Raw genomic sequence first — 47,405 nt, 5'->3', positions numbered from 1 at the left:
GATGCGAGTTTGGGTCCCGGCCGCTCTTTTCGCCGGATCCCGAGGGGGTGTCGCCCCATCCGGCGCGCCTTCTTTGCCTACTTTCTTGGCAAGACAAGAAAGTAGGTCGCCTCCCCGCAGGGGAGGTGAAACTGCCTTTGACTTTAGGCATTTGAAGTTGAAGTTAAGCAATTAAAGCCACACCCGCTGCAAACAAAACCCCATGGACCGCCTGACCGCCGCCGAAGTCTTCATCACCATCGCCGAACGCGGCAGCATGACCGCCGCCGCCGAATCCCTCGACATGTCCCGCGCCATGGTCACCCGCTACCTGGCCCAAATGGAAACCTGGGCCGAACAGCGCCTGCTGCACCGGACCACGCGCAAGCTAAGCCTGACACCCGCAGGCGAGCAAACCCTGGCCCGCTGCCGCCAGATGCTGGAAATCGCCGCCCAGATGACACGCCCCGCGGCCGAACGCGCAGGCACGCCGCGCGGCATGCTGCGCATCAGTTGCGCGCAATCGCTGGCCGAGGATGTCCTGGCCGCGGCGGTCACCGCCTATCTGAAGCGCTACCCGGAAACGGCAGTCGACCTCCATATCGGCAGCCAGGCCGTCAACCTGGTGGAAGCGCGCATCGACCTGGCCATCCGCATCACCAACGACCTCGACCCCAACCTGATCGCGCGTCAGCTGGCCAGTTGCGCCTCGGTAATCTGCGCCGCGCCGGCCTATCTTGCCGCCCACGGCATGCCGCGCAGCGCGCAGGACCTCGCCATGCACAACTGCCTGACCTACTCCTACTTCGGCAAGAGCCTGTGGCAACTGGAACGCGCTGGCGAAACCCTGGCGGTACCGGTACAGGGCAATCTCAGCGCCAACGAATCCACGGTGCTGCTGGCCGCCGCGGTGGCTGGCGCCGGCATCGCCATGCAACCGCTCTACTCCGCCGCGCCGCTGCTGCGCAGCGGCCAGTTGGTGGCGTTGCTGCCGGCCTGGCAACCGCAGGCATTGGGCATCCATGGCGTGTACGCATCGCGCCGGCAAATGCCGGCGATCCTGCGCACCATGCTGGACTTCCTGGCGGAGTACTTCGCCACGGATCCCGGATGGCAAGGCGGCAGGCCCGCGTCGCTCCGGCCAGGCTAGGTCCCAGTCGTCCAATCTTCGTATTTCGAACAATTCGCCTTTCCAGGCATTAGAATTCCGCCCGTCCCCCGAAGGATCACCTCATGCGGAAAACCGCCCTCTTCGCATTGTTTTTTTGCACATCGCTCCATGCAGTGGCGGCAACGGCCGTGGACGTGTCCAGGATTCACGGCAAGATCCAGTTCGTCAATGCCTTTGGCGACTACAAGGTCCAGGTGGTAAACGCCTTTGCCGACCTGAAAGTGAAAAAGATCGATGCCTTCCCCGACAAGCCTGGCGAATGGCAAATCGTCAGCGGCAATGCCGACTACAAGATCCAGATCGTCGACGCCTTTGGGGATTTCACCATCGAATACGTGAACGCCTTTCCGGGCGTGCGCAAATAGCCGGACACCATCGCACTGAGCGGGCGCCACTGAACGTGTTCGCAAGATGGCGGAGCCGCCGATGGCTTCGTCCCTGCCGAAATCGGGAAGCGAATGGCGCGCGCATTACCCGACGATCAGTCGGCCCGGCACCACTGGCCAGAATCCGGGCACACGCTGGCCCTTGCACCGTTCAGCCAGACTTGCTCTTCATTCAGTTGCAGCGAGGTCGAAGGGGCGATGTCGAAGGCAACCTCAAGTGCGCGCCCAACGTGGGCATCTTCGATGGGAAGCTCCCAGGTCAGGAATAATTGGGTGCAGTCCTGGTCGGGCGGGAAGTCGGCTACATCAAAACCGCTGCTGCGGCGTTGAATTACGCCATGAGGCTGGCAAGTATCGAATATCACCGCCGTGCCCCGGGTCAGCGGGATGCGATGACCCAAAGAGGGAAAATGCAAGTCCTGCCCCCTGTCCTCGCTCAGGAAGAGATTGCAAAAGGCCGCACCGCCATATTGCGCACCGTCATGGTGATACCTTGCGCCGCGGCAGGCCATGAGGGCTACGTCACTGGAGGCAAGCACCCCAGGCAGTCCAAGCGCGCACGCCCAATCGGACACAGCCTGCACGCAGCGCGTGTAGTCCGGCCAGCGCGCTCGCGCTCGTGCCAGAGGCATTGCCTCGACATCCCCGGGCTCCAGGACCAGGCGGGACGATATCTCCCTTGCCCAATCTGCAAGCAAACGTGCAGGGGGGACAGGCACGTCGACCGTGCCTGAGAGCACGATGTCACTCACGCGCCGGCTGCGGATGGCGTCGCCACTCCAGAAATAGGAAGTGAGGAGGTCTTGTACCCGATGCTGTTGAGGGCTGTGGCTCATTTGGAGCAATGTAATGCGGCTGCCTCGGTAATGTAGCGGATCATAGCCCGTCGGCCGCTTAGGTCGCCGATGAACCGGCGCGGTCTTCCCCGGAAATCGGCCAGGAAGCAAAAAAATCGGCGCGCCTCAATGGGCGCGCCGATGTCGCACAGCGCGTCGGCGCTGCGATAGTACAAGTGGTGATGCGGGCCGGGAAGGCTATCAGGCAGGGAGCGTCTGCGCCAACACGGTTGCCATGGAGCCACTGGCGGCGCAAACCAGTGCCCAGCCTGCCAACATCCGGAAACTCTGCCAACGGCTCATGATGTGCTCCTGATATCCGTGCGCCGCCATGACGGCGGCACGACGATGATGCATGGATCGCGGTACGCCGCGGTCATGCTGACCTCACGGCATACCGGTAGTTTGCTCAGGCATTCGCGCCGTCGGTGAACACGTCGCGCTTGCCGCTGCGCGCACCGTCGGTGTACGGGTCGCGCTTGTCGGTACGAGCACCATCGGTGTACGGGTCGAAGCTGCGGCCCGGTTCAGACGACACGCTGCCGCGGTCCAGGCCGGCCACCGTACGGAAACCATCCGTATAGGGGTCGGTCTTGCCGACGCGCGCGCCGTCGGTGTACGGGTCGATGCTGCGGGCGGGCTCGGACGACACGCCGGCGCGGTCCAGGCCGGCAGTCAGGCCGCCTTCGCTGAATACGTCGAACTTGCCGCTGCGGGCACCATCGGTGAACGGATCGGCCTTGCCGGTACGGGCGCCATCGCTGTACACGTCGCGGGTGCGGTATTCATAGCTGTACTTGTCGGCGGAAACGGTGGCAGCCTGGGCATGGCCAGCGGCAAAAGCTGCGGCGAGGGTGGCGGCGGTGAGCAGGGACTTGGCAAAAAGAGTGGTGTTCATGATGTTCTCCAATCGAAGCATGGGTCCGGGGGTCTGCTTTGGCCGCGGGGACCGGGATTTAGCTGGATCGTCACTTCCCTTTCGTTTTACCTACCACTAGGTAGACAAGCTGGGCAAAAAAAAAGTGACTTTCGTCGTCGTTACATATCTGCTGCATTGGAAGCCGGCTGGCGGGCCTTTTCTGCCTGCCCTTGCTGCGGCGTCCATGGAACACATCTTATCTACCTGTAGGTAGATAGTCAAGGGTTTTTACCAGGTTGCGTTTAAGAATATTCGAAAAAACCTAAGCGGCACAAGCAGCACTATTGGCAGCCACCCAGAAAAAGTGAGCCATTGGGCGCCATTCTTCTGACAGCCGCCTGCACCTGCCATCGGTGTGTACTAGGCTTTTCGAGGCGCGGGTCGCGATCGAGGGCACTCGTGCGTCGCTTTGTGCAATCGGCCTCACACGCACCGCCGAAGGTTGCCATCAGGGATTGCCGCGTTGCGGCATCGCGAGCAAACTCTCCATGGCCGTGCGCGGGCGTTCCCGCGCACGCTCCYGCCGCACTCGAATCCATTGCACCGCCTCCCGCGCGGTGCCACCGGGAGGCCGTACTCATGAGCGCAGACAATGCCATCGGGAGTTCCGAACACGGCGATCCGCAAGCCATAGCGCCGGCGGACCTGTCAGTCGAGCCAGAGGCCACCGCAGCAGCGTTCTCCCCGATGGAGTCGCGCCGGCACCAGATGTTTCCCCTGCTGACTGCCGGCGAGATCGCCCGGCTCCAGCATTTCGGCACGGTGAAGCAATGGCTCCCCAACGAATTCCTGTTCCGCACGGGTGACCCCGCCCACGGCATGGTGGTGCTGCTGCGGGGCCATGTACGGGTGTCCCAGCGCGACGCCCTGGATCGTTCGACGGTGGTGGGCGAACACGGCCCGGGGCACTTCCTCGCCGAGGTCGGACAGCTATCCGGCAAGCCCTCCCTGGTCGACGGCATGGCGCTGGAGAACGTCGAGGCCATTGCGATCCCGCCCGACCGGCTGCGCGCGCTGCTGGTCGCGGAGGCCGAACTGGGCGAGCGGATCATGCGCGCGCTGATCCTGCGGCGTGTCGGCCTGATCGAACGCGGCAAAGGCCCGACCCTGCTGGGCCGCGGCAGCGAGCCACGCCTGCTGCTGCTGCAGGCCTTCCTGCGGCGCAACGGTTATCCCCACACCGTGGTCGATGCGGACACCGATCCCGACGCCGGCGCGCTGCTCGAGTTCAGCGCGGCCGCCCCAGGCGATTTTCCGCTGGTCATCTGCCCCGGCGGCGCGGTGCTGCGCGCGCCCGACCCAGGCCAGCTTGCCACTTGCCTGGGCCTGTTGCCCGAGTTCGATCCGAACCATGTCTATGATGTGATCGTGGTGGGTGCCGGCCCTGCCGGGCTGGCAACGGCCGTCTATGCCGCGTCCGAAGGGCTCTCCGTCGCGGTGTTCGACGAGTGCTCGCCCGGTGGCCAGGCAGGCGCCAGTTCGCGCATCGAAAACTATCTCGGCTTTCCCACCGGCATCTCAGGACAAGCACTGGCCGGCCGCGCCTTTGTCCAAGCACAGAAATTCGGTGCTCACGTCGCGATCCCGCTGGAGGTGGCTGCACTGCATTGCGGCGAACACCCGCAACGCATCGAGTTGTGCGACGGCCGCAAGATCCCGACCCGCACCGTGGTCATAGCCAGCGGCGCGGCCTATCGCCATCCCGCCATCGCAGCGCTGGATCGTTATGAGGGGCGCGGCGTCTACTATTGGGCGTCTCCGGTGGAAGCCCGGCTATGCGGCGGCGACGAGGTCATGCTGGTCGGGGGCGGCAACTCAGCCGGACAGGCGGCGGTCTTCCTGGCGGCGCACGCAAAGCACGTGCACATGCTTATCCGTGGGGCGAGCCTGGAGGCCAGCATGTCGCGCTACCTGATCGAGCGCATCGCGGCCCAGCCCAATATCGAACTGCATACCGGCGCGGAAGTCGTGACACTGGCCGGAGAAGAGCGCCTGGCTACCGTCGGCTACCGCACGCGCGATAGCGACCGCATTACAGAAATACCGATCCGGCATCTGTTCCTGTTTATCGGCGCCGATCCCAATACGGCATGGCTGCGTACGTGCAATGTCCGCGTCGACGCAAAGGGATTCGTGCTGACGGGCTCGGACACACCACATGAAGGCGAGGCGCCCGCCTCCGCGCTGGAGACCAGCGTACCCGGTGTTTATGCGATTGGCGACGTGCGCTCGGGCTCCACCAAGCGTGTTGCGGCGGCCGTTGGCGAAGGCGCCGCTGTGGTCGCCCAAATCCACGGCTACCTGGCGAAACTAAAGCTGCCGGAGCCGGGAATGCTCGCCATGTAGGGCACGCCGGGCAATGAATTTACTCCTGCCTCCGTGCGCCGGCAATCGACCGTGTGGACGGCGCGCGACAGAGCGTGAAACGCGCTTTTATTTACTATATTGGTTGCAATGGCAGGTGCTTCAATTCGAAGCCGCTGATCGGGGAGGTTGCCATGCGTTCGCTTGCAGACAGATTTAGTCCGCCCACACCGGAGAAAATAGCAGCAAGGGAATTGCAGCAAATGCGGCTTACCCTATTCCAGGCCGAACGCCGCCTGCTGGAAGCACAGATGCAGGTCGACTACTATCGCGACCTCGTCGCCTTCCTGGAAGACGTGAGCGCCTCCGGCGTCGAAAGCGTGGTGGACAAGCGGCGCACATCTGCCGCCGCCGAGCACGCACAGGCCCATCGCTCCGCGCCCGGACTCATCACGGTGCCTGCCGTACCTTCAGCAGCCTGACGTTTCACCATTGCCGGCGCAGCCCGCGCCGGCAATGGTGATGACGCGTCCCTCGCCTGCGCGGGACGCGGCTGCCGCGACGCTGTCACACGCAACCGCTGCACGTGGCGCTTGTCATGGCCCGTCGCGCATCGCCGTGGGCTGCGCGAGCGCTGTGCGATACTGGCCGTCTTGCGCGGTTCTCCCGCGTCATCCACACACAGACCCAACGCCGCGCGCGGTGCCTCGCGACGTCCGTGCCCGGCCCGGGACCCAACAGGAAACTGATATGAGCGAACTGCTGCCAGCCATTGAGATCGAAACCGCGCCATCACCGACATGGTCGGTCATATGGATGCACGGCCTCGGCGCCGACGGCAGCGACTTCGTCCCCGTGGTGCCCGAACTGGACCTGGCGCCCGTACCCGGCGTGCGTTTCGTGTTTCCCAACGCGCCGGCCATCCCGGTCACCTGCAACGGGGGCTACGTCATGCCGGCGTGGTATGACATCGAGTCCCTGGACGACGCGCGCCGCCAAGTGGACGAGGCTGGGATACGCGTCACCCGCCAGGCCATTCGCGCGCTGATCGCGCGCGAGAACCAGCGCGGCGTGCCCAGCCATCGCATCGTGCTGGCCGGCTTCTCGCAGGGCGGCGCCGTGGCCTATACCACCGGCCTCACGCATCCCGAGCGCCTGGGCGGCATCATCGCCCTTTCCACCTATATCCCCTCGCCCGCGCTGCTTGCCGCCGAGTTGAGCGAGGCCAACCGCGCCACGCCGATCTTCGCCGGGCATGGCGCCGAGGACGACGTGGTACCCGTCAAGCTAGGCATGCTGGCGCGCGATACGCTGCAACAGCAGGGATGCACGGTGGAATGGCACACCTACCGCATGTCGCACTCGGTCTGCATGGAAGAAATCCAGGCAATTGGCGCGTGGCTGACCGCGCGGTTCGCCGCGGACAAACCGTCCTGACCACGGGAAGGCGGAATGGCCCTGCACGGCCATTCCGGCGTGGGACGCGCCCGGCCGTGGTAGGCTCGCGCCCTCCGCATTATTCGCAAGCCCTATGAAAACCTCACATCCCGACGCTTCCGCGGCCGCCCCTGCCGCGCCGCTCAAGCTGGATTTCGATACGCGCAAGGCGCTGCTGTTCGCCCTTGCCGCCGAGCGTTTGTCGGCGTACTACGAACACCGCCAGTGGATGACCGATGCCCAGGGCTCCACCCTGGCAGGCCTCTGGCTGTCGCGCTCCAGGCTGCAACTGGCGCTGGCGGAGCGGCGCCTGCTGTCGCAACTGAGCGATCAGTTCGCACGGCAACTGGCCGGCACGCTGTCGCGCGAGGCCGGCCTGTACACCGCCCATGAAATGATGGAAGCGCTCGACCCCAACTACCAGTCCGCTTTTGCGCACGACCTGCTCGACGAGTGCGAGCGGCTGCTGCGCGAGAACGGCGTGACGGAGTGACAGGCCACGCGCCGTGCCTTCGCAGGCGCGGCGTGGCCGGCATGATTCAGCGGCTGGCCACGCTTGGCGCGCGGCCCTTGTCGAACTGTTCCCCGTCGAGCCGGCGGAACACCAGCGCCGACAGCAGCGTAATGATGCCCACGGTAAGGAACGCCAGCCGGTAAGCCGTGCCCGCCACGCCAAGCTGCGCGGTGAACAAGCTCACTAGCCCGCCGCCGATGGTGACCCCGAGGCCGATCGCCAGCATCTGCACCATCGAGAACAGGCTGTTGCCGCTGCCCGCGTCTTCCACGCTCAGGCCCTTCAGCGTCACGCTGTTCATGGCAGCAAACTGCATGGAGTTGGTGGCGCCGAACAACGCGAGCTGCGCGATGGCCAGACCAGTCGGCCAGCCCGGCGAAATCGCCGCGAACGATGCGATCGAGCCACYCACGAGCAAGGTGTTGACCAGCAGGAAGGTGTCATAGCCAAAGCGTTTGACCAACGGCACGATCCAGCGCTTGGCGACCACGCCGGCCAGCGCGGCCGGCAGCAGCATCAGCCCGGAATGCAGCGGCGAGTAATCCATCTGCAACTGCAGCAGCAATGGCATCAGGAATGGCACCGCGCCGGAACCGATGCGGCAAACCAGGTTGCCGGCCAGCCCGATGCTGAAGTTGGGTTCGCGAAACAACGCCAGCCGGAACAGCGGATCGCGCCGCCGCCGGGCATGTGGAATGTATAGCAGCGCGGACAGCAGGCTCAGCGCGAACAGGCCGCCGCTCCATGCCGCATGACTGGCTTCGCGTGGCGTGTCGAGCGCCAGCGAAAATGCCACCATGCAAAGCGACAGCAAGCCGCATCCGATGAAGTCGAACGGGGGCGCGCGTCCGTTGGTGTTATCCGGCAAGTAGCGCAAGACGGCCAGCATCCCGATCGCGCCGACCGGCACATTGATCAGGAAGATCCAGTGCCATGCCACCGACTGCACGATCCAGCCGCCCAGCACCGGCCCGAAGATGGGCCCGACCTGCCCTGCCACCGACACGAAGGCAAGGGCCGCGATGTATTGCTCGCCGGAGACGCTGCGCAGCACCGCCAGCCGGCCGATCGGCAGCAGCATCGAGCCGCCGATGCCCTGGACCACGCGGGCGATCACAAGCTGGTCCAGGCTCTGCGCGCCGGCGCAAAACAGCGAGCCGAGCACAAAGGTCAGGATCGCCGCGAAGTAGACCCGGCGGGTGCCGAAGCGGTCCGCCAGCCAGCCCGAGGCCGGCGTCAGCATGGCCATGGTCAGGGTGTAGGCCACGACCACCGGCTTCATGTCCAGGGGGGTCTCGTTTAGGCTGCGCGCCATCGCGGGCAACGCGGTGTTGACGATGGTGGTGTCGAGCGTTTGCATGAAAAAGCCCGCTGCGACAATCCACAGCATGGCCTTTTGGGAGGATTGGCTGTTCATCTGGTACATCTCGGCAAGGACCGGTGGAGAACCGGCGCGGCCATCGGGTGGAATCGCGGGGAGCAGATCCGGAAGAACCCAGGGCCACGAATGCTATCGATGTTAATGATTGCGCTATCAATCGGGAACCCCTCTGGATATATTGACTGTAATCGGATATTCCGATGACAATGCCGCATGCTCAATCCCGTCTGGATCCGGACCTTCGCCACCGTTGCCGCCGCACACAGTTTCACCGATGCGGGGCGTCAGCTCGGCCTGTCCCAGTCCAGCGTCAGCGACCATATCCGGCGCCTGGAACAGCACGTGGGACGGCGGCTGTTCGTGCGCGATACCCACACCCTGACCATGACCGCCGACGGCGAGGCGCTGCTGGCGCATGCGCGGCTGATCCTGGAAGCCATCACGCGCGCGGAATCCCAGTTCAACGCGCCCCGCCTGCAGGGACGCGTGCGGCTGGGCACCTCGGACGACCTGGCGCTGGGGCCGCTGCCCAATGTGCTGGCCGCGTTTCGCAACTCGCATCCGGACGTGGAACTGGAAATCACCATCGGCATGACCGGCAAGCTCTACGAGCTGATGGATGCCGGCGCGCTGGACCTGATGATCGGCAAGCGCCGCGAAGGCGACAGGCGCGGCACCCCGCTGTTCCGCGGCAAGCTGGAGTGGCTCGCGCGGCCCGGCACCGTGGCGGACCTCAGGCAGCCTTTGCCGCTGATCCTGGTACCCGAACCCAGCGTCACGCGCGCCATCGTGCTCGATACGCTGGCCAAGGCCGGGATGCGCTGGCAGATCGTCTGCACCAGCAGCAGTCACTCGGGCTGCATCGCCGCCGCGCGTGGCGGTCTGGGCATTACCGTGAGGGCGCAATACCTTTCCGGGCGCGGCTTGTCGCCGCTGGTCAATAGTGAAAGCCTGCCGGCGCTGCCGGAGGTGGAGTTCATCTCGCTGCGCGCGGGCCGCCTGAGCCGGCCCGCCGAAACGCTACTGCAACTGCTGCAAAAGAGCGATCTGCGCGGGTCCTGGCTGGACGAATAGCCAGCACCCGCGTGCGATTCCCGCCGGGCTCACGCATGGGCGCCGTCCTGGTACGGGTCGAAGCTACGGGCCGGGGATGCCGATACGCCGCGCGTGTCCATGCCGGCCAGCTTCTGCGCGCCATCGGAGAACGGGTCGATGTTGCGAGCCGGATCGGACGAAACGCCACTGCGGTCCAGGCCGGCGATGCGGGCGCTATCGGTGAAGGGATCCACCATGCGGGTGCGGGCGCCATCGGTGTACGGGTCGATGCTGCGGGCAGGATCGGACGAGACGCCAACGCGGTCCAGGCCGGCAATGCGKGCGCCGTCGGTGAACGGATCCACCATGCGGGTGCGGGCGCCGTCGGTGTACGGGTCGATGCTGCGGGCAGGATCTGCGGAAGGACCCGTGCGGTCCAGGCCGGCAATGCGCGCGCCGTCGGTAAAGGGATCGGMCGTGCGGGCGTGGGCACCATCGGTGAAGCTATCGAACCTGCCGCCACGGGCGCCATCGGTGAATGCGCTCACGGGTGCCGTGCGTGCGCCGTCGCTGAATACGTCGCGCGCGCCGCTGTGCATCGACTGGGCATAGGGCGCGTTGCCAACGCGATCGGCAGCCGCGCTGGCGGCATGGGCGCTGCCCAGGGCAAACACGGCACCGGCAATGGCGGCGGCGGCAAACAGCGACTTGGCGAGGTTCGGGTACATGGCAATCTCCAACTGGGTGAATGAGCCCATTCGTCGCCGGCAACCGATGGAACTTACAGGTTTTTTTCAGATTGTTTGCCGGAGCCCGTTCGCCTCGATCCGCGTGCGGTGCCCTGCACGTGGACACGCCGCGCAGCCCGACCCGGCGCCCTGCCCCGCCCGCACCTGACTGGCCTAAGCCTTATTCCAGTCATCTTCCAGTCAAAAGGATGAGCCCAGCCAAATGCTTATCCCCCCCAATACCGTGACGATCTCCAACCTCCGGCCAGTGTCGGCAAGCGTACGCATGACGCTAAATACAGTAACGGGTCAGGCGCTGCTGCGTGGCAAACCGAACAGAACAAGACAGAACGGCTGACGCCGTGGCCGGGATTTTTTCGACTAGGGGAGAATGGGATGACCGACACAGAACTGGACCTGTCCGGCAATCATTTGCTGGGCGCACTGCCGCAGCGCGAGCGCCGCCTGCTCATTTCGCGGCTGGATAGCGTCAACCTGCGCACAGGGCAACTGTTGAGCGACTCCGGGCAACGCATCCGGCATCTCTACTTCCCGAGCACCGCGGTGGTCTCGATGATGTCGCTGCAGGAAAGCGGCGCCACCGTCGAACTGGCCTCGGTGGGCCGCGAGGGGATGGTTGGTCTGCCCGCGCTGACCGGCGGCGAGACCATGCCCAACCGCATCGAGGTACGCAGTAGCGGATGCGGCTTCCGCGTGGCCGCCGGCGACCTGCGCGCCATCTACCCCGAGCTGCCCACGCTGCAGCGCATGGCCCTGCTCTATATGCAGGCGCTGCTCACGCAGGTTTCGCAAACGGCGGTCTGCATCCGCCATCATTCGCTGACCACCCAGTTGTGCCGCTGGCTGCTGCTGGCGCTGGACCGTTCGCCCTGCAACGAGCTGGATGTCACCCAGCAGACCATCGCCGACATGCTCGGCGTGCGCCGCGAGGGCGTCACCGAAGCTGTGGGCAAGCTGGCGGAACTGCGCATGATCAGCCACAGCCGTGGCCATATCACCGTCATCGACCGCGCCGGGCTGGAAGGCTTCTCCGGCGAGTCCTACCGCATCGTGCGCAACGAATTCGACCGCCTGCTCAGCCCTGCCGCGAGCTAGCCGGCAGTGGCATGTGCCAGCGCCTGGTAAGCGGTGGCAAGGTGGTAAGGCGTGGTCGAAGGCATCTCGGCCCGCTCCACCTTGYCCTGCGCCGACAGGCATTCGTACCAGCCGCCCGCGTGGAGAAAACGCGCCGGGAACGATTGCAGCCATGCGTGCAGGTGTGCGAGCGCAATGCGATCGCCACGCACCACCAGCGCCCGCGCGAATTCGGTCTGCGCCCAGATCCGCTGGAGCGGGTCGCGCACCGAGCCGTCCAGGTTCAGCGCCGCCGCCACGCCCATGGTGCCGGTATCGACACCGTGCGCCAGGGCGAAGTCGAAGGCCCGCGTCAGCGCCTGGCTGAGCGGCGAGCCGTCGAACAGGGACGGCGCCGAAGCGAGCAGCGAAAACCACTCGAACTGGTGTCCGGGCTCGATCCGGTTGCCGGCGTTGTCCGTCGTCAACGGCAACTCGGTGATGCAACCGCTGGCCGGATCGACAAAGCTGGCCAGCATGGCTGCGGCAATGCCCGCCAGCCGGTCCGCGTAAAAAATGTCCCCCGTGACCTCGTGAGCCGCCAGGTAAGCCTCGGTCAGGTGCATGATCGGGTTTTGCAGCGGCGTGGCGCCAACGGGGCTGAAGTCTTGCGCGAGCCCGGCATGGTAGAGGCCGTCCGCCATGCGGAAACGCTGTTCGATCAGCCGCGCCGTGCCGTCCAGCAAGGTGCGCGCCTCGGGGCTGCCCGTCCGCTTGAAATACGCCGCGCAAGCGAAAACCACGAAGGCGTGGGTGTACAAGTCCTTGGTGCTATCGAGCGGCTGGCCGTGCGCATCGATGCTGTAGACGAAGCCGCCGTACCCGCCATCGGCGAAGCGGCCGCGCAGCGACGCGAACAGCCGCGCGGCGTGGGCGGCCGCGTCGGCGCCCTCGCACCGGGAAAACACGTAAATCTGGCGCGCGCATGCCATGGCGCGATAGCGCACCACCGGCAGCGGCTGGCGATCGGTGGCCGACAGCGCCTCATAGGGCAGTTGCATGGCGGCATGCCAGCCCGGACCGTTCCATAGGGGCAGGATGGCGGCATCGTAGTGCGCGAGCAGCGTGGCAACGGACGCGGAAATGGAAGCAGCACCGGTTGCGGCAAGGGTTGGCGTAACGTTCATGCGGGAAGGAATTCGGTAAGGGGCGCGTCATCGCGCGGTCCCGGCTAAATATTCATGACCAAGACCCGGGACGCGGGGAACGGCAACCGAGGCGTCCCGGAGACTGGCATCCGTGCAATATACCTCAGCACGGCAACCGGCCTTCCCGACTAACCGGCGCCGGCGATAGCGCCTAAATACGCCGGACCATGCACAAAGGCAGGCGTGCGCCTTCCGATCCGCATTCCGGCGACCTGCCGCAATCCGGAGTGGCGGCCTCGCCCCACCCGCCGTTTCGTGCCATTGGCAAGCTTGAACCCGCCGGCAGATCGCCTAACCTTACCGCGTGGACCCTTGCTTCGAGAACCGCGACGAGCGGCTATCGCGCCGCATTCCGCGCCCGCCGCGGCGCCAGGACCACATTCCTGGTTTGTGCAGATATCACGGCCGGAGGGATTCCCGCCTTCCGTCCTCCCCGCACTTTCTGGCCATCCGGCGCCCGCCGGAGGTTACGCCCATGCTCCATGGGAGAGCACGATGGAAAAGCCAGTCGTAAGCCCCTTGCGTTTTGTCGAGATGCTGAACGCCAGGCTGCCCGCCCATCCCCTGTATCAGGAGGGGATGCGCGTGTACGCCATTCCCAATCATTCAGAGCATCCTCACAGCCTGGTCTGCGTCGGCCCGCGCGGCGTCAAAGGCGTATGCGCAACGGTGGAACTGATCGTGCGCGGCGAGTGCGAGATCTTCCCCGACATACCGGGCGACTGGCACGCCGCCCCCCGCGCCACCGCTCGCGCCTCCAGCCGCTAGGGCGCTGCCATCCGGCCACGCGCGAACCCCTTCCAGCCTCCGATATGGCCGGGGGCAGCGTCACGCGGCTGCGCGCCCCTCCTCTGCAGAAGCTGGAATCCGGACGACGCCGGCGCTGTCGGAACTCATTACGCCTGCCGGATACCGTGCGGCAAACACCAGGCGGCCCGCTGACCACGTATGCGTCACCAGCGGCTGGCCCGCCACCATTGCCACCGCCACCAGGTCGGCACGCAGCCCGGCCGCGATGCGGCCGCGGTCGGACAGCCCGCAGGCCGCCGCCGGGTTGGCGCCGACCAGCGCGGCAGCCCGCGGCAGGCTCAGGTCCGCCTGCCGCTCGGCGGCGAAGGCCGCCGCGATCAGCGTGGATGGCTGGTAGTCCGAACACAGGCAATCCGCCACGCCGGCGCGGATGGCGTCGATGGCGCGCATCGAACCGCTCTGGCTCTGGCCGCGCAGCACATTGGGCGCGCCGAGGATGGTCGGCAGCCCTTGCGCCTTGGCCGCCTGCGCGGTCTCCAGGTTGATCGGGAACTCGCTCATGCGCACGCCCAGCGCCTGCATGGTGGCAATGCGCTCGACCGAATCGTCGTCGTGGCTGGCGGCGGGAATGCCCATCCGCGCAGCCAGCGCCAGCAGGCGTTCCACGCGCTCCAGCGCGCCATGCTTCTCCACCAGTTTCTTGTCGGCGGCGGCGCGCGCTTCTTCGCGGCTCATGGCGTGGTTGCCCATCATGTAGGCCAGGTACGCTTCGAGCGTCTTGAACTGGCCCTGGCCGGGCGAGTGGTCCATCACGGAGACCAGGTCCACCACGCCGGCCTCCATCAGTTGCTCAAGCACGGGCAGCGCGCTGGCATCGGTGACTTCGTAGCGGCAATGGACACGGTTGTCCACCAGGCTGTGATCACGGAAAGCCGTGACGGCGCGCACCAGGGCGCCTGCGGTCTCGTAGTTGCGCACGCCGAACGTATTGCTGGCGAACGACACCGCATGATAAGGCGTGGTGATGCCGGCAGCGGCGTTGCGGCGGTCGACCTGCGCCACGGCAAAATCGAGCGGGAACATCACGCGCGAGCGCGGTTCGGCTTCTTTCTCGATCGCATCGCAATGCAGGTCGATCAGGCCGGGCATCAGGGTCTGGCCGCGCAGGTCGATCACCTGGGTGGCGCGCGGTACGGCGGCGGCATCCGGCTCGATGGCCGCGATCAGGCCATTCTCGATCAGCAGCGCGCTGTCAGGAAGCACGCCGTCGGGCAGGACGATCCGCGCATGGGTCAGGTAGGCAGGAAGCATGGTCGTTTCCGGGAACGATTGGGAACGGATAAAAGCAACAACGAATCGGCTCAGCCAGCCACGGCGGCAAGCTTGCCGGCGGGCGCGGCCTCGGTGACGGCGGGCGGGTGCAAGGGCAGCAACCGGGTGGCCACGGCATCGCGCACCGCTTCGTCGTGGAAGATGCCGACCAGGCAACGGCCCTCGGCCAGCGCCTCGCGAATCAGCGCCACGACCACGGCGCGGTTGTCGGCATCGAGCGAGGCGGTCGGCTCGTCGAGCAGCAGCACCGGATGACCGCCGATCAACCCGCGCGCGATGTTCACGCGCTGCTGCTCGCCGCCCGAGAAAGTCGCCGGCGGGAGGCTCCAAAGACGGCCCGGCACCTGCAGCCGCGCCAGCAGCGTCGCCGCGCGCTCGCGCGCTTCATCGGCGCCGGCGCCGCGCTGCTGCAGCGGCTCGGCCACCACGTCGAGCGTGCTCACGCGCGGGATCACGTGGAGGAACTGGCTGACATAGCCGATCACCTCGCGGCGCAGTTGCAGGATGCGCTGCTCAGGCGCGCGGGTCAGTTCCACCCAGTCGTTGCCGTCGCGGATGCGGATGCTGCCTTCGGTGGCCAGGTAGTTGCCGTACAGGCAGCGCAGCAGCGTGCTCTTGCCCGCGCCGGAACTGCCGGCCAGCACCAGGCATTCGCCTGCGGCGGCGTCGAAGTCGATGGCCTGCAGCACCGGCAGGCGCGTGCCGCCCTGGTTATGCAGGACGAAGGTCTTGCCGAGGCCGCGCACCTGGATGCGGCTGGCACCGGTGGCATCGACGGTATTCGTGTTGGCATTGCCTTGATGGTTGTTGGAGTCTTGCGTCATGGTCAGCTCTGCAGGRTGGAAGACACCAGCAATTGGGTGTACGGATGGTGCGGGTCGTCGAGGATCTGGTCGGTCAGGCCGCTTTCCACCACGCGCCCGCCTTGCATCACCAGCGTGCGGTGCGCCAGCAGGCGTGCCACGGCGAGGTCGTGGGTCACGATGATGGCGGCGAGGCCAAGGTCCGCCACCAGCCGGCGCAGCAGATCGAGCAGGCGGGCCTGCACGGAGACATCGAGCGAGGCAGTGGGCTCGTCCATGAACACCAGGCGCGGATGCGTCACCAGGTTGCGGGCGATCTGCAGGCGCTGCTGCATGCCGCCCGAGAAGCTCGTCGGCGCATCGTCCAGGCGCCCCAGGTCCAGCTCCATCTTTTCCATCCAGGTGCCGGCGACCTCGCGCAGTTCACCGTAGTGGCGTCCGCCCACCGCCATCAGGCGCTCGGCGATATTGGCGCCGGCGCTCACGCGCATGCGCAGGCCATCGCGCGCGTTCTGGCGCACGAAGCCCCAGTCGGTGCGCGCCAGCAGGCGCAGACGGGCATCGGACAGCGTGGCGAGGTCAACCAGCCCTTGCTCGCGGGTGTCGTAACGCACGCTGCCGGACTCCGGCGCGGCCTGCCAGGAAACCGCTTGCAGCAAGGTGCTCTTGCCGGAGCCGGATTCGCCCACCACGCACAGCACTTCGCCGGGAAAGAGATCGAAGCTGACATCGTGGCAGCCGTGCACGCCGTCCCAGGTGCGGGTCAGGCCGCGCACGGACAACAGCGGCTGGTGCGGATCGGTGCGGCTCATGCGGCCTCCTTGCTGGCGTTGGCGCCGGTTTCACCTTGTTCCTGGCGCGTGGCGCAGTACTCGGTATCGGAGCAGACGAACATGCGGCCGCCCGCGTCGTCGGTGATGATTTCATCGAGATAGCTGTCGGTGGCGCCGCACAGTTCGCAGCAGCCCGACCACGTTTCGACGGCGAAGGGATGGTCGTCGAAATCCAGGCTCTTGACGCTGGTGTAGGGCGGCACCGCATAGACCCGCTTCTCGCGCCCCGCGCCGAACAGCATCAGCGCCGGGCTGCGGTCCAGCTTAGGGTTGTCGAACTTGGGGATGGGCGACGGCCGCATCATGTAGCGCTGGTTGACCATCACGGGGTAGTCGTAGGTGGTGGCGATGCGTCCATGGCGCGCGATGTCCTCGTACAGCTTGACATGCATGGCGCCGTATTCCGCCAGCGCATGCATGGTGCGGGTCTCGGTCTCGCTCGGCTCCAGCCACCGCAGCGGCTCCGGGATCGGTACCTGAAACACCATGATCTGGCCCTGGGCCAGCGGCGTCTCAGGAATCCGGTGGCGGGTCTGCACGATGGAGGCTTGCGCGGTGCGTTCGGTGGTCTGCACGCCGGTGACGCGGCCGAAGAAGCGGCGGATATTGATGGCGTTGGTGGTGTCGTCCGAGCCCTGGTCGATCACCTTGAGCACGTCGTCGCTGCCGATGATGGAGGCCGTGACCTGGATGCCGCCGGTGCCCCACCCGTATGGCAGCGGCATCTCGCGGCTGCCGAACGGCACCTGGTAGCCGGGGATCGCCACCGCCTTGAGCAGCGCGCGGCGCAGCATGCGCTTGGTGGACTCGTCGAGATAGCCGAAGTTGTAGTGTTCGTCGCGCACGACGGCGCTGGCATTGGTGTCGTTCATGATGCGATGGCCTCCTGCGACGGGGCTTGAGCGATGGCGGTGGTGTCGCTTTCCGGCGGCACCGGCGCCGGCGCCGGGACGCCCTGCCCTCGCTCGGCGCGCAACCGGCGCAGCAGTTCGAGATTGGTCTGGAAATCCACGTAGTGCGGCAGCTTCAGATGCTGCACGAAGCCGGAGGCTTCCACGTTGTCGCTGTGGTAGAGCATGAACTCCACGTCATTGGCGGGCGCGTCGGCCGCTTCGCCCAGTTCGGCGGCGCGCATCGCGCGGTCGGCCAGCGCCATCGACATCGCCTTGCGCTCACCGTAGCCGAACACCAGGCCATAGCCGCGCGTAAAGCTCGGCCCCTCCTGCGCGTTGCCGGCAAACTGGCTCACCATCTGGCATTCGGTGACCTCGATCTCGCCGATGGTCACGGCAAATCCCAGCTCTTCCACGAACAGTTCCACCTCCACCGCGCCATAGCGGATCTCCGCCGCGAACGGATGCGAGTTGCCGTAGCCGCGCTGGGTCGAGTAGCCCATCGACAACAAGAAACCTTCATCGGCGCGTGCCAGGTTCTGCAAGCGCGCCGGACGGGCAGCGGGCAGCTCCAGCGGTTCGCGCGTCAGGTCGGGCGGCGCGGGATCGTGCGGGGGCACCGTCTCCGGCTCGATCAGCGATTCCTGGCGCAACAGGTCGGTCACGCGGGGCATGCGCGCGTCCAGCGTGGACGCCGCCGGCGGCAGCGGTGCATTCTCGCGCTCGGCCTCCAGCGTGAAATCCAGCAAGCGCTGGGTGTAATCGTAGGTCGGGCCCAGCACCTGCCCGCCCGGCACATCCTTGAAGGTGGACGAGATCCGGCGCTGCAAGCGCATGGCGCCGGTATCGAGCGCCACCGAATAGCCGAAGCGCGGCAGGGTGGTGCGATAGGCACGCAGCAGGAACACCGCTTCGATCAGGTCGCCCGCGGCCTGCTTGATGGCCAGCGCGGCCAGGTGCGGATCGTACAGCGAGCCCTCGGCCATCACGCGCGACACGGCCAGCGGCATCTGCTCGCGCACCTGCGCCAGCGTCAGCTCCGGCACCRCGCGGTCGCCGCGGCGGTAGTCGTCCAGCATGCGATAGGAGTTGAGGATGGCGCGTTCGCCCCCTTTGACGGCAACGTACATATCAAGCCTCCGCTTGGGTGGTGCGCGGCAGCGCGCACAAGCGGCTGGCACTGGTCAGGAGCACATCCACGCCGAGCGGGAAGCGCGCATGGTTGGCTTGCCACTGGGTCCAGAAACCGGCCGGCAAGCCTTGCACGGCCAGCGCCGCCTGGTGCTCGATGCCCGGGCCGCGCAGCGTGACGGCAGGGCCATCGCACAGCGACTCCACTTCGAGCAACAGCGTGGCGGAGCGGTCGGGATAAGCCGGATCGCCCTGGGCGCACGCCGCGAGATCCGGCACGGCATGGCCGGCCGGCACCGCCACGAAGGTGGCCTGCCCCACTTCGGCCACCAGCGGGCAGCCGCAATGGAAACGCAGGAAGGCGCGCACGCCCTCGGGCGTTTGCGGCGGCAGCCACACGGGCGTATCGCAATCGGCCAGCGCCAGCAGCAGCGCGCTCAGCGCAGGCGACAGGCCCGGCGGCACGCCGCACGGCTCGGCCAGCTCGCCGATGGTGCCGGGGTGTGACATGGCGTCCAGCGCGGCGCGGAAGGTCCGCTGCGCCGACTTCACCGCATCGTCGAAGCCGGGCAACAGCATCGGCGCCTGGCGGCTCGCAGGCGCGTTGTCGTATCCAGCCGCCTGGGCGGCAATCGGTTGGCCTGGCATCTCAATCCTCTCCACGCACCATGGTAAAAAATTCAACTTTTGTCTGTGCTGCCACCGCGGCCTCGTGTTCGCCACGCGCCGCGCGTTCCCTGGCCAGCGCCGAGACCACTTCGGCCTGCACGCGCGCATGCCAGCCTGGCAGTTGCAACAGCGCATCCAGCACGGCGATCTGCTCCGCCTGGCGGTGTGTACGGCCCTGCACGTAGCCCACGCCCACCACGCCAGGCTCCAGCGTTACCGCGCAGCGCGTTACGCTGACTTCGCCCAGGTTGAACTGCGCACCGGTGCCGCCGGCGCGCCCTCGCACCATCGCCATGCCGCTTTCCGGCTTGCGCAGCAGGCGATAGGCCGGCAGCGCGCCGAGGCGGCCAACGGCCTGCTCCAGGGCTTCCGGGTCCGCCAGCGCCAGCACGCGCAGCCATGCGGCGCGGGCCGCCTGGCCGGCCTGTTCCCGGGCCGCCGCCGCTGGCTGCGTGCCGGATCCGGTATCGGTTCGATCCATTTCACATCCCCTATACGTCTATACGTTTAGATGTAGAATACCATCCATGGCCGAACTACAACATAGCCAGATGAAGCTTTGATGACGCCTGGCGACGTTGTTTGGTTCTACGCACCGCACTGCGCGGTTGAGGCAAAATCGCATTCCATTGAAGCACGCCAATGATTAACGCAGGATGACGAAAAGGCAGGACAGGATGGTGGAACAGGAAGTCGAACGCGGTTCGGGAGTTGCGGTATGGCGCCAGATCGGCGAAGCCCTGGCGCTCGACATCCGCAACAAGCTCTACATGCCGGGCGAGCGGCTGCCGCCCGAGCCGGAGCTGGCCAGCCGGTTCGCCGTCAATCGCCACACCATCCGCCGCGCCATGGGCGAACTGGAGCAGAACGGCCTGGTACGCATCGAGCAAGGCAGGGGCACGTTCGTGCAGGAGCACGCGATCGACTACGCCATCGGGCGCCGTACCCGTTTCTCGCAGAACCTGGCCAGCCAGGGCATGCGCGGGCACATCGAAGTGCTCGAATCGCAAACGCTGCGCGCGCACGAGATCGCCAAGCACCTGGGGCTGGGACGCAGCGCCCCCATCCTGCGCGTGCAAATGCTGGGCAAGGCCGAAGCCCGCACCATCGACGTCGCCGATCATTACTTCGATGCCGCCCGCTTTCCCGACATGGATGAACAGTTGCGCGCGCGCCAGTCCATCTCCAAGGCGCTCGCCCATTACGGCATCACCGACTACACGCGCAAATGGTCGCGCATCACCGCCGCCATGCCGACCGCGCCGGTGGCCCGCCAGCTCAACCAGCCCAAGACCCGGCCGATCCTGCAGGTGGAAGCGCTCAATGTCGACCCGGAAGGCGCGCCGCTGCAATACAGCGTGGTGCGTTTCGCCGGCGACTGGGTGCAACTGACCGTGGCCGACCAGGACTAGGCGGCACCGGCCATGATCTTCGCGCCACAGGGATGGACCGAACATGGGCCGGACATCGGCCGGCCCGCAATTTGCTTACTTCCGGTATGGCGTGCAGCGCGGGTTGCAATCGCATACCGGGACACGATAGCTTCGCCGCGGGTTGCGCAGGCGGCGATGCACCGAGACAATCCGCCAATGCACGAATCGCACCGCAATTGGTCTAGACATCCGCTTGTCATCTGCCCGCGCTAAGGTCGCCAGCATGGATACCAATCACGCATATCACCCCACCCTCGCCGGCCTGCGCGGCCGGCGCGTCCTGACCGCCAACGGCATCGCCCCGGCCGCCTTCGCCTTCCGCGATGGTTGCCTGGCGGCGCCCGCCAGTACGCCGGGAGGCGCCCTCGATGCGGGCGACCTGCTGGTGCTGCCCGGCATCGTGGATATCCACGGCGACGCCTTCGAGCGCGCGGTGATGCCGCGGCCCGGCGTCAGCTTCCCGTACACCAGCGCGCTGTTCGACGTGGATCGCCAGTTGCTCGCGCATGGCATCACCACCGAACTGCATGGCGTGACGCTGTCGTGGGAAGGCGGCTTGCGCGGCGAGGCGTACGCGCAACGCATGTTCGACGGCCTGGAACGCATGCGCGGCACGCTGGGCGCGCAGCACCACGTGCACCTGCGCTTCGAGGCGCACCACCTGGCCGGGCTGGAGACGGCCCTGGACTGGATCGATTCAGGCAAGGTGCGCTTCGTCGCCATCAACGACCACCTGCCGCTGATGGCGACCCGCATGCACGACGCCCGCAAGCTGGCGCAGTACGCGGACCGCGCGGAATGCGACCCAGCCACCTTCCGCCAACGGCTGGAACAGGCCGCCGCGCAAGCGGGCGCCGTGCCCGCCGGCGTGGCCCGGCTGATTGCCGCCGCCCGCGCCGCCGGCCTGCAGGTGGCATCGCACGACGACGGCGATGCCGCCACGCGCCAGGGATATCACCAGCAAGGCTGCACGGTGGCGGAATTCCCGCTCACCGTCGACGTGGCCCGCGCCGCCCGTGCCCTGCGCAACCACACCGTATTCGGCGCGCCCAACGTGATCCGCGGCGGTAGCCACACCGGCGCCCCGGACGCCACCGAGATGATCGCCGCCGGGCTGTGCGACGTACTGGCCTCCGACTACTACTACCCGGCGCCGCTGCAAGCGGCGTTCCGGCTGACGCAGCTCGGCGTGCTGCCGCTGCCGGCCGCCTGGGACCTGGTCTCGCGCAACCCCGCGCGCGCCGCCGGCATGAACGACCGCGGCACGCTGGGCCCCGGCCTGCGCGCCGACGCCATCATCGTAGACGACCACGATCCCGCCCTGCCGCAAGTCTGCGCCGCCATCGTCGGCGGCGTATTGCGGCACGCCACCCGCGCCTTCCCGCTGGTGTTGTCCGGCGACGAACGGCGCGCCGCCTGACCGTTTCCCATGATGCCAAGCACCGCACCAAACCCAATGTCCCGGGCCTATCGCTACGCCATCTACCTCCATCCCGCCGCGCCGTTCCGGCAGGTGGGCGCGCAGTGGCTGGGCCGCTGCGCCGACACGGGCGCAGCCATCGCACGCCCCGCGCGGGAAGATGCCCGCATTGCCTGCTGGACCGAAGCACCCGCCTACTATGGCCTGCATGCCACGCTCAAGGCACCGTTCCGCCTTGCGGACAGCCAGACGCCAGCCGGGCTCGACGCCGCCATGCGCGCCTTCGCCCTGGACCGCCAGCCCTTCGCCGTTCCGCTCGCCCTGCAGAACCTGCGCGGCTTCCTGGCCTGGTGCCTGGGCGGCGACGCAAGCGCCAATGCGCGCATGCACGCCCTGGCGGACGCCGCTGTACGGGAACTGGACGACTTCCGCGCGCCGCCCACCAGCGCTGAACTTGCCCGCCGCAATCCCGCGCAACTCAGCGCGGCGTCCCGGCGCATGCTCGACGCCTGGGGCTACCCCTACGCATTCGAAACCTTCATATTCCACATCACGCTGACCGGCATGCTGGACGAAGCCGAACAAGCCGAAGCCATCGCCATGCTGCAAGCCGCCAGCGGCACGCTCCTGCAAGCGCCGATGCCCGTACGCGATGTCAGCCTGTTCGTGCAACCGGCACCGGATGCGCCCTTCATGGCGGCCCGCCACTACGGCTTCGACGGCAGCATCACCGACGCCGCCGGCGCGGCCCTGCTGGAAACCGCGGCATGAACATCCACGCAACAGGCACCGCCGCCCGGGCCGACATGCCCGGGGCACCGGCTCAAGCCGCCGGCGGAAGCCGGCTGATCTACCTGATGGGCCCTTCCGGCAGCGGCAAAGACTCCTTGCTGCGCGTCTTGCGCGACAAGCTGCAGGACGATGGGCGCGTACGGATAGCACAGCGCTACATCACCCGCGCCAGCAGCGCCGACGAAGCCTGCATCGCGATCACCCAGGCCGAGTTCGAGCGGTGCGCCGCGCAACGCGGCTTCGCGCTGCACTGGCGCAGCCACGGCCTGTGCTATGGCATTGGTATCGAACTCGACGCCTGGCTGGCGCAAGGCCTGTGCGTGGTCGTCAACGGATCACGCGAACACCTCGCCGCCGCTCACGCCCGCTACCCCGCCCTGCACGCGGTACAGATCAGCGTGCGCCTGCAGGTACTGGGAGAGCGCCTGCGCCTGCGCGGCCGCGAGGACGAGCAAGCCATCGTCCGGCGCCTGCAGCGTGCCGGCGAACCCTTCGCCGTGCCGGCTGGCTGCCGGCTGACGGTGATCGACAACAGCGGCGCGCTGGAGACGGCGGCGCAGGCCTTGCTGCGGCTGACACGCGAGGGTGGACACGGGGGGAAGGCCGGGCTGACCGTGGCCGGGCGATCCTGATCCCGGACGTCGCCGCCGCGCGGCAAGCCGCCCGGCTATGCCGACGCCGGCAGCCCGATGCTAAAACTGATGCCGTGCTCGGTGAATCCAAGCTGCCGATAGAACTGATGGGCCTGCAGGCGCCTGGCGCTGGACGAAAGCGCCAGCTTGGCGGCGCCCGCCTCCTCCGCCAGCCGCATGGCCGCTCGCATCATGGCCGAACCGACGCCGGTGCCGCGCGCGGCGCGGGCCACCACCACGCTTTCCACGATAGCCTCGCTGCGCCCGTCATGCGCCAGCACCGGGAAGATCAGCAGGCAGAACGTGCCAAGCGGTTCGCCGGAAGCCGCCAGCATCAGGTAGCAGCGATAGTCAGGCATTGCCTTCAGTTGCGCAAACAACGCGCGCATGCGGGGCAGTGGCAGCGGTGCCTCGCCATCCATCTCGGACAGCAAGGCGGCCACCTGCACGAGTTCGGTATCGGTGCCGGTGACTTCGCGCAGGGCCAGGCCGCCGGCTTCCCGGCTTTCTTCTTGGGCGTTCATGGGCCGGCAGTTCAGGAAATGCGCCGGATGCAGCGCGACACCATCGGCAGGTAGTACTCCAGCGGCGGCGTCGCAAGGCCCACGACCTTGGCAAGATCGTCGTAGCGGCGCAGGCGCACCGCGTCCGGGCCATGCGGATGCGCGATGAAGGCTTCGGCTTGCGCCGCATCGTAGGGTCCGCCCTGCAAGGCGAGGCTATGCAGCGAGGCTGGCGACAACGTTGCCTGGTAGCCCGGATCGATGGCGCACAGGTAGCGCTTGGCCGCCACGTGCAGGCGCACCGGCTCGGTCACGGCGGGCCCGAAGCCGACCCCCAGCAGATCGGCACCCACCTCCTGGTGCCGCATGTCGGTGGTGCCGTCCTCGGACATCACGAGATGGCCGAGATCGTGCAGCAGGCTGGCCACGATCAGCGATTCGGGATCGCCGGCCTGCTCGGCAAGTTGCGCGCATTGCAGCGCGTGCTCGGTCTGCGTGATGGCCTCACCGCCGTAGAAGGCGGTGCCGTGGCCCGAGAAGAGTATTTCGATGCGGCGCAGGATCGTCATGAAGATTCAGGGATGGTGGCGTGCTTGAGTGGCTGGCATACGAGGCAGGCTGATGCCCGCGTCACACAAGCGCCTTGCGGATGCGCGCCGACAGCAAATCGATGACCGTGACAAAGCCGACGATGATGATGATCACCGCGCAGGTCTCGGCATACTGGAAACTGCGGATGATCTCCCACAGCACGGTACCGATGCCGCCCGCGCCGACGATGCCCAGCACCGTGGCCGAACGCACGTTGGATTCAAAGCGGTACAGCGCGTATGAGATCCACAGCGGCAACACCTGGGGAATCACGCCATAAACAATCTCCTCGATCGCGCTGGCGCCGGTGGCGCGCACGCCTTCGACCGGGCGCGGATCGATCGCCTCCACCGCTTCCGAAAAGAGCTTGGCGAGCACGCCGGTGGTGTGCACCCAGAGAGCCAGCACGCCAGCGAACGGCCCCAGCCCCACCGCCACGATAAACAGCATGGCGAACACCATCTCGTTGATGGCGCGGCAGGCATCCATCACGCGCCGCATCGGCTGGTAGACCCAGGCGGGCACGATGTTCGAAGAACACGCCAGGCCCAGCGGCACGGCAAACACAATGGACAGGAAGGTGCCCCAGATCGCGATCTGGACGGTCACCAGCATCTCGTCCAGGTAAATGCGCCAGTCGCGGAAGCTGGGCGGAAAGAAGTCGGCGGCGAATTTCGCCATATTGCCGGAATCCTTCCACAGGTCGAACGGGCGCATGTCGGCGCCCTGCCACGACATGGCCAGCAAGGCGAGCACCACCGCCCAGACGAACAGGACTGGCAGGCTGGCCCGCGGCGGGCGGCCGGCGCGAGACGGAGTGGCTGGAGGCATGGTGGTGTTGACGGAAGGCAGCATGGGGGAAACAAAGACAACGGTGGGTACAGCGGCAAATACGATGAAGCGGCAGTAGCAAGCAGCAAGGGCAGCACGCAGCAGCAGCGGATACGTGGCGGCCCACCCCAAGCATCGGGACGGGCCGCGCGATCGCGCCCGGCGGACTGCTTTGCGCTTACTGCGCGCTGGCGGCGATCTTGTCGAGTTCAGCCAGCTTGCTGCTCAGGTCGGCAAGGCGTTTTTCCTTGTCGGCGGCGGCCAGCGTGGTATCGGTCTCGATCTTGGTCTTTTCGCGGGCGAGCTCGATCTGGCGGATCGGCACCAGTTGCGCGTCGTTGGAAGCGCGGAAGCCCTGATACGTCAGCTTGGCCAGGTTTTCCTTCTCGCGCGCGGCGTCCGTGCCCTTGCCGTAGTTGACGAAGAAGGTCTTGACCTTGGCCTTGACGTCGGCCGGCAGGTCCTTGCGGTAGACCAGCGGGTCCGCCGGGATCAGCGGCGACTTCCACAGCACGCGCACCTGGTCATAGGCGTTCTTGCCCGTATTGATGCGGTAGCGCTCCATGTTCTCGGTGTTGTTCACCGCCACGTCGACCTGCTTGTTCAGCACCGACAGCAGGTTGGTCTCGTGATTGCTCACGCGCACCGTCTTGAAGAACGTCTTCGGCTCGATCTTGTGGGCAGCCCACAGGTAGTGGCCGGGCACGGCGGTGCCGGAGGTGGAGTTCGGATCGCCCGCGCCATAGCTCAGCGACTTGCCTTGCTTGAGCACATCGTCAAGCGTCTTCAGGTCGCTATCCTTGTTGACGATCAGCAGCGACCAGTAGCCGGGGTTGCCATCCTTGTCGATCACCGAAGCGAAGACCTCGCCGTTGGCGCGGTCCACCGCCTCGATGGCGGACTTGTTGCCGAACCAGGCGATCTGCACTTTGTTGAAACGCATGGCTTCGATGATGCCGGCGTAGTCGGAAGCGAAGAACGGCTTCACCTGTACGCCCAGTTGCTTGCTCAGGTCATCGACCACGGGCTGCCAGGCGGATTTCAGGTTGGACGAAGTCTCCGTCGAGATAAAACCCATGTTGAGGACTTTGCCCTCCTGGGCGAAAGCGGGAAACGAGAGCGCGCCCGCGGCGCTCGTGACGATCAGGGCAAAAAGGGTTCTGCGCAGCATAAGGGAACTCCGGGGTAAAGCCTTGTTGAGGGCCTTGTTGGGGGTGCTTGCGGAAAAAAACTTGACAGAGAATCCGGGAAAATCAGGCTGCCGCGAGGCCGCCGGGCATCATGGCGGGAGGCGCCGCATCCAGCCCTGCGCCCTCGGGCAGCAGTTCGGCGGCTTCGGTGCCGTAGAGGTCTCGCAGCATGCCCGGCGTCAGCGCCGCCGAGGGGCCGTCGTAGACCACCTTGCCATGCCGCAGCGCCACCACGCGCGGGCAATAGCGCATTGCCACGTCCACCTGGTGCAGCGACACCACCACCGCCACCTTGCGCGTGCGGTTGATCTGCGCCAGCAACGCCATGACGCGCCGCGCCGATTCGGGATCCAGCGAAGCGATCGGCTCGTCGGCCAGGATCACCCGCGCGTTCTGCACCAGCGTGCGGGCGATCGCSGCGCGCTGCTGCTGGCCGCCGGACARSGTSGAGGCMCGCTGAAACGCATAGTCGTCTATACCAACCTGGGCAAGCGCATCGAGCCCGGCGTCGATCTCTTCGTTACGGAAAAAGCGAATCAGGCTGCGCCACAGCGGAACGCGCGGCAGCATGCCGGTCAGCACGTTCGTGATCACCGGCAGGCGTCCCACCAGGTTGAACTGCTGGAACACAAACCCGATCTCGGCGCGCGCGCCGCGCACATCGGGGGCCAGCCGGCCGCCTTGCTGGATGGTGCGGCCGTTGACCAGCACCTCGCCAGCGCCAGCCGCATCGGCTGCGACAAAGCCCGCTACATGGCGCAGCAAAGTGGACTTGCCCGAGCCCGAGGCGCCCAGCAGGGCAACCATCTCACCGGGCGCAACGGCAAGGCCAACGTTATCCAGCGCCTTGCGTCCCGCCTGGAACGACTTGGACAGGCCGCGCACTTCAATCGCATGCGTCATCCCACTCTCCTTGCATCAACAGTGAGCGCATTCTGGGTGGTGCCGATGACAAAACGATGAAGGTTGTGAGGCAATTGCGAATCGGACCGGATAAGCATCGCGCCTTGCCGGCGCACGGCCTGCCACGCGGGCGGGCTCAGGCCCGGTTTGACTCCGCCGAAATGTTACACAAACCAGACATTATCCCTGCCAATACCCCACGAAACGGGTATCGCCGCGAAGACGAAGTTAATCGTAAGGCATTTATAATCTGGCCCGCTTTTCCAAAAATGCACCAAACGGAAGAGACCAGAAACAAAACCAATAACAAGGAAAGGGAAGAAGAATGAAAGGGATGCAAAAACTGATCGCAGGCATGGCGATTTCCGCCTTGCTGGCGGCTTGCGGCGGCGGTGGGGACGGCGGCACCGCCAGTCCCCTCTCCGTAGGCGCGACATCGGACGGCGCCAAGTCGACCTTGGTTGCCGCGGGGCAGTCGGCCAGCCTTACCGTGGAGTCCGGCAAGGAGGTGAAGCTGGACGCCAACCAGGCAGTCACCTGGACCGCCACGCCGAGCAAGACCACGATCTCGTCACCGGCAATCACCGAGCAGTCGTGGAAAGCCGCGCTGACGAGCCCCGAAGGCGGTACCGTCACGCTCAAGGCCGTTTCCGTAAGCAACCCGGCCAATTCCGCCACCATCACGATCACGGTCCCGCCGCATCGCTATGCCGCCATTGCACCCAGGGTCGGTGAAGCCATCACGTTCAACGAATCCAACCTGCTGTTGAACGGCACCACGGTGACGAAACCCCTTACCTATACCACCACCGTCATCGCCAACGGCATCGCAACGCTCGTGGCCACCGATGCAACAAACACTGTCGTCGAGACCTACACGCAGGATGGCGACCGCAACCGCCTGACCCGGTCGCGCCCCCCCGGCACCAACCAGTGCACCTACGCGCCGAAGCGTGACCTGTACAACTTCCCGTTGTACGTGGGCAAGACCTGGAGCCCTGCCTGGACGCTGAACTGCGCGCTTGGCTACCACGAAACGGCCGCCGTGAATGCCGTGGTGGAAGGGTTCGAACAACTCAGCACGCCGGCGGGCACCCTCGACACCCTGCGTATCCGCTATGTCGTCGCCTATACGAACTCGAATGATGTCAATTTCGCCACCTATAGCGAGAACGACGTCTGCTGGTGGTCGACCAAGTTCGGACGTGCGGTGAAGTGCCAGTTCGACTACACCTACCCGGCCGGCATGGCGGACCTCACCTACAAGAAGACCTACACCCAAGTCGCCGCAAGCGTATCGCCTTGATCCTCGCCCCCGGCCGGCGTCAGCGGATACGCTGGCCGGTCGCTACGGGCGCCCCCCGGCGCCCCTTGCCTCCCGGTGTCCCCTCCTTGCAGGATGTAGGACGGCTCCCGCCTTCCTGCCGGCACGCACACCCTGGACTCGATGCATCGTTGTTCCAGGCGAAGTGCAGCCGACCGCCAGCAGTATCACCCCCGCGCCCCCTGCCGCCCCCGCACCGCCCGCCACGCACTCGCCACCACCAGTGAACCCAGGCCGAGCGCGAGACCTAGCAGCACGATGGCGCTCATATGGTCGCGCACCAGCGGCACATTGCCAAAGAGATAGCCGCCGGCCAGCAGCGAGATCACCCACACCGCCGCACCGGCGCCAGCCGCCAGCACAAAGTGCGCTACCGGCATGTCGGACACGCCCGCGACAAAGGGCGCGAAGGTACGCACCACAGCGACGAAGGGCGACAGCAGCAGGGCCAGGCCGCCATGCCGCCGACAGAAGGCCTGCGTCTTGCGCAGCGCGTCCTGGTTGATCCAGCGGTAGCCGCCGGCAAACACGCGCGTCCCGATGGTTTTGCCGATGGCATAGTTCAGCAGGCTGCCAGTGACCGCGGCGATCAGCAGCAACGGCAGGAGCACCCACAGACTCAACGCCCCCGAAGCGCAGAACGCGCCGCAGATGAACAGCAGCGGATCGCCCGGCAGGAAGAACAGCGGCAACAGGCCTATCTCGCAGAACACGATGGCGAACAGGATGCCGTAGACCAGGAGGCCGTACTGCGCGATGGCGGGACCGAGATACTGATCGAAATGCAGCAGCAACGGCAATATTTGCGTTGAATTCATGCTCGCCCCGACTCTCAAAGCTGTGCTTACAGTGTAGGCGTGGGCTAGCCGGCGGGTAGCCGGTCCGGGCGGCGCTACATCTGCAAGCGAATTCGCCTGCGCAGGCCCGGTCCTTTCCCTCGCGCCCGCATCTGCGTAATATCCGCTCAAGCAACCCTTGGAAATGCCATGTCAAGCTCCCAAGCCACCGCCAGGATCGGCCCGGCCGACGCCAACTACCTCGTTCACCTCCAGGCTGGCAGCCACGCACTCGTCGGCGACGAATCCGCCGGGCTGGGCGGCACCGACCAGGGTCCGCCGCCCTTCGCCTTCGTGCTGTCCGGGCTGGTATCGTGCACGGCCATCACGCTGAAGATGTATATGCAGCGCAAACAATGGCCCGTGGCGGACGTGGAAGTCACCGCCGTCTTCCAGGGCAAGGACGAGGCGCGCTTCATCCGGCGTGAAGTCCGGGTGATCGGCGCCGAACTGGGCGAGGCCGAACGCAAGCGGCTCGCCGAGATCTGCGAGCGTACGCCGGTGACGCTGTTCCTGAAGGCGGCATCGCGAATCGAGACCACCCTCCTCTGAGGGCCGAAAGGAGCGGCCGCACGGGCCGCCCCCGCGCTGCCTAACCGGCCGCCGTCTCCGCCTCGTGCGTCCGCACCATCACCTCCGAATGCAGCGTCCGGTGCACCGGGCATTTATCCGCAATTTCCAGCAATGCGGCGCGCTGGGCCTCGTCCAGCGGACCGCGCATGGTGATCTCCCGTTCGATCCAGTCGATCTTGCCTTCGGTGGTCGAGCACTCCGCGCAATCGGCCGCGTGGATCTTCTCGTGGCGCAGGGACACGGCCACATGTTCGAGCGGGAAGCCCTTGCGCTCCGCATACATGCGCATCGTCATGGCCGTGCACGCACCAAGCGCGGCCAGCAGCAGGTCGTAAGGCGCCGGCCCGCCATTGAGCCCGCCGAAAGAAACCGGCTCGTCGGCAAGCAGGTGATGCGGCCCGGCGGTGATACGCTGCTGGTACTTGCCGGCGTGGTTTTCCTCCACGCGCACCAGCCCCTCTTCCGCCACGGCGGCCGGCACCTCTTCCACATTGATATCGAGGTAGCGCTGGCTCCATGCGGCAATCGTGTTGGCCACGTAGACGGCATCTTCCTTGCGCGTCAGCAGGTGATCGGCGCGATCCAGGGAGACAAAGCTCTTGGGATGCTTCGCGGCGATGAAGATCTGTGTGGCGTTGTCGATGCCAACCGTATCGTCCTGCGGCGCGTGCATGACCAGCAAGGCCTTGCGCAGCCTGGCCACGCCGTCGAGCAGTCTCTGCTCCGCCACATCCTCGATGAACTGCCGCTTGATCCTGAACGGGCGCCCGGCAAGACTGACCTCGGCCTCGCCGTCGGCTTCGATGCGCGCAGCCTGGTCCTTGAACAGGCCGACGACATGGCTGGGATCGCTTGGCGCGGCAATGGTGACAACCGCCTTGGCCTCGGGGATGCCGAGCGCGGCGCTGAGAATGGCCGCGCCGCCCAGGCTATGGCCGATCAGCAGGGCTGGCGCGCGGTGATGTTGCCGGAGATAGTCCGCCGCCGCCAGCAAGTCGGCCACATTGGACGAGAAATTGGTATTGGCGAAGTCGCCGCCGCTGCCGCCAAGACCGGTGAAATCGAAGCGTAGGACAGCGATGCCGTGTGCGGTCAGCGCCTGCGCGATGCGCGTTGCCGCCAGCACGTCCTTGCCGCATGTGAAGCAATGGGCGAACAAGGCAAAGGTCCGGACCGGGCCAACGGGCAAGTCCAGCCGCGCGGAGAGTTGCTGGCCGTCACTTCCCGGGAACTGCAGGCGCTGTGCTTCCATTGATGTCCTCATGCATGATGCAAGCTGTACGAGGTTCCCACTCTAGCCAAGTTTGCCGCCGGGTGCCACTGGCGCCGCATGACCGTCGGCGCACAACGCACAACAGCCTTGTGGAGGCTTGCCAGCGTCCGGCTTTCCGATGTACAAAATGCAATGCGCCCCGCGCGGGTGGGCAGATCAATCGGATCTCTTGCCCGTCTCCCTCAGGCACGCGCCTTGTCCCTGCCCTTCAACGCACTGCGCAGGTAGTCGGCCAGCGCCACCACATTACCTGGCGTGGCGGGCTCGCGTTTCCATACCAGGCCAACATCCATCGACGGTACCTTGTCGGCAATCGCGCGCCGCACGATCCGCTGCCCTTCGAGCGACCAAGGCCGGTAAACCAGATCGGACAGGATAGCGATGCCGCGCCCGGCCGCGACCAGGCTGCGCACCGCCTCGATCGAGCAGCTCTGGTAGCGCACCTGCGGTGCCAGGCCATATTGCCCCCAGTACTTGCCGACGGTGGCGATATGCTCGTCCATGTCGAGCAGGATGTAGTCGTGCCGTGCCACGTCCGCCAGGCCGATGCGGTCCGCCATCATCAGCGGATGCTCGGGATGGCCCCATAGCTGCCGCGGCGAGCGCAGCAGCGTTTCGCAAGCGACGTGGTCGAGACCGGGCAGGTTCGAGACCAGCAGCAAGGCAATATCGATCTCGCCGGCCAGGACGCCGCGTTCGATGTCATGCCGCTCCCGCTCGAGCACTTCCAGCCGGAGCCCGGGGAACTTTCGCTCGATCGACGCCAGCAAGCCGGGCAGCACATAGGCCGTGATGGTCTCTGTCACACCCACGCGCACCGTGCCGGCGATCTCCACCGGGGCCACGCTCACGGCTTCCACCGCGTCCAGCACCGCATCCTCGATCTGCTGGGCATGCCGGAGAAAGCGCGTGCCGGCGTCGGTCAGGCGGACGCCGCCAGCATGGCGCGTGAACAACTGTGCGCCCACCGCTTCCTCCAGCGCCTTCAGGGATGCCGTCATCGACGACTGCGACACATGGCAGCGAAGTGCGGCACGCGACACCTGCCCGGTCTCCGCGATGGCCACGAAATGCTGCATTTGCTTCAAAGTCGGGATCATCGATTTTTACGATATTACTGTGTCGAAATTATGAATTAGAAATACCTCCACATGCTAGCTAGCATCCGGTCAGGAGACAAGATGCGGTGACACTCATGACAAAGGAAGACAAACGCGGCTACTGCACGTTGTGCCGCTCACGATGCGGCACGGTGAACGTGGTGGCGAATGATGCGCTGATCGAAGTCCGCCCCGACACCTCGCACCCCACGGGCAAGGCGATGTGCATGAAGGGCAAATCGGCGCCGGAACTGGTCCACAGCGCGGACCGCCTCCTTTATCCGATGCGGCGGACCAACCCCAAGACCGATGCGGATCCCGGCTGGCAACGCATTTCGTGGGAAGAGGCCCTGTCCGAAGTGGCGCGGCGGATGCTCCAGGCCCGGCGCGACGGCGGCGCCGAGTCGGTTGCGTTTGCCGTCACCACGCCGAGCGGCACGCCGCTGTCCGACAGCATCGACTGGATCGAGCGGTTTATCCGGCTATTCGGCAGCCCCAACACCTGTTACGCCACGGAAATCTGCAACTGGCACAAGGACTACGCGCACGCTTTCACCTTCGGCTGCGGCATGCCGACCGCGGACTACCGCAATGCCAACCTCATCGTGCTGTGGGGCCATAACCCGACCAACACCTGGCTGGCGCAGGCCGAGGCGATTGGCGCCGGCAGGGCCGCCGGCGCCAAGCTGCTGGTGGTGGACCCCAGGGAAACGGCGCTGGCCGGCCAGGCGGAGCAATGGCTGCGCGTGCGGCCGGGGACGGATGCCGTGCTCGCCATGGCAATCGCCAACCTGCTGATCGAGGCGAATGCGTTCGATCTCGCCTTCGTGCGTCAATGGACCAACGGCCCCTTGCTGGTCCGCAACGACAACGGGCGCTTGCTGCGGGGCCGCGACGTGGGGCTCGCCGATGGCGAGGCCTGCCTGGTATGGGATGCCTGCGCCGGACAAGTCCGGCCGTCATCGGCGCTGGCCGGGCGGGATTTCGAGCAGGTCGCGCTGCGGGGGACGTTCGAAGTGGGCAATGCCAACCGGCCGGGTCCCCCCACCCTCGCCTGCCGGCCCGCCTTCGACCTGTATGCAAGCGAATGCGCCCGCTATCCGGCGGACGTTGCCGCGGCACTCACCTGGGTGGCGGAGGCGGAGATCCGCCATGCAGCCAGCCTGTTCGGCGCGGCTGAGCGCGTGGCCTATCACGCGTGGTCCGGCGTCGGCCAGCATGACAATGCGACCCAGACGGACCGGGCGATTGCCTGCCTCTACGCCTTGACAGGCAGCTTCGACAAGCAGGGCGGCAATCGCATTTATCAAAAGCCGCCGTACAACCCCGTCAGCAGCTTCGGCCTCTTGCCGCCGGAGCAAAAATGCAAGGCGCTGGGCTATGAGGCGAGGCCGCTCGGCCCGCCCGCGCAAGGATGGGTCACGGCGCGCGACTTGTATCGGGCCATCCTGCACGCGCAACCTTACGCCGTGCGCACCCTGGTTGCCTTTGGCACCAATCCCCTGCTGTCGCAGGCCGACGTGGAAGACGGCGCGCGCGCCCTGCGCAGCCTGGACTTCTACGTACATTGCGACCTGTTTGAGACACCCAGCGCCCGCTACGCCGATGTCTTGCTGCCGGTCAACACACCATGGGAGCGAGAAGGCCTGCGCATCGGCTTCGAGATCTCCGCCGAGGCCGAACAACTGGTGCAGTTGCGCCAGCGCATGGTGTCGCCGCGCGGCGAATCGCGCGCGGACAACGACATCGTGTTCGACCTGGCTGTGCGGCTGGGCATGTCGGAGGCCTTCTTCGGTGGCAGCCTGGAAGCGGGGTGGAATCATATGCTGGCCCCTTGCGGCCTGACGGTGGGCAAGTTGCGCGAGCAGCCGGAAGGCATCCGCGTGCCGGTCGCCGACGTGGAGCGCAAGTATGCGCGCAGGCCACGCGATCGTGCCTTCAATACGCCGACCGGGCTGGTGGAGCTATATGCCGAGCAGCTCCTGCGCCACGGCTATCCGCCCTTGCCACGCCCGGACCAGTCTCCTATGGATGCCGAGGACGCTTCGGGCGACGCCTTCCCGTTCGTGCTGACCTCGGCCAAGAGCGGCTACTACTGCCACAGCCAGCATCGCGGCCTGCCCTCGCTCAGGCGCCGTGCGCTCCAGCCCGAAGCGGAGATCCCTGCCGCGCTGGCGGCCGCGCGCGGCATAGTCAGCGGCGATGCGATCCGGGTGAGYACAGCCGTCGGCAGCGCAAGGTTTATCGCCAAGGTCAGGGAAGGCCTGCATCCGCGCGTGGTGGTCGGCGAGTTTGGCTGGTGGCAGCGCTGCGACGCGCTTGCGCAACCCGCGCTGGCTGTCTCGGGACAGGGCAACAGCAACTACAACGGCCTGATCGCCGCTGACAGCATCGACCCCGTCAGCGGCTCCGTGCCGCTGCGCGGCTACCGCTGCAACGTGGAGCGCGATCCCGGCGTCGATGTGGGGCGGCGCAGGTGGGACGGATATCGCGCCTTCCGCGTCGCCAGCCTGGTGAAGGAAGCCCGCGAGGTCACGTCGGTATTTCTGGAACCCGCCGATGGCGGCGGCCTGCCGGACTTCCAGCCCGGCCAGCATGTGACGATCAGGCTGACGATGCCGCCCGCCGGCGAGGAGATCGTGCGCTCGTATTCGCTCACCGGCCCGGCCCTCGTGCCGGACCGGCGCGGCTACTCCATCTCCGTGCGCCGCGCGGTGGGCGTGTCGGAAACCGGCGAGACTGTATTCGGGCGCGCCTCCTCGCATATCAACCTGTGCCTTGCGGCCGGCGATACGGTCTGGCTGCGGGCGCCGTCCGGCACCTTTGTCATGCCGCTGCATACCCGGCGGCCGCTGGTGCTGCTGGCCGGCGGGATCGGCATCACGCCGTTCGTCTGCCTGCTCGAATCGCTGGCCAGCCTCGCCGATCCGCCGAAGATCCTGCTCCTTTACGCGAACCAGAATGGCCTTGCCCATGCATTCCGGTCACGCATCCGGGCACTACGGCAAACCCTCCGGGGGCTGGAAGTCGTCGACTTCTACGACCGTCCGGCGGAATGCGACGTGCCCGGGGTCGACTACGACATAGCCGGACGCGTCAGCGCCGACCATGTCCCGGCACGCCTGCTTGCCCAGCGTCCCCTGGTCTATATGTGCGGCCCCGCGCCGATGATGAGCGCTTTCGCCGATGCGCTGGCTGCCCGCGGCGTGCCCCGCTCCGACATCCTCCGGGAAGTGTTCCGCTCCCCCGAACGGACGGTGGCCGGGACCGGCCAGCAGTTCAACGTGGTGTTCGCCAGGTCCGGCATGTCCAGCACCTGGCGCTCGGCGGACGGGCCTTTGCTGGGCTTCGCCGAAAGACTCGGCCTGGCATTGCCCAGCGGGTGCCGGGTCGGCCAGTGCGAAAGCTGCGCGGTACCCATCGTGTCGGGCCGCATCCGGCACCTGCACGGCGAGGATCCCGACGATGCCGGCGTGTGCCTGGCGTGCCAGGCCGTTCCGGCCAGCGACATCGTGCTGAATGCGTGATCGCGATTGCCGGCGCCTGCCTTATTCCAACCCCCACCCAAGCCACTATGTTGATACTGGACTCCGACACCACCCGTGCCCTGCTGCCGTTCGAGAATCTCGTGCCCGCGCTGCGCGCGGCGTTTATCCGGGGCTGCGAAGTCCCGCAGCGCCACAGCCATGCCATTGATGCGGACGGAACCATGCTGCTGATGCCCTCCTGGCGGGGCGGCGCCTACCTTGGCGTGAAGACCGTGACGATCTACCCCGGCAACACGGCGAAAGGCCTGCCGGGCTTGTACTCGACCTACCTGCTGCACGACGCGCGCACCGGCAAGCCGCTGGCCATGATCGACGGCAACGAGATCACGTCCAGGCGCACCGCCGCCGCGTCGGCGATGGCGGCCTCGTACCTGAGCCGCAAGGATGCGTCGTCGATGCTGGTGCTCGGCTCGGGCCGGGTCGCCAGCCTGCTGCCCCATGCCTATCGCGCCGTCAGGCCAATCGGGCGCGTTGCCGTCTGGGACATTCATGCGCCGCAAGGCGAAGCGCTGGTGGCACGGCTGCAGGCCGACGGCTTCGACGCGCGCTTTGTCCCGACGATCGCCGCCGCCTGCGAAGACGCAGACATCGTGACCGCAGCCACGCTCTCCACCGCGCCCCTCGTGCATCGCGCGTTCCTCAGGCCCGGCACCCACCTGGACCTGATCGGCGGCTTCACGCCAGCCATGCGCGAGGCCGATGACGGTTGCTTCGATGCGGCTTCCGTCTTCGTCGACACGGGCGAGGCCGTGCTCAAGGCCGGCGACCTGCTGCACCCGATCGAGGCCGGCGTGCTCGACGCGGCCGACATCCGGGCCACGCTCGCGGACTTGTGCCAGCGGCGCCATCCCGGCCGCGTGGACGACGCGGAAATCACCGTCTTCAAGGCTGTCGGCACCGCGCTGGAAGATCTCGCGGCGGCCGTCATGGCCTATGAAGGATTCAAGGGCTCGCAAGGCGCCACGCCGAGCGCAGAAGCCATGTCAATGTAAGGAGACAGCAATGAAAAGCACCCCCCTATCGCTGGACGCGGCGGACCATCCAGGCCGCGGCGGACTCGAACGGCTGGCCGTCAAGGTCACCGACTGGTCCGAGCGCTGGTTCCCCGATTCCTATATCTTTGCCGCCATCGCGGTGATCGTCGTGGCAATCGGCGCAATGGCGGCCGGCGCGCCGGCGCAAAGCGTGGCGCAAGCATTTGGCGACGGCTTCTGGAGCCTGATCCCGTTCACCATGCAGATGGCGGTGGTGGCCATCTCCGGGTATGTGGTGGCGGCTTCGCCGCCTGCTTCGCTGCTGATCCGGCGGCTCGCCGCCCTGCCCAGGACGGCGCGGGGCGCCATCGCCTTCGTCGCGCTGGTGAGCCTGCTGACTTCCCTGCTCAACTGGGCCATCAGCCTGATCCTAAGCGGACTGCTGGTGCGGGCCATCGCAAGGCGCAGCGGACTGCGCGTGGACTACCGCGCGGCCAGCGCGGCGGCCTACCTGGGGATGGGGGCCACCTGGGCGCTGGGCCTGAGTTCTTCCGCCGCGCAGTTGCAGGCCAATCCCGCCAGCCTGCCCAAATCCCTGCTCGATATCACCGGCGTGATCCCTTTCTCCCAGACCATCTTCCTGTGGCAGTCGATGGCGATGACGGCGGTGCTGATCGTTGCGTCATTGCTGGTGGCATATTTCTCCGCACCGGCGGGAGACCGCGCGCGCACCGCGCAGGACATGGGCGTAGATCTCGATGACGCCGGCGATGGCATCGGCCGTCCCACGCGTCCCGGCGAATGGCTGGAGTACAGCCCCTTGCTGACCTTGCTGATCGTGGCGCTGGGCGCGGGATGGCTGGTCCGCGAGTTCACCACCAAGGATCCTGTCCTCGCCATCTCCAATCTCAACACCTACAACTTCCTGTTCCTCATGCTGGGAATGCTGTTGAACTGGCGGCCCAAGCGCTTCCTGCGCGCCGTGGCCAAATCGGTGCCCTCCACCGCCGGCGTGCTGATCCAGTTTCCGCTGTATGGCGGCATCGCATTCATCCTTACCAAGGCTGCCGGCATAGACGGCACTACCCTTTCGCACCACCTGGCGTCGGCCTTTGTCTCGGTCGCCACCAGGGAATCGTTTTCCGCCGTCATGGGCGCGTACTCCGCCGTGCTCGGCTTCTTCGTGCCGTCGGGCGGTGGCAAATGGGTTATCGAAGCGCCCTACGTGATGCAGGCGGCAAACGCGCTGCAGGTCCACCTGGGCTGGGCGGTGCAGGTGTATAACGCCGCGGAGGCGCTGCCCAACCTGATCAACCCGTTCTGGATGCTGCCGCTGCTCGGCGTGCTGGGGATCCGGGCCAAGGACGTGGTGGGCTTTACCTTCACCCAGCTGCTGGTTCACACGCCGCTTGTGCTGTTCATGCTCTGGGCATTTGCTTCGACGCTGCCTTACCGCCCGCCCGTGATGCCTTGATGCGTACAGGCTCCGCCAAGCCGCGGAGGCCGGAGGCGGCCCCTGTTCAACCGGATATGCCGGTGCCTCCGGCGCATTGCCCGGTTGAGTCTGGCCATCGGGGAGTCCATGCTTCGCAACGGCGTCTGGCGGCGCTGGCGCCATCGCGCCCGGCCCCCTGGGTTCAGCCCGGTTGCGGCTTGCGATGGTCATCCCGGTTTAAGATGGTGGTTTCCGGCCGGCCTTGCCGGCCCGGACTTCACCCCCACCACTCTGCAAACTGACACATGAAGAAAATTGCCCTGCTACTTGCCGCCCTGGGAATGGCCTCCGTCGCCCACGCAGCCGCTCCGGCCGTGGAAACCCTGCCGTCCGGCATGTCCATCGAGCAAATCGTCAAGGGCACCGGCGCCACGCCGAAGGCGTCGGACACGGTAAAGGTGCACTACCGCGGCACGCTGACCGACGGCACCGAGTTCGATAGCTCGTACAAGCGCGGCCAGCCGATCTCGTTCCCGCTGAACCGCGTCATCCCCTGCTGGACCGAAGGCGTGCAGAAGATGCAGGTCGGCGGCAAGGCCAAGCTGGTCTGCCCGGGCCCGACCGCCTATGGCGCGCGCGGCGTGCCGGGGACGATCCCGCCGAATGCCACGCTGAACTTTGAAGTGGAGTTGCTCGGCATCGGCAACTGACGGAGGGCGGTTCCACAGTTTGACCAGGCCCCGGCAATCCCGCCGGGGCGCTGACGAACTGACGATTGCGAGCGAGTCGCCCGGGAAGATCGTGAAGAGCGTGAAGAGGCCGGGATGTGACCATCGCCAGCACGTGCTGCCGGATGAGCCAGGCGAATCATCGCTGTCGGATCGGGTTCGAGCCACTCGATCCGATCATGGCGAGGACGAACTCGACCCGCAGCTATCTGACGCAGCAATTCGCGGCGATCAACAACGCATCCGGCAAAAACGGACTTCGCGGCAGCGTGGCAACCCTATTCGTTTGTGCCGCCGGGCGCCATGGAGCGACGCTTCCGCGTCACCACAAGGGGCGCCTGGGTATTGCCGTCGGACGTCACGCGTGGCGTGCGCGGACCAACGCCCGGCATGCGCGGCCCGCTGCCTGGCGCACGCGCGCCGCCACCGCCACCGCCGCCTGGCGGCCGCGTGCCGGTGTCCAGCTGGATGGTCGATATGGCTCGCTTGTAGATGGTCTGCATGCCGCCAGGTGTGCTCAGCATCACCACGAAGGCGTCGAATGACTCGATCGAGCCGACGAGCCGGATGCCGCTGACCAGGTACACCTGCACACGCTTGCGCTCTTTGCGCGTTGTGTTCAGGAAGGAGTTTTGCGGGTTGGTATCGTCGAGCTGCATGTGAATTCAAAAATGGGGCAGGCGAAGCGCTGCGGGAAACTTGGGCTACTGCGGCGTTGCCTGGCCGGCGCCGGCGCACCACATCGGTGCTTGCACGCACATGCGCCATGTGCCGCGCACGCCGGAATGGCGCCGCGCCATCCTGGCCTGCATTAGCCATTCTAGCGCAAGCCGATCAGTCCCCCTGAAACCGATACGCTGCCCGCGCGGCGGCAGGGGCAAATCCGTATTGCGAATCGTTACCTGCTTGTCTATGCTTCGCAGTCACATATGACTAAGCGGAGGTCTTCCATGCAGCGTATTTGCCTGTTCCTGCTCGCTGGCGTGTTCTCAACGGGAGCAATCGCTGGTGCCAAGTGCGTCGCCCATCCCAAGGCCGAATGGATGAAAGAAGCCGACGCCAGGGCCAGGATCGAAGCCCAGGGCTACACCATCAAAAAGTTCAAGGTGGACGGAAACTGCTACGAGATCTACGGCACGACGAAGGAAGGCAAGAAGGCCGAGATCTACTATGACACCAAGACCCTCGATGTCGTGAAATCTGAAATCGAGAAGTAACGGCAGTCTCAGACGTGCACGCCATGATGACCGGCGCTGCGTCGATTCGCGTTTGGGATATTGCCGTGCGCCTGACGCACTGGAGCGTGGCCGCGCTTGTGCTGCGGGACCTGGTCGAGGACTCCGGCGGCCCGTCGCACCGCGCCGTGGGCTATGTTGCCGCCGGGCTGGTCCTGTTCCGGATCCTGTGGGGTTTCATCGGCAGCGAGCCTGCCAGGTTTTCCGCGTGGCTGCCCACGCCCTCCCGCCTGCTGGCCTACCTCAAGGCACTGATTGCACACCGCCCGCCCCGGTATCTGAGCCACACCCCGCTCGGCGCGATGATGATGATCACCATGTGGGCCATCATCATCGCGCTCGCCGTGACGGGCTGGATGTCGAGGCTGGACGCCTTCTGGGGCGAGGATGGACCGAAGGACGTGCACGAGTTGCTGGCGGACGCCCTGATGGTGCTGATCGTCATACACCTCATTGCCGCCGTCGCGATGAGCATGGCTCACAAGGAGAATCTCATCGCCGCCATGCTGACCGGCAACAAGCGGCGCGATGGCGGCACTTGAAGGTGCCGCGGCAGCATGTCAGCATTGTCGCGATACGGGTCTCCCGCCAGCCATTGCGATTCGGCTTGGCCCGTGCCGATGCGCGGCTTCCAGGAGAGCGGCAATTCTGCCAAATTCCTGCCTGCGCGCGCCGATAACACATACATCACACAGTGATACAAATTGGAGTTACCTCGGGCTTGTCACGAGAACGTTCAAGCTGGTAGCATCCCGCAACTAGTTGCATCGTATCAGCAGTGGGTGCTGACGCGCGGCATCAACAAAGTGCCAGAGCTGCCCGGCAGCCTCATCGAGCACTGACCGGAGACTGTTTCATGCTTACCCACGTCTATCTCCGTTCGGCGTCCCAAGCCGACATCGAGCCGATGACTTCGTTGCTGGCAAAATGCGGCCTAGCCACGGAGGACGTAACGGAGATTCTCGACAGCTTCCAGATTGCGCTTTGTGACGGTCGTATCGTTGGCTGTGCTGCAGCGGAGCGCCGTGGACACTCAATTGTCATCCGGTCCGTGGCAGTGGAGTCCGGCTATCGAGATAGAGGCGTCGCGAGCCGCCTCGTAGAAAAACTTCTCGTGCGCGCCCGCGGCACCGAAGTCCGACATGCTTTTCTCTTGTCCGCATCGGCCCCCTCCTATTTCGCGCGCTGGGGTTTCTGCCACATCCCGTTTGATAAAGCGCCGCCTGAAGTCCAAGCCTCACGGGAATTCAGTAATGCTGCGCAAAGCTCAGCGCTATGCATGTACTGCGAGCTCAGGTAGGCATGGCCTGACGCGTGAAGGCCCTTGCCTCGCTTACTGCCCCTGTAGGCGCTTCTTGCCAGAAGAAAATCCAGTGCACGTTCGCCACAAAAATACCCGCGTCGCCGGAAACCGGTGGCACGGGTGGCAGCAGGACTATATCGCCAGCCCATGCAGAATTGAGAGTTCCTAATCCGCGAATTAAACGGATTTTTCCTGCTCATCTCTTGACCATTGTGACCCTCACCACCCATGGCATGGCAGGTGGCGGGCAAGTTGTCATGACACAGCGCTAAGGTTAACCCGCGCCCCACTGATATCCGTCTTTTTCGGCACTCGCCTGACTCCAAATTGTCATCAAGGTCCCGTTAAATACGCGAGCGGTTACCGCAGTAGCATCGGCGAATTCATCGCCGCTACTGGCGAGCCAGACTCCGGCATGTTTGCCAAAACTAAAAAGAACGCCCGTTCGCTAGATACCGCCAAGCAGAACGAGGCATAGCAATATTTGAAGGTCAATATGCATCAAGCTCTCGCTTCTCCCATGGCCACGAACGACGCGTCGCTACCCGGCGCTGGCAGTGGGAGAAGGACTCGCTGGACCGTCTCGGCCGGCATCAAGGCCCTGCGCCAGGAAGCGGCAAGCCTGCGCGCAACTGCTCAGGCAAGGATGACCCTGGCCGGCACTTGTGTTGCGCTCTGTGAACCTGGCGACTTGCTGCAGCGGGCCGCGATTCTCGACAGGGGCGCCGACGTTCTGGCGCTGACCGACTGGACCTGAGTCAGTTCGCTTTCTTTATCGTCGCCCGGGCAGTAAGCGATGGTGCCGCGAGGCCATACCACGCGCTCATCTGCATACCCTTGATGCCGTGTTCGGTGAAGATCGGGACCTCGGGGAACAACCGAAGACGCCTCTCCGCAGCGACCGCGATAGCGCGGACTTTTCCACGTCGGATATATGGGACGGCCCCGGTGTCGAACAGATATGAGAGCTGTCCGGCCATGACATCAGAGATGGCTGGGCCACTACCTTTGTAGGGCATGTGGATGACGTCGATGCCGGCAATGGACTTGAACAGTTCACCTGCCAAGTGAGCCGATGCGCCAATGCCGCCCGAACCATGGGAGAGCTTTCCTGGTTTTGCTTTGGCAGCATCGACGATGTCTTTCGGTGACTTGAATGGCGATGCCGCAGGCAATGCTACAAAGCGCTGCCACATCGGTGGGGCAGGCCCGACGCCCACTATCTATGCTGCCCTTGCAGTCTCCCCGCCACGCGTGCTATGGTGCGGCTTCCAGGAGAACGAAGCGCCCTCCGCCATAGCAGGTTGGGCGCTTCTACCGAAGGCGTACCCCTGAAACGCTTACGGGTCGGCTAAATCGCCTACTCGCCTGGCAAACCCGCGCCAGCGCTGGCTTTCCCGGCTGCGGCTGCTACATGAGACTGCTACATTTTCGTCTCGGAGGCAGCATGGCACACCCCTACCTCACCACCCGCAAGACGACGCGCCAGCTCTACTTCCGGCGAGCGGTACCCAGCGATTTGCACGCCATCCTGCCCCGCGAAATCTGGATAAGTCTGGCGACACCTTGCCGGCGCACTGCGCTGACACGGCTGCCGAGGGCAGCCATGTGGTTTGAAGAAACGCTGGAACAGGCGCGACGCCGGCTCGGGGGCGGGCTCACGGGTAGCTGGACACCCGGCCCGGAAAGCGGCCTACGTCAGCCCCGCAGCGCGGCGCCCCCGCCTCAGCCATGGCCCGACGCAGAGCGATGGCTTGACCCTAATCTGGCCGCATGGGAGACACGCCTCGACGCGATAGCGACCCAGGCAGCGCCGGCGCCACCGAGACTCCCCCCAGCCGGGCCCGAGGATACCTGGCCCACCGTGTTGGCATCCTGGCATCAGCTGCGCGCCCCCGCCGACAGAACCTTCGCGGCGGCCGCCAGCGAAGTGGCCCGCTTCATCACCCTCACGGGCGACAAGCCAGTAACGCATATCACCTTCGCCGACGTCGAGCACTACAAGCGGCACTGCCAGGAGGAACTTGAGCTCTCCCTGGCCACTATCAACAAGAATCTGTCCACGCTGTCGGGCATCCTGGGCAGCGCCATCCGCGCGCATCTGGGTAGCCTGACCACCAATCCCTTTGCGGGCGGCAAATACGCAAAAAAGGCAGTCACCAAGGGCCGGGCACACCGCCGCGACGCATATTCACCGGAAGAGCTAACCCTGTTGTTGCACTCCCCGGTGTTCACCACCGGCCTGCGCCCCCAGGCGGGCGCGGCGGAAGCGGCATACTGGCTGCCGCTACTCGGATTGATGACGGGGGCGAGACTCGAAGACCTGTGCTCGCTGCGACCTTGCGACATCGTGCAACGAGAGGGCGTCTGGTGCGCGCATCTGCACGACGCAAAACGCGAAAAACGCCTGGGCCTGCCCGACATCAAACGCCATGTGCCGCTGCACGCGGCCCTGGGGTTCCTGTCGTACGTGCAGCAGCTACGCGCGCTCGGGCCCTCGGGTCGCCTGTTTCCCGCCTTGCGTGCGGATAAATGGGGGCTCCACGGCAAGATTTTCGGCGGCTGGTACAACCGGTACCTCGACGCACTCGGCCTGGACGACCCCCGCCTGACATTTCACAGCTTCCGTCACACCTTCCGCGCGGCCTGTGAAGAATCRGGGATTAGCGGCGACATCGCAGAGGCCCTGATGGGCCGAGCCCCCGATGCGGACTACGGTCGTAACGAAAACGGTGAAAAACGGCTGTCCATCCCAGTGCTCGCCGCCGCCATCGCCAAGCTGCGCTTTGATGGCGTGGAGATGGCACACCTCTACGTGAACCCGGCCCCGATGCCCGGCTTGACTTGAGATGTGCTCCACCGCCATCGACCGGATTTGGCTGGCTTGGTCAATGCCCTTGGCAAGCGAAAGCCCCCCGGCCATCAGGTCGCTCGAACGCAGCGAAGTGCGCAGCAGGCCCGGCGCCACCGGTTAAACCCGACCACGGCCGCCATCGCAGGACGCGACAAGTCTCCCGCCGCGGTGGGCATCCCTGCGGCACAGAAGTCGGATACGCTCAAGCGGGCTCCCCCTGAAACGCTCCCGACCGGCCTAAAACGATTCTTACCTAAGCCCGGCCTAAATTAAAGGATTTGAACGCCTGGGTGCTACACGAGGCTGTTACATCAACCGTCTCGGAGTCACCATGTCGCACCCTTATCTCGCTACGCGCAAGAACTCGCGCAACCTGTACTTTCGCCGTGCCATTCCGGCAGAACTCCGCCCTATCCTGCAACGCCACGAAATCTGGATTAGCCTGAAGACACCCTGCCGCAAGACGGCCGTCACCCGGCTGCGGGAGGCCACGCGCGCATTCAACCAAACCCTTCAGCAGGCTCACGCCACGCTTCTTGGCCAGACCGCCGCTGATTGCCGGAACCACGTCCGTGGCGCAGCGTCGGGCGAATGGCTGTCCGATATCGACATTGATATCGACGTCGACGCCCTCACGCTCGAGCAAGTGGAAAGCCTGTTCGCGCGTTACCGCACCTGCGCGCTCGCCAACACAACGACAGAGCGCCAGGAACTGACGCCAGCGTTGATTGAACGCGTCGTCGAGCGTTACCGCGCCCATGCGCTTGCCAGTGAGGAGGAGCAGCGCCTGGGCATCAGCCCCGCCGAACTCGACGAGCGTCGTGCTCTCGCCACCCTCGCCAGGACACAAAGCGGCCTCGCCCGCGCCACGCGCGACGATGCCTATGTGGATGACCTGGCCCGCGATATCCTCAGCGCAGAAAAGCTGCATTTCGACCCCGCCAGTCCGACCTACAAAACGTTCCGCGCGGCGCTACTAAAGAACGAAGTCGAGACCTTGGACGAAGAACTTGCGCGACTTGCTGGCGACGGCCACGAGACGCCTCCGCTGTGGCCGCTAATCTCGCCGGCCGATACGTGGGAGGCAGCCTTCGACTCCTGGTGCGAAGGCCAGGCGCCGTCGGCGCGGTCGGTTGCCGCGGCAAGGAGCCTGGTCGAGTACTTCAAGAAGCTCACCGGGAAGGCACTGGCGGCACAAATCACGTTCGACGACATTGAAACGTACAAGCGCCGTTGCGCGGAAACCGTCTCGCTGGCGACCATCAACAAGAACCTGTCCATCCTCTCCGGCGTGCTCGGTCATGCTATCCGTGCACACCAGTGCTCGCTGCCATCGAATCCGTTCCAAGGCACCAAGTACTCCAAAAAAGCCGTGTTGAAAGGACGTCGAAGCCGTCGCGATGCATACACCGTGAGCGAGCTCAACTGCCTGCTGCGCTCGCCCGTCGTCATCGACGGAGTTCGTCCGCCTGCCGGCGCAGGCGAAGCCGCCTATTGGCTGCCACACTTGGGTTACATGACTGGGGCGCGCCTGGAGGACCTCTGCTCACTGCGGCCCGGCGATATCGTGCAGCGCGAGGGCGTCTGGTGCGCCCATTTGCACGATGCAAAACGCGAAAAGCGCCTGGGTATTTCTTCCATCATGCGCTATGTGCCCCTTCATGCGAACCTCCTCGCGATGGGATTCCTGGACTACGTGGAGCAGCGACGGATGGCGGCCCCAACGGAACGCCTGTTCCCGGCGTTGCGCCCGGATAAATGGGGAAACCACGGCAAATCCTTTGGCGCCTGGTTCAACCGCTACCTCGATGGTCTTGGCCTCGACGACCCCCGCCTGACCTTTCACGGCTTCCGGCACACGTTCCGCGCATTCTGCGAGGAATCCGGCCTCAGCCAAGCGGTCACCGATGCRCTGATGGGCAAGGCAAAGGACAACGACTATGGGCGAAACGAGGGCGGGGAAAAACGCCTACCATTCTCCGTCCTCGTTCAGGCGATGGAAAGGCTGCGTTTCCCAGGCGTCCGACTTGAACACCTGTGTGCGAACGCGTCCCGGAGCCCTTCGGAGAGCCAATGAGGGCCATGCGAAATAGCGGGAGCGCCGTGCAGGAAGTGCGAGCGAAAGAGGGCACGTTCCCCGATTTCTTTCGCTAACGCCGCTGCCTGCTTTGCGAACCGAATTCCTGCCCCTCGCGGCGCTCCGTCTCGGGAAAGTGTCTCCCCACGAAGCCGCTGGCATTTGACAATTTCCGCACATACAACAATTCCGCGACAAGCAACTCTGTCTCAACCCGCGGGCTATTACCGATATGAACGACCTCCTGGACCCCGCCATCCTCGGACGCATCGGCCTCGCTTACGATAAGAAGCCGAGCTTCGCCGAACGCGCTGCGCTCGCAGCGCTAACCCTGCCGAAGTTCTACAGCGGCAGCTTGCCGTTCGAACCGTTCTTGCTGAAGAGCAGCCTGTTCCGCCCAGGTTCGGGTTCGCGCACCCTCTATCCGACGTATACCGAACTGAGCACCTATGGCAACACGCATATCG

At 65.8% G+C, this 47,405-nt stretch carries 48 protein-coding genes and 1 pseudogene; 27 read left to right on the top strand and 22 right to left on the bottom strand.

Translation table 11 applies throughout. The features are described from left to right. Window positions 1–202: 202 nt before the first annotated feature. Together AC1DN0_RS26180 and AC1DN0_RS26175 are read left to right on the top strand one after the other, a co-directional pair. On the top strand, window positions 203–1,129 hold the full coding sequence (locus tag AC1DN0_RS26180; protein WP_441633615.1) for a LysR family transcriptional regulator: 927 nt from the start codon (window positions 203–205) through the stop codon (window positions 1,127–1,129). A gap of 149 nt (window positions 1,130–1,278) precedes the next feature. Beyond that, window positions 1,279–1,515, top strand: coding sequence for a 7(1) septoil knot domain-containing protein (locus tag AC1DN0_RS26175; RefSeq protein WP_477111674.1), 237 nt, complete (start codon window positions 1,279–1,281; stop codon window positions 1,513–1,515). Window positions 1,516–1,631: 116 nt separating this feature from the next. Here AC1DN0_RS26175 and AC1DN0_RS26170 read toward each other — a convergent pair whose 3' ends face one another. After that, a complete protein-coding gene (locus AC1DN0_RS26170; protein ID WP_441633611.1) occupies window positions 1,632–2,372 on the bottom strand; it encodes a hypothetical protein in 741 nt (246 codons plus the stop codon). A gap of 409 nt (window positions 2,373–2,781) precedes the next feature. Further along, window positions 2,782–3,270 (bottom strand): hypothetical protein, encoded by a 489-nt coding sequence (locus AC1DN0_RS26165; protein WP_441633609.1) that lies wholly within the window; start codon window positions 3,268–3,270, stop codon window positions 2,782–2,784. A 600-nt stretch (window positions 3,271–3,870) separates the two neighbouring features. On the opposite strand from AC1DN0_RS26165, the gene AC1DN0_RS26160 reads away from it, so the two are divergent. From AC1DN0_RS26160 to AC1DN0_RS26145, 4 genes are all read left to right on the top strand, one after another. Continuing rightward, window positions 3,871–5,637, top strand: a complete 1,767-nt coding sequence (locus AC1DN0_RS26160) for an FAD-dependent oxidoreductase (RefSeq protein ID WP_441633607.1) — start codon at window positions 3,871–3,873, stop codon at window positions 5,635–5,637. A gap of 152 nt (window positions 5,638–5,789) precedes the next feature. Further along, on the top strand, window positions 5,790–6,077 hold the full coding sequence (locus AC1DN0_RS26155; RefSeq protein ID WP_035860742.1) for a hypothetical protein: 288 nt from the start codon (window positions 5,790–5,792) through the stop codon (window positions 6,075–6,077). Between the two features lie 268 nt (window positions 6,078–6,345). Continuing rightward, window positions 6,346–7,032: an alpha/beta hydrolase gene (locus AC1DN0_RS26150; RefSeq protein WP_441633605.1), complete on the top strand. Its 687-nt coding sequence runs from the start codon at window positions 6,346–6,348 to the stop codon at window positions 7,030–7,032. A 94-nt stretch (window positions 7,033–7,126) separates the two neighbouring features. Continuing rightward, the gene (locus AC1DN0_RS26145; protein ID WP_045240523.1) at window positions 7,127–7,525 is read left to right on the top strand and encodes a hypothetical protein; all 399 of its coding nucleotides are present in this window, start codon (window positions 7,127–7,129) and stop codon (window positions 7,523–7,525) included. 46 nt (window positions 7,526–7,571) lie between these two features. Here AC1DN0_RS26145 and mdtD read toward each other — a convergent pair whose 3' ends face one another. Further along, entirely contained in the window at window positions 7,572–8,963 is a 1,392-nt protein-coding gene (mdtD, locus tag AC1DN0_RS26140; protein WP_477146121.1) for a multidrug transporter subunit MdtD, read from the bottom strand. A 177-nt stretch (window positions 8,964–9,140) separates the two neighbouring features. Here mdtD and AC1DN0_RS26135 point away from each other — a divergent pair, with 177 nt between their 5' ends. Next, window positions 9,141–10,001 (top strand): LysR family transcriptional regulator, encoded by an 861-nt coding sequence (locus tag AC1DN0_RS26135; protein WP_441633601.1) that lies wholly within the window; start codon window positions 9,141–9,143, stop codon window positions 9,999–10,001. 29 nt (window positions 10,002–10,030) lie between these two features. Here AC1DN0_RS26135 and AC1DN0_RS26130 read toward each other — a convergent pair whose 3' ends face one another. Beyond that, entirely contained in the window at window positions 10,031–10,690 is a 660-nt protein-coding gene (locus tag AC1DN0_RS26130; protein WP_477146120.1) for a copper resistance protein CopQ, read from the bottom strand. A 396-nt stretch (window positions 10,691–11,086) separates the two neighbouring features. Between AC1DN0_RS26130 and AC1DN0_RS26125 the strand changes: the two genes are divergently transcribed. After that, window positions 11,087–11,806 (top strand): Crp/Fnr family transcriptional regulator, encoded by a 720-nt coding sequence (locus AC1DN0_RS26125; protein ID WP_441633597.1) that lies wholly within the window; start codon window positions 11,087–11,089, stop codon window positions 11,804–11,806. Here AC1DN0_RS26125 and AC1DN0_RS26120 read toward each other — a convergent pair. Continuing rightward, window positions 11,803–12,951 (bottom strand): AGE family epimerase/isomerase, encoded by a 1,149-nt coding sequence (locus AC1DN0_RS26120; RefSeq protein WP_477146119.1) that lies wholly within the window; start codon window positions 12,949–12,951, stop codon window positions 11,803–11,805. The genes AC1DN0_RS26125 and AC1DN0_RS26120 overlap by 4 nt on opposite strands. 516 nt (window positions 12,952–13,467) lie before the next feature. Between AC1DN0_RS26120 and AC1DN0_RS26115 the strand changes: the two genes are divergently transcribed. Then, complete coding sequence (locus AC1DN0_RS26115) at window positions 13,468–13,740, top strand: hypothetical protein (protein WP_035860708.1); 273 nt, start codon at window positions 13,468–13,470, stop codon at window positions 13,738–13,740. 60 nt (window positions 13,741–13,800) lie between these two features. Here the strand turns inward: AC1DN0_RS26115 and AC1DN0_RS26110 are convergent, their stop codons facing one another. The 7 genes from AC1DN0_RS26110 to phnG form a co-directional block, all read right to left on the bottom strand. Then, the gene (locus tag AC1DN0_RS26110) at window positions 13,801–15,033 is read right to left on the bottom strand and encodes an alpha-D-ribose 1-methylphosphonate 5-triphosphate diphosphatase (protein WP_441633593.1); all 1,233 of its coding nucleotides are present in this window, start codon (window positions 15,031–15,033) and stop codon (window positions 13,801–13,803) included. Between the two features lie 50 nt (window positions 15,034–15,083). Further along, window positions 15,084–15,878, bottom strand: a complete 795-nt coding sequence (gene phnL / locus AC1DN0_RS26105) for a phosphonate C-P lyase system protein PhnL (protein ID WP_477104324.1) — start codon at window positions 15,876–15,878, stop codon at window positions 15,084–15,086. Window positions 15,879–15,880: 2 nt separating this feature from the next. Then, window positions 15,881–16,669 (bottom strand): phosphonate C-P lyase system protein PhnK, encoded by a 789-nt coding sequence (gene phnK / locus AC1DN0_RS26100; RefSeq protein WP_477146118.1) that lies wholly within the window; start codon window positions 16,667–16,669, stop codon window positions 15,881–15,883. Further along, window positions 16,666–17,562 carry an alpha-D-ribose 1-methylphosphonate 5-phosphate C-P-lyase PhnJ gene (locus AC1DN0_RS26095; protein ID WP_477104323.1) on the bottom strand — a complete coding sequence of 299 codons (897 nt, stop codon included), beginning with the start codon at window positions 17,560–17,562 and terminating at the stop codon, window positions 16,666–16,668. The genes phnK and AC1DN0_RS26095 overlap by 4 nt, the downstream gene beginning before the upstream one ends. Then, window positions 17,559–18,713, bottom strand: a complete 1,155-nt coding sequence (locus tag AC1DN0_RS26090; RefSeq protein ID WP_477146117.1) for a carbon-phosphorus lyase complex subunit — start codon at window positions 18,711–18,713, stop codon at window positions 17,559–17,561. The genes AC1DN0_RS26095 and AC1DN0_RS26090 overlap by 4 nt, the downstream gene beginning before the upstream one ends. A 1-nt stretch (window position 18,714) precedes the next feature. After that, window positions 18,715–19,293: a phosphonate C-P lyase system protein PhnH gene (gene phnH, locus AC1DN0_RS26085; RefSeq protein WP_441633622.1), complete on the bottom strand. Its 579-nt coding sequence runs from the start codon at window positions 19,291–19,293 to the stop codon at window positions 18,715–18,717. A gap of 70 nt (window positions 19,294–19,363) precedes the next feature. Beyond that, on the bottom strand, window positions 19,364–19,864 hold the full coding sequence (phnG, locus tag AC1DN0_RS26080; protein ID WP_441633584.1) for a phosphonate C-P lyase system protein PhnG: 501 nt from the start codon (window positions 19,862–19,864) through the stop codon (window positions 19,364–19,366). A gap of 196 nt (window positions 19,865–20,060) precedes the next feature. On the opposite strand from phnG, the gene phnF reads away from it, so the two are divergent. From phnF to phnN, 4 genes are all read left to right on the top strand, one after another. Then, window positions 20,061–20,795, top strand: coding sequence for a phosphonate metabolism transcriptional regulator PhnF (gene phnF, locus AC1DN0_RS26075; RefSeq protein WP_441633620.1), 735 nt, complete (start codon window positions 20,061–20,063; stop codon window positions 20,793–20,795). Window positions 20,796–21,039: 244 nt separating this feature from the next. Continuing rightward, complete coding sequence (locus AC1DN0_RS26070) at window positions 21,040–22,236, top strand: alpha-D-ribose 1-methylphosphonate 5-triphosphate diphosphatase (protein WP_441633582.1); 1,197 nt, start codon at window positions 21,040–21,042, stop codon at window positions 22,234–22,236. A 36-nt stretch (window positions 22,237–22,272) separates the two neighbouring features. Further along, the gene (locus AC1DN0_RS26065; RefSeq protein WP_477111673.1) at window positions 22,273–23,007 is read left to right on the top strand and encodes a DUF1045 domain-containing protein; all 735 of its coding nucleotides are present in this window, start codon (window positions 22,273–22,275) and stop codon (window positions 23,005–23,007) included. Between the two features lie 35 nt (window positions 23,008–23,042). After that, on the top strand, window positions 23,043–23,660 hold the full coding sequence (phnN, locus tag AC1DN0_RS26060; RefSeq protein ID WP_441633619.1) for a phosphonate metabolism protein/1,5-bisphosphokinase (PRPP-forming) PhnN: 618 nt from the start codon (window positions 23,043–23,045) through the stop codon (window positions 23,658–23,660). A 35-nt stretch (window positions 23,661–23,695) separates the two neighbouring features. On the opposite strand, the gene AC1DN0_RS26055 is transcribed toward phnN, so the two are convergent. The 5 genes from AC1DN0_RS26055 to phnC form a co-directional block, all read right to left on the bottom strand. Further along, a complete protein-coding gene (locus tag AC1DN0_RS26055; protein ID WP_441633578.1) occupies window positions 23,696–24,184 on the bottom strand; it encodes a GNAT family N-acetyltransferase in 489 nt (162 codons plus the stop codon). Window positions 24,185–24,195: 11 nt separating this feature from the next. Further along, window positions 24,196–24,732: a phosphonate degradation HD-domain oxygenase gene (locus AC1DN0_RS26050; protein WP_441633576.1), complete on the bottom strand. Its 537-nt coding sequence runs from the start codon at window positions 24,730–24,732 to the stop codon at window positions 24,196–24,198. A gap of 61 nt (window positions 24,733–24,793) precedes the next feature. Then, window positions 24,794–25,585: a phosphonate ABC transporter, permease protein PhnE gene (gene phnE, locus AC1DN0_RS26045; protein WP_035860758.1), complete on the bottom strand. Its 792-nt coding sequence runs from the start codon at window positions 25,583–25,585 to the stop codon at window positions 24,794–24,796. Between the two features lie 178 nt (window positions 25,586–25,763). Continuing rightward, a complete protein-coding gene (gene phnD / locus AC1DN0_RS26040; protein WP_441633574.1) occupies window positions 25,764–26,756 on the bottom strand; it encodes a phosphonate ABC transporter substrate-binding protein in 993 nt (330 codons plus the stop codon). A gap of 82 nt (window positions 26,757–26,838) precedes the next feature. After that, window positions 26,839–27,678: a phosphonate ABC transporter ATP-binding protein gene (phnC, locus tag AC1DN0_RS26035; protein WP_441633572.1), complete on the bottom strand. Its 840-nt coding sequence runs from the start codon at window positions 27,676–27,678 to the stop codon at window positions 26,839–26,841. Between the two features lie 334 nt (window positions 27,679–28,012). Here phnC and AC1DN0_RS26030 point away from each other — a divergent pair, with 334 nt between their 5' ends. Beyond that, entirely contained in the window at window positions 28,013–28,984 is a 972-nt protein-coding gene (locus tag AC1DN0_RS26030; protein ID WP_441633570.1) for a hypothetical protein, read from the top strand. A 185-nt stretch (window positions 28,985–29,169) separates the two neighbouring features. On the opposite strand, the gene AC1DN0_RS26025 is transcribed toward AC1DN0_RS26030, so the two are convergent. Continuing rightward, entirely contained in the window at window positions 29,170–29,820 is a 651-nt protein-coding gene (locus AC1DN0_RS26025; RefSeq protein WP_441633568.1) for a VTT domain-containing protein, read from the bottom strand. 168 nt (window positions 29,821–29,988) lie between these two features. On the opposite strand from AC1DN0_RS26025, the gene AC1DN0_RS26020 reads away from it, so the two are divergent. Continuing rightward, the gene (locus AC1DN0_RS26020) at window positions 29,989–30,390 is read left to right on the top strand and encodes an OsmC family protein (protein WP_441633566.1); all 402 of its coding nucleotides are present in this window, start codon (window positions 29,989–29,991) and stop codon (window positions 30,388–30,390) included. A 40-nt stretch (window positions 30,391–30,430) separates the two neighbouring features. Here the strand turns inward: AC1DN0_RS26020 and AC1DN0_RS26015 are convergent, their stop codons facing one another. Beyond that, window positions 30,431–31,663 carry a bifunctional alpha/beta hydrolase/OsmC family protein gene (locus AC1DN0_RS26015; RefSeq protein WP_441633564.1) on the bottom strand — a complete coding sequence of 411 codons (1,233 nt, stop codon included), beginning with the start codon at window positions 31,661–31,663 and terminating at the stop codon, window positions 30,431–30,433. Between the two features lie 203 nt (window positions 31,664–31,866). Beyond that, a complete protein-coding gene (locus tag AC1DN0_RS26010; RefSeq protein WP_035871513.1) occupies window positions 31,867–32,784 on the bottom strand; it encodes a LysR family transcriptional regulator in 918 nt (305 codons plus the stop codon). 95 nt (window positions 32,785–32,879) lie between these two features. On the opposite strand from AC1DN0_RS26010, the gene AC1DN0_RS26005 reads away from it, so the two are divergent. From AC1DN0_RS26005 to AC1DN0_RS25990, 4 genes are all read left to right on the top strand, one after another. Then, window positions 32,880–36,311 (top strand): molybdopterin-dependent oxidoreductase, encoded by a 3,432-nt coding sequence (locus tag AC1DN0_RS26005; RefSeq protein WP_441633617.1) that lies wholly within the window; start codon window positions 32,880–32,882, stop codon window positions 36,309–36,311. Between the two features lie 47 nt (window positions 36,312–36,358). Further along, entirely contained in the window at window positions 36,359–37,324 is a 966-nt protein-coding gene (gene lhpI, locus AC1DN0_RS26000; RefSeq protein ID WP_441633562.1) for a bifunctional Delta(1)-pyrroline-2-carboxylate/Delta(1)-piperideine-2-carboxylate reductase, read from the top strand. Between the two features lie 10 nt (window positions 37,325–37,334). Continuing rightward, a complete protein-coding gene (locus AC1DN0_RS25995) occupies window positions 37,335–38,780 on the top strand; it encodes a short-chain fatty acid transporter (protein ID WP_441633560.1) in 1,446 nt (481 codons plus the stop codon). A gap of 266 nt (window positions 38,781–39,046) precedes the next feature. Beyond that, window positions 39,047–39,451 (top strand): FKBP-type peptidyl-prolyl cis-trans isomerase, encoded by a 405-nt coding sequence (locus tag AC1DN0_RS25990; protein ID WP_035871523.1) that lies wholly within the window; start codon window positions 39,047–39,049, stop codon window positions 39,449–39,451. Between the two features lie 296 nt (window positions 39,452–39,747). Here the strand turns inward: AC1DN0_RS25990 and hfq are convergent, their stop codons facing one another. Next, a complete protein-coding gene (gene hfq, locus AC1DN0_RS25985; RefSeq protein ID WP_477104316.1) occupies window positions 39,748–40,128 on the bottom strand; it encodes an RNA chaperone Hfq in 381 nt (126 codons plus the stop codon). Between the two features lie 291 nt (window positions 40,129–40,419). Between hfq and AC1DN0_RS25980 the strand changes: the two genes are divergently transcribed. From AC1DN0_RS25980 to AC1DN0_RS25965, 4 genes are all read left to right on the top strand, one after another. Next, the gene (locus tag AC1DN0_RS25980) at window positions 40,420–40,686 is read left to right on the top strand and encodes a PepSY domain-containing protein (protein ID WP_276288488.1); all 267 of its coding nucleotides are present in this window, start codon (window positions 40,420–40,422) and stop codon (window positions 40,684–40,686) included. A gap of 23 nt (window positions 40,687–40,709) precedes the next feature. Next, window positions 40,710–41,246 carry a cytochrome b/b6 domain-containing protein gene (locus tag AC1DN0_RS25975; RefSeq protein ID WP_035871531.1) on the top strand — a complete coding sequence of 179 codons (537 nt, stop codon included), beginning with the start codon at window positions 40,710–40,712 and terminating at the stop codon, window positions 41,244–41,246. Between the two features lie 314 nt (window positions 41,247–41,560). Then, window positions 41,561–42,004, top strand: a complete 444-nt coding sequence (locus tag AC1DN0_RS25970; RefSeq protein WP_441634818.1) for a GNAT family N-acetyltransferase — start codon at window positions 41,561–41,563, stop codon at window positions 42,002–42,004. Window positions 42,005–42,527: 523 nt separating this feature from the next. Then, window positions 42,528–42,764, top strand: a complete 237-nt coding sequence (locus AC1DN0_RS25965; RefSeq protein ID WP_441634816.1) for a hypothetical protein — start codon at window positions 42,528–42,530, stop codon at window positions 42,762–42,764. A 1-nt stretch (window position 42,765) separates the two neighbouring features. On the opposite strand, the gene AC1DN0_RS25960 is transcribed toward AC1DN0_RS25965, so the two are convergent. Next, window positions 42,766–43,203 carry a tripartite tricarboxylate transporter substrate-binding protein gene (locus tag AC1DN0_RS25960; protein WP_441634814.1) on the bottom strand — a complete coding sequence of 146 codons (438 nt, stop codon included), beginning with the start codon at window positions 43,201–43,203 and terminating at the stop codon, window positions 42,766–42,768. A 218-nt stretch (window positions 43,204–43,421) separates the two neighbouring features. Here AC1DN0_RS25960 and AC1DN0_RS25955 point away from each other — a divergent pair. The 4 genes and pseudogenes from AC1DN0_RS25955 to AC1DN0_RS25940 form a co-directional block, all read left to right on the top strand. Beyond that, a pseudogene (locus tag AC1DN0_RS25955) lies at window positions 43,422–43,637 on the top strand (DUF6538 domain-containing protein); the annotation flags it as partial. Between the two features lie 234 nt (window positions 43,638–43,871). After that, the gene (locus tag AC1DN0_RS25950; RefSeq protein ID WP_441634828.1) at window positions 43,872–44,855 is read left to right on the top strand and encodes a site-specific integrase; all 984 of its coding nucleotides are present in this window, start codon (window positions 43,872–43,874) and stop codon (window positions 44,853–44,855) included. A 337-nt stretch (window positions 44,856–45,192) separates the two neighbouring features. Beyond that, window positions 45,193–46,938: a DUF6538 domain-containing protein gene (locus AC1DN0_RS25945; protein WP_441634812.1), complete on the top strand. Its 1,746-nt coding sequence runs from the start codon at window positions 45,193–45,195 to the stop codon at window positions 46,936–46,938. Window positions 46,939–47,170: 232 nt separating this feature from the next. After that, on the top strand, window positions 47,171–47,405 hold a 235-nt coding region (locus AC1DN0_RS25940; protein WP_477146116.1), incomplete at its 3' end, for a hypothetical protein.

This window comes from Cupriavidus sp. 05N39 (assembly GCF_056397325.1).
This window is presented reverse-complemented; position numbering and strand designations above follow the sequence as displayed.

Bases quoted from the DNA above. Each gene is read 5' to 3' on its own strand.
- AC1DN0_RS26160 (WP_441633607.1), top strand. From the start codon at position 3,871: ATGAGCGCAGACAATGCCATCGGGAGTTCCGAACACGGCGATCCGCAA.
- AC1DN0_RS26150 (WP_441633605.1), top strand. From the start codon at position 6,346: ATGAGCGAACTGCTGCCAGCCATTGAGATCGAAACCGCGCCATCACCG.
- phnE (WP_035860758.1), bottom strand. From the start codon at position 25,585: ATGCCTCCAGCCACTCCGTCTCGCGCCGGCCGCCCGCCGCGGGCCAGC.
- AC1DN0_RS26050 (WP_441633576.1), bottom strand. From the start codon at position 24,732: ATGACGATCCTGCGCCGCATCGAAATACTCTTCTCGGGCCACGGCACC.
- lhpI (WP_441633562.1), top strand. From the start codon at position 36,359: ATGTTGATACTGGACTCCGACACCACCCGTGCCCTGCTGCCGTTCGAG.
- phnD (WP_441633574.1), bottom strand. From the start codon at position 26,756: ATGCTGCGCAGAACCCTTTTTGCCCTGATCGTCACGAGCGCCGCGGGC.
- AC1DN0_RS26135 (WP_441633601.1), top strand. From the start codon at position 9,141: ATGCTCAATCCCGTCTGGATCCGGACCTTCGCCACCGTTGCCGCCGCA.
- AC1DN0_RS25965 (WP_441634816.1), top strand. From the start codon at position 42,528: ATGGCCACGAACGACGCGTCGCTACCCGGCGCTGGCAGTGGGAGAAGG.
- AC1DN0_RS26115 (WP_035860708.1), top strand. From the start codon at position 13,468: ATGGAAAAGCCAGTCGTAAGCCCCTTGCGTTTTGTCGAGATGCTGAAC.
- AC1DN0_RS26025 (WP_441633568.1), bottom strand. From the start codon at position 29,820: ATGAATTCAACGCAAATATTGCCGTTGCTGCTGCATTTCGATCAGTAT.
- AC1DN0_RS26095 (WP_477104323.1), bottom strand. From the start codon at position 17,562: ATGAACGACACCAATGCCAGCGCCGTCGTGCGCGACGAACACTACAAC.
- AC1DN0_RS26180 (WP_441633615.1), top strand. From the start codon at position 203: ATGGACCGCCTGACCGCCGCCGAAGTCTTCATCACCATCGCCGAACGC.
- AC1DN0_RS25980 (WP_276288488.1), top strand. From the start codon at position 40,420: ATGCAGCGTATTTGCCTGTTCCTGCTCGCTGGCGTGTTCTCAACGGGA.
- AC1DN0_RS25975 (WP_035871531.1), top strand. From the start codon at position 40,710: ATGATGACCGGCGCTGCGTCGATTCGCGTTTGGGATATTGCCGTGCGC.
- phnH (WP_441633622.1), bottom strand. From the start codon at position 19,293: ATGCTGTTGCCCGGCTTCGACGATGCGGTGAAGTCGGCGCAGCGGACC.
- AC1DN0_RS26125 (WP_441633597.1), top strand. From the start codon at position 11,087: ATGACCGACACAGAACTGGACCTGTCCGGCAATCATTTGCTGGGCGCA.
- AC1DN0_RS26145 (WP_045240523.1), top strand. From the start codon at position 7,127: ATGAAAACCTCACATCCCGACGCTTCCGCGGCCGCCCCTGCCGCGCCG.
- phnL (WP_477104324.1), bottom strand. From the start codon at position 15,878: ATGACGCAAGACTCCAACAACCATCAAGGCAATGCCAACACGAATACC.
- AC1DN0_RS26110 (WP_441633593.1), bottom strand. From the start codon at position 15,033: ATGCTTCCTGCCTACCTGACCCATGCGCGGATCGTCCTGCCCGACGGC.
- AC1DN0_RS26155 (WP_035860742.1), top strand. From the start codon at position 5,790: ATGCGTTCGCTTGCAGACAGATTTAGTCCGCCCACACCGGAGAAAATA.
- AC1DN0_RS26065 (WP_477111673.1), top strand. From the start codon at position 22,273: ATGTCCCGGGCCTATCGCTACGCCATCTACCTCCATCCCGCCGCGCCG.
- AC1DN0_RS26010 (WP_035871513.1), bottom strand. From the start codon at position 32,784: ATGATCCCGACTTTGAAGCAAATGCAGCATTTCGTGGCCATCGCGGAG.
- AC1DN0_RS25995 (WP_441633560.1), top strand. From the start codon at position 37,335: ATGAAAAGCACCCCCCTATCGCTGGACGCGGCGGACCATCCAGGCCGC.
- AC1DN0_RS26170 (WP_441633611.1), bottom strand. From the start codon at position 2,372: ATGAGCCACAGCCCTCAACAGCATCGGGTACAAGACCTCCTCACTTCC.
- AC1DN0_RS26070 (WP_441633582.1), top strand. From the start codon at position 21,040: ATGGATACCAATCACGCATATCACCCCACCCTCGCCGGCCTGCGCGGC.
- AC1DN0_RS26015 (WP_441633564.1), bottom strand. From the start codon at position 31,663: ATGGAAGCACAGCGCCTGCAGTTCCCGGGAAGTGACGGCCAGCAACTC.
- phnN (WP_441633619.1), top strand. From the start codon at position 23,043: ATGCCCGGGGCACCGGCTCAAGCCGCCGGCGGAAGCCGGCTGATCTAC.
- AC1DN0_RS25970 (WP_441634818.1), top strand. From the start codon at position 41,561: ATGCTTACCCACGTCTATCTCCGTTCGGCGTCCCAAGCCGACATCGAG.
- hfq (WP_477104316.1), bottom strand. From the start codon at position 40,128: ATGCAGCTCGACGATACCAACCCGCAAAACTCCTTCCTGAACACAACG.
- AC1DN0_RS26030 (WP_441633570.1), top strand. From the start codon at position 28,013: ATGCAAAAACTGATCGCAGGCATGGCGATTTCCGCCTTGCTGGCGGCT.
- AC1DN0_RS26020 (WP_441633566.1), top strand. From the start codon at position 29,989: ATGTCAAGCTCCCAAGCCACCGCCAGGATCGGCCCGGCCGACGCCAAC.
- AC1DN0_RS26055 (WP_441633578.1), bottom strand. From the start codon at position 24,184: ATGAACGCCCAAGAAGAAAGCCGGGAAGCCGGCGGCCTGGCCCTGCGC.
- AC1DN0_RS25960 (WP_441634814.1), bottom strand. From the start codon at position 43,203: ATGTGGCAGCGCTTTGTAGCATTGCCTGCGGCATCGCCATTCAAGTCA.
- phnG (WP_441633584.1), bottom strand. From the start codon at position 19,864: ATGGATCGAACCGATACCGGATCCGGCACGCAGCCAGCGGCGGCGGCC.
- AC1DN0_RS26165 (WP_441633609.1), bottom strand. From the start codon at position 3,270: ATGAACACCACTCTTTTTGCCAAGTCCCTGCTCACCGCCGCCACCCTC.
- phnF (WP_441633620.1), top strand. From the start codon at position 20,061: ATGGTGGAACAGGAAGTCGAACGCGGTTCGGGAGTTGCGGTATGGCGC.
- AC1DN0_RS25990 (WP_035871523.1), top strand. From the start codon at position 39,047: ATGAAGAAAATTGCCCTGCTACTTGCCGCCCTGGGAATGGCCTCCGTC.